Below are 56,578 nucleotides of genomic sequence, written 5' to 3'. Positions count from 1 at the left end.
TTCGCGGCCTGACGATGTTTATCATCTTCGTCGCCCATGCCGATGTGAACCCGTGGAATCTCTGGATTCCCGCGCGTTTCGGCTTCTCTTCGGGTACGGAGCTGTTCGTCTTCTGCTCGGGGCTGGCGAGCGCCATTGCCTTCGGCTCGGTCTTCGTCAAGCGCGGCTTCTGGCTGGGCACGGCGCGCATCGCCTACCGGCTCTGGCAGGTCTACTGGGCGCAGATCGGTGTCGTGCTGGTAGTGATCGGCGTGATGGTCGCGGCCGAGGCGCTGTTTCCCGATCACGGTCTCAACACCGATCCGCTTCCCGATCTGGTGCGCGACCCGATGACTGCTTTCGCCGGGCTGCTGACCCTGCGCTGGCTGCCGGGGTATCTCGACATCCTGCCGATGTATCTGGTGATTCTCGGTCTCGTGCCGGTGATGATGGCGGCGGCCTCGCTGCACCGCCTCTTGCCGGTTGCCCTGTCGCTGACGCTTTACGGCTTGGCCTGGACCACCGGCCTCAATCTCACCGGCAACCCCTGGACGGGCTATGGCTGGTTCTTCAATCCCTTCGCCTGGCAACTGATCTTCTTCACCGGCTTCGGCTTCGGCATGGGGTGGCTGCGGCCGCCGCCGCTGGGCGAGCGCCGCTGGATGCTGCTCGCGGCCGCGATCGTGCTGGTCTCGCTGCCCCTGAGTTTCTGGGGTGTCCATCAGGAATTCCCGGCGATCGAGCGCCTCTACATGGCGATCCTGCCGATGAACGAGAAGACGGACCTGCACTGGCTGCGCTACGTCCATTTTCTCGCGCTGGCCTATCTCGTCGTCTCGCTGGTCGAGCCGCACCGCGCCAGGCTTTCGCAGGGGCCCGCGATGGTCGTGGTCAGGGTCGGCCGTCAGTCGCTGGCGACCTTTCTCGTCAGCCTGGTCGCGGCCCGCGTGGCTTCGCTGGCGTTTCATCTGCTGGGCACAGGCTTTGTCGTCAGCTTTCTGATCAACCTTGCGGGCGTCGGGCTCGTGATCGCCACCGCGCTCACAGTCGGCTGGTTCAAGGGCAATCCGTGGAATCAGCCAGCCCCGCAAAGGGCCAAAGTCGCGTCCCAGCCCGAGCCGGCCGCAGATGCGCTGCGTCACGATGTGAGTGCCTCGTCACAGCGCGTCACGGAAGCGTTATTGCCCGCGTCCCGAACGTGAAAATCCTTCCGGGCTGATCGCTGCTAAAGGTGAATCTATCTCCCGATGCCGTCAGAGGCAGCAAGGACCATGATGATCACCGACGCTTTCGGAAATACCACCAGCCTCGCCAGCGACGCAGCCGTCGCCCATTGGAACGAGACGGTGGAGGCCATTCTCGCCCATGCCCGCAGCGCGCCCGAGCAATTGGGCAAGACGCTCGCGGCCGACCCGCTCTTCGCCCAGGGCCACGCCACCAAGGGTATCCTTTTGCTGACGCTGGCGCGTGGTGAACTGGTGGCGCAGGCGCAAGCGTGTCTCAGCGCCGCCCGCGCCGCTGCTTCCGCCCGCCTGACGCCGGAACGCGAGCGCCGCTATATCGCAGCCCTCCAGCTCTGGCTCGACGGCGAGCCGGCGCGCGCGGCCGACGTCTTCGAGGTCGTGCTGTCCGACTGGCCGCGCGACGCGCTAGCCTTCAAGCTGGTGCAGTCGATCCGCTTCATGATCGGGGACATCCGCGGCATGGCGCGGGCTGGCGCAACGGCGCTGGCCACCTTCTCCGACCGCAGCGCCACCTCTGGCTATGTTCGTGGCTGCCAGGCCTTCGCGCTGGAGGAACTCGGCCATCTGAGCGAGGCCGAAACGATGGGCCGCGAGGCCGTCGTGCTCGCGCCGCGCGATGCCTGGGGCCGACATGCGGTCGCGCATTGCTTCGAGATGACCGGCCGCGCGCAGGATGGCGTCGCCTGGCTCGGCCATTCGCAGAGCTGGGAGCATTGCAGCAATTTCGGCTTCCATCTGCATTGGCACATGGCGCTGTTCCAGCTCGAACTCGGTGCGATCGATGCGGTGCTCGATCTCTATGACACGGCGGTTCGCGCCGTGCCGACCGATGATTTCCGCGACCTCGCCAATGCGGCCTCGCTGCTGCAGCGCCTCGAACTGGAGGGCGTCAATGTCGGCAATCGTTGGGAAGAACTCGCCATGATCGCCGAGGGCCGGGTCAATGACCGCCGCCTCGTCTTCGCAGACCTGCACTACATGCTGGCCCTGCTCGGCGCCGGCCGATCAGAGGCCGCCGAGACAGTGGCGGAAAACCTCGTGCGGGACAGCCGTTCGAGCGGCTCGCACGACGCCCGCGTCGCCGGCGAGACCGGAGCTGCGACCGCGCAGGGTATCATCGCTTTCCGGCGCGGCGACTACGCGGAAGCCGCCCGCCTGTTGCGGGCCGGCGCACCGCTCCGCGTCGGCGCCGGCGGCTCCAACGCCCAGCGTGACGTCTTCGAGCAGATTGCGCTCGAAAGTCTTGTCCGCGCCGGCGATTTTGGTGAAGCCGAGACCCTGCTGTCGCTGCGCCTGCAGGCGCGCGGCGGTCACAATCGCTTTGCCGCAAACCGCCTTGGCCGTATCGCTTCGGGCCGGGAGGCCAGCGCCAGGCTCGGCGCTTTGCTGATCTCGGCCAGCGAGCCGGCGACGCACCACTGAAACCCGCGATGACGCGTCTGGCCAGCCTCGTCCTGATAGCGTGGGCTTTGCTCGCGGCATCGGCATGGCAGCCGGCTTTCGCCTGCGGTGCGACGAGCGATTGCGTCGTCGAAGGCGGCAGCTATCGCATCCGGATGCCCAAGGTCGCCAAGGCAGGGGCCGGGGGCGTGCCCGCGATTCTGTTCTTCCATGGCTGGCAGGGGACGCCGGCCGAGGCAATGGCCGATACGGCTCTGGCCGCTGTCGGCGAGCGCCTGGGCGTCGCGGTGATCGCGCCTGAAGGCCGTGGCAAGACGTGGTCCTATCCCGGTTCGCCTGGCCAGCTGCGCGACGAATTCGCGTTCGTCGATGCCGTGCTGCGCGATGTCGCGCCGCGTTTCGGGCTCGATGCGAAGCGGCTGCTGGCTTCGGGGTTTTCGCAGGGTGGCTCGATGGTCTGGTGGCTCGCCTGCCGTATGCCCGCGCGTTTTGCGGTGTTTGCGCCGGTCGCGGGCGCGTTCTGGGAGCCCTTGCCGCCGAAATGCGCCAGCCCGATGCCGACGCTGCTGCATCTCCACGGCACCTCCGACACCACCGTGCCGATGAGCGGCCGCTGGATTGGCAGCCAGTGGAAGCAGGGCGATGTCCGCAAGAGCTTCGCCATCCTCGGCGGCCAATGCCCGCCACTGAAGCCCGAGCCGGCGGTCGCGGGAGATACGCTCGTCTGCGAGCAGACCGGCCCCTGCGGCGAGAGCCGGGCGCTGGAACTGTGCATGCACAAGGGCGGGCATGATTTCGACCCGGCCTGGGTCGAACGCGCCTGGACGCATGCGGTGGCGATGGGGCTGCTCTAGCCCGGCTGTCCTCGTCACGCCGCTTTCAAGCGCATGTGATCGCGGACCGTCCAGACGTGTTTGGACGGACCAGCCGGTCTTGGCCATGGTCGTTGCGACAATCGCCCCACCCGAGAGGAGCCGACCATGATCGACGCCGGATTTCGTGTCGCACTCACCCCGAGGCTTCACCGCCGCAGCCTGATCGCCCTGGCGCTGGCTGCTGGCCTGATTGCCTCGGTTCCCGCCCGCGCCGGCGAGATCAACGACCTCGATGGTCCAGCGATCAAGGGCTATGATCCCGTCGCCTATTTCAACGCAGGCAAGCCGGTCGCCGGTACGTCCGAATTCACCGCCGACTACAAGGGCGCGACCTTCCGCTTCGCCAGCGCCGCCAATCGCGACGCATTCAAGGCAATGCCCGAAAAATTCGCCCCGCAATATGGCGGGTTCTGCGCCTATGCGGCGTCCTACGGCGCCAAGGCCGATGTCGATCCGTCCGCCTACGCCATCGTCGATGGCAAGCTCTATCTGAACTACAACAAGTCGGTTCAGACCAAGTGGAACCAGGATACGACCGGCTACATCGCCAAGGGCAACGCCAACTGGTCGAGCGTGGTCAAGCTCGACAAGGTCACGCGCTGACATAAGGGCAGCCATGCCGACGGCGCGGCTGCTGCAGTCTTGCAAGCGCCGCCCCGGCCCGCGCATTCTGCTCCTGTCATGAGCAGGAGCCGATTCCATGCCCGATCCCGGCCATCTCGCGGCGTTTGCGCTGGTGTCGTTCGGCATGGTGCTGACGCCCGGGCCGAACATGATCTACCTGATCTCGCGCTCGATCTCGCAGGGGCGACTGGCCGGCATGATTTCGCTCGGCGGCGTCGCGCTCGGCTTCGTTTTCTACCTTTTCTGCGCCGCCTTCGGCATTACGGCACTGCTCTTTGCCGTGCCCTATGCCTATGACGCGCTGCGCTTTGGCGGCGCGGCCTATCTGCTCTGGCTCGCCTGGCAGGCGGTCAGGCCGGGTGGCCGCTCACCCTTTCAGGTTCGCGATCTGCCCTATGACAGCCCGCGCAAGCTTTTCGCCATGGGCTTCCTGACCAATCTGCTCAACCCCAAGATCGCGATGCTCTATCTCGCGCTTCTGCCGCAGTTCATCGATCCCGCCGCCGGCAGCATCTTCGGCCAGTCGCTGGTGCTGGGAGCGATCCAGATCGTGATCAGCATCAGCGTCAACTGCATGATCGCGGTCGCGGCTGGCAGCATCGCCGTGTTCCTGCGCGAAAGGCCGCTTTGGGCGCTGGTCCAGCGCTGGCTGATGGGCACCATGCTGGCGGGGCTCGCAGTGAAGATGGCGACCGAGGCGCGGCGCTAGACCAGCCCGAGCCGTCGCGTCTCTATCGCATGGCTGCCGGGCGCCCCGCTTGCGACAGCGGCGCCGACATCGCTGAAGATCCGGCCCAGCGCCTCGAAATCGGGCCGGCGCGGCGAGGTCTTGCGCCAGACGAGTCCGATCGAGCGGCTGGGTTCGGGCTCATTAAAGCGATAAAGCCTGACCGGCATGTCCGGCCTGAGTTCGATCGGCAGCGCCATCGCCGGCAGCAGCGTCGCACCAAAACCGTTGGCGACCATCTGCATGATCGTCGACAGGCTGGATGCGCCGTATTGCCGGCGCGATTCGAGTCGCGGCGCACCGCAGACGCTGAGCGCCTGGTCTCGGAGGCAGTGCCCCTCCTCAAGCAGCAGCAGGCTGTCGCCCGACAGGGCGCTCTCAGGCGTCAGGGCTGGGCCGTTCGCTCCCGCAGCCGACGGCACGACCAGCATGAACGGATCGTCGAACAGCGCCAGCGTCTCCAGCCCCGCGCGCTCGATCGGCAGCGACAGCAGCGCGACGTCGAGCCGGCCATCCGCCAGTTCGTCGAGCAAAGTCGCCGTCTGCGTCTCGCGCAGACGCAAATCGAGATCGGGATGGCGGCGCTGCAAAGCCGGCAGCGCGGCGGGCAGGAGATAGGGCGCGATCGAGGGGATGACGCCGAGGTCGAGTTCGCCGCTGAGCAGGTTCGGGCGGTGGCGCGCATGGTCGACGAGGTCGCTTGCCTCCAGCAGGATGCGGCGCGCCCGCTCGGCGATGTCGAGCCCCGTCTCGGTCAGAGCGATCGCACCGCGCCGTCGCTCGATGAGCTGACACCCGAGCTGCCCTTCGAGTTCCTGGATCTGCAGCGACAGCGCCGGCTGGCTGACATGGCATTCCTCGGCTGCCCGGCCGAAATGGCGATGGCGCGCGACGGCGGTGAAATAACGAAGCTGCTTCAGGGTGACCATCACGATAGGATAAACTTATCGTCATGCCACGTAAACGGTATTGGACATCATCGTCACAAAGGCCTGTTAGTTCCTCCAATTCCAGGCTGGGCCCACGGTCTATGCTGGCGGTTGCGACGATGGAGGACAGCATGTCGAAGAACCCGACCATGACGACGACGGCGGGCGCGCCGATTCCCGACAACCAGAATTCGCTGAGCGCCGGCGAGCGCGGCCCGCTGCTGCTGCAGGACTACCAGCTCCTCGAGAAGCTCGCCCACCAGAACCGCGAGCGCATCCCCGAGCGCGCCGTCCACGCCAAGGGCTGGGGCGCGCATGGCACGCTGACCATCACCGGCGACATCTCGAAATACACCAGGGCCAAGGTGCTGCAGCCCGGCGCCACGACGCCGATGATCGCGCGCTTCTCGACGGTGGCCGGCGAGGCGGGAGCTGCCGACGCCGAGCGCGACGTGCGCGGTTTCGCGCTGAAGTTCTATACACAGGAAGGCAACTGGGACCTCGTCGGCAACAACACCCCGGTCTTCTTCGTGCGCGACCCGGTCAAGTTTCCCGACTTCATCCACACCCAGAAGCGCCATCCCAAGACCAATCTGCGCTCGCCGACCGCAATGTGGGATTTCTGGTCGCTCTCGCCTGAGAGCCTGCATCAGATCACCATCCTGATGTCCGATCGCGGCCTGCCGACCGATGTCCGCCACATCAACGGCTACGGCTCGCACACCTTCTCGCTCTGGAACGACAACGGCGAGCGTTACTGGGTGAAGTTCCACTTCAAGACTATGCAGGGCCACAGGCACTGGACCAATGCCGAAGGCGCGCAGGTCGTCGCMAAGACCCGCGAATCGACTCAGGAAGACCTCTTCAACGCGATCGAGAAGGGTGACTTCCCGAAGTGGAAGGTGCAGATCCAGATCATGCCGGAGCTGGACGCCGACAACACGCCGTACAATCCCTTCGACCTGACCAAGGTCTGGCCGCACGCCGATTATCCGCCGATCGACATCGGCGTGATGGAGCTGAACCGCAACGCCGAGAACTACTTCGCCGAGATCGAGAACGCGGCCTATTCTCCGTCCAATATCGTACCGGGCATCGGCTTTTCACCCGACAAGATGCTGCAGGCCCGTGTCTTCTCCTATGCCGATGCCCACCGCCACCGGCTCGGCACGCATTACGAGAACATCCCGGTCAACCGGCCGAAGAACGAGGTTCATCACTACCATCGCGATGGCCAGATGAACACGTATGGCGGCATCCGCACCGGCCACCCCGACGCCTATTATGAGCCGAACTCCTTCGGCGGGCCAGTCGAGGCGCCCTCCACCAAGGAGCCGCCGTTGCGCATCTCCGGCGATGCGGCGCGCTACAATCACCGCATCGGCAACGATGATTTCGGCCAGCCGCGCGCGCTGTTCAACCTCTTCGACGCCGGCCAGAAGGAGCGGTTGTTTTCCAACATCGCAGCCGCGATGGGCGGGATTCCCAGGGAGATCGAGGAGCGCCAGCTCGCGCTCTTCGACCAGGTTCACGCGGATTACGGTGCGGGCGTGCGGCGCGCGCTTGCCAAGGCCAGAGGCGACGAGAGCCCTGCAATTTCGGTGACGCCGAACACGCCCCAGCAGGCGGCCGAGTAGAACGCCTGATCTTTAATGCCGGAAACGGCCGCGGAGCGATCCGCGGCCTTTTTCATGAGTTCAGGCCGTCGCGACGCGCTGCATGAACTGGTGCACGGCGGTTTCGAGCTGGGTCGCCTTCTTCTCCAGCGTCTGCGTCGAATTCAGCACGACGCCGGCGACATCATGGGTGCGGGTCGCGGAGTCGCGGATCGAGCAGGTGGTCTGGGCGAGATAGGCCGTGCCGCTCGCGACCTCGCTGATGCTGCGGCTGATGACGTAGGTCATCTGGCCCTGCTCCTCCAGCGCCGAGGCGATGCCGGTCGTGCGCTCGTCCATCTGCAGCATGCCGGCCGAGAGGTGGCGGATATTGTGCACGGCGTGCATCGTCGCCTGCTTGATCTCGGCGATCTGGGCGGCGATGTCCTGGGTCGCGATCGCGGTCTGGTTCGACAGCGTCTTGACCTCGGCTGCGACGACGGCAAAACMGCGCCCGGCGTCGCCGGCGCGAGCGGCCTCGATCGTGGCGTTGAGCGCCAGCAGGTTCGTCTGCTCGGCGATGCCGCGGATCAGGCCGACGATGCCGTCGATGCGCCGGACGGCGTGGTCGAGCTTGTCGACGGTGACATTGGTCTGCCGGGCGCTCTCGTTCATGGTCGCGACCAGGTTCTGCGTCGTGACGAGCTGGTGGTCGATCGAGCCGATCGCCGAGAAGAGCTGCTCCGTGGCGGCTGCGACATCGGCGACGTTGCGGGAGGATTGCTCGGAGGTGGAGGCGACCGCGATGACCTCCTCGTTGGCGCTGTCGGCGATCTGCGCCAGCTCGCCGGCCGTCTCCTTGAGATGGCGGATATTGTCGACCACCCCATCGAGCGTGTCGAGAAACTCGGTGTCGAACGAGGTGATGATCTCCTGGAGATTTCTGCGTCGCTCTCTTTCGCGCGCAACGGATTCCGCTTCGGCGTCTGGCTTCGGGATGTCGGTTCGGGCCTGAACATCGATCGCCGGTGCGTGCGCCTGGCCTGCCTGCTGGAGACCCGTCAGCCAGGCCAGTATCCCCGCCTGTGCGAAGACGGCCAGGAGGTAGAGCGTTTGCTCGCCGGGGCTGTGGGTCGCGCCGGCCATGCCGCCGAAGAGCCCGCCGCTGGCCATGATGTCGACGATCGCGGCCAGGATTGCGACCGCCGCGAGCGGCGGCCAGGCGCGCCATCCCGCGCATAATGTCAGCGCGAGGATCATGCCGATCCGGGCCGCGTCATGCCATTGGGCGCCGAAGGCGACGTTGACGAGGACAAGGAGATTGCCGCTCAACGCCAGCGAGGCGACGATCTGCGTCACCGTCGCGCCGGGTCGGTGCCGCAGACACAGCGTCGAGGCCGTGCAGAGCCCGATCATCAGCAGGACCGACGAGACCGGTTCGCCCAGGTCGAGCCAGAGCGACGTGGTTATCATCGCCGGGACGAAGCCCCAGGGCAGGAATGTCAGCAATGACGCAAAACCCGGCGGCTTGCCGTCCGGATCCCGCGCTGACTCTGTTGCGATCATCGTGCCGTCATCTCGTCTCACACCGAACGGGACCGGTAATTCGATCTGGTCCGGCGCGCCCCCCATCGCGCAGGGAAGCAGAACAGTCTGAACATTCGTTTAAGCCTTGGTTAGCCAAGGCAGCATGGGGTGATCCGCCAGAACGAAAAGCCCCGTCCATGGCGCGGTCTGCGCCGTGGACGGGGCTGGCTGGCGTTGGGCGTCAGGCGACGGCGCGAAGCTGACCCTGTGTGCCCATGGTGGCGAGTTCGATCTCGGCCTGAAGGCGCGCTTCCTTGATGCGCGCCACGGCGTCCGAGATGTTCTGCGGCGTATGCTTTGCCATCACCTGCATGCGGAAGCGGGCTGCGCCCTTGCCGACGGCCGGATACTCGACGAGGTTGCAGAGCAGACCGAGGTCGGGCAGGCGACGGCTGACCAGGCGGGCGAGCCCTTCGGTGCCCATCTTGACGCAGACGATGGCCGACGGATCGCCGTAGTACTCCATTCCGGCCGCGGTGAGCTGGCGGCGCAGCTCGAGCACGTTGCTCATCAGTTCGTCGCGAAGCACCTTGCCTTCGGGCGCCTCGATTATCTCGAAGGCCTTGAGCACGATCGCGGCGTTCACCGGCGACATCGCGTTGGAGAAGGTGGCCGGCGCCGAGTAGAAGCGCAGATACTCCTTGATCGCCCGGTGCTTGACCGCGACGAAGCCGCCATTCGAGGCGAAGGTCTTCGAGAACGAGCCCATCACGATGTCGACCTTGCCGAGCATCTTCTGGATGCCGATATGGCCGCGTCCGTCCTCGCCGAGCGCGCCGAAGTCGTGGGCGACATCGACCATCAGCGTCGCGTTGAACTCGTTGCAGAGATCCTGCATCACGCCGAGATCGGGCGTGTCGGAGTCCATCGAGAACAGGCCCTCGGTGACCACCATGATCCCGTTTTCGGTATCGGTGGAGCGGATCTTCTCCAGCCAGCGCCGGCAATGGGCCATGTCGAGATGGCGGAACTGGTAGATGTTGCGGGTGGCGGCGTTGGCGCCTTCCTGCAGGCAGGTGTGGGACAGCGTGTCCATCACGATATGGTCCGACGAGCGCACCAGGCCGCGGATGACGCCGTAGCCCGCAGCCCAGCCGGTCGGGAACAGCAACGCATCTTCCATGCCGAGGAACTCGGCGATCTTGCGCTCCAGCGCCACCGAGGCGGTGGTGTTGCCGACCAGCGCAGGCGAGCCGGCGCTGTGGACGCCATAACGCTCGATCGCCTCCAGCGCGGTCGCCTTGATGTCCGGATTCGAGGACATGCTGAGATAGTCCTGCGAGGCGAAGTTGACGCCCTGCATGTTGATGCCTCGGTCGTCCGACGCCGAGACTTCCGTCCGCGGGCCGAAATCCGTGGCCCGCGAAAACGGCCAGACGCCATTCTGCCGGCGCAGGTTCTGCCACTTGAAGAAATTGCCGACGCGGCGTTCGAGGTCGGCCCCACCCGGCACCCGGAAGTCGCGCATGCTGCCGGACAGGGCGTCTGCCGGAACTTCATTGTAAATCGTCTTCATCACCCGACACCCCTGCCGAAACTGTTGCTGTGCGATCTTGTTCGTCGCTGCGGATCAACATAGGCGGCGGCGTTTAAGATTGGGTTGAAAACGCAGGTATTTCATTGTGTTAGCAGCAATTTAACCCTGTCTGACGCGGCCTTGGTTACCAAAGTGGAACCCGAATCCGGGTGTGGCGCGAGCCGATGCAACCAGGAGGACTGGTAGAGGCGCTTTTGCGCCGCGTCTTGCAATCGGGGGTAGCCCTACGCGCTGTTTACTATCCTGCGGGGTTGGGCGCCGCGTTTCTCCCGGCCGTGCCGTCGGAACGTCAGACGGTTGCCCCGCGCCGGACTGATGCCGGCTCGCCACGCCGCGCGGGCCCCGATGGCGCTATGGCGCTTCCGCCGCGCGAGGCGATTGAATAAGCTCGCCACATTGTCCCGTCTGGAACCATGAGAGCCTGAAGCGATGACTGATTTGACGCCTGACGAAGCGAAGGTGACGGCCTGGCTTGCCGGCCGCAAGGACGCAATGGTCGCGCTGCTGCGCGAGATGGTCGACACCGATTCAGGCTCCTATGACAAGGCCGGCGTCGATCGCGCAGGCCAGGTGCTGGCGCGTTTTCATGAGAGCAACGGACTCGCAGTCGAGATCGTGCCCGATGCGCGCTTCGGTGACGCCGTCAAGGCGCGCCTGCCCAATCCGGGCGCCAACGACCAGCGCCCGGTGCTGTTGCTCGGCCATCGCGACACTGTCTTTCCGCAAGGCGAGCCGACGCGCCGGCCCTTCACCGTGAGGGGCGCTCGCGCCTATGGCCCGGGCGTCGCCGACATGAAGGCTGGCCTCGTCATCGAGGCCTTCGTCGCGGCCGCCTTTGCCGAATGCGGAGGCCTCTCGGCCCCGTTGATGATGCTGACGACAAGCGACGAGGAAATCGGCTCGCCGTCCTCGCGTCCTGTGATCGAGGCGACGGCCCGCGAGGCCCGCTGCGTCTTCAATGCCGAGCCGAGCCGCTTGCCGGCCGGCAGCGAGTTCGCCCGCGACCACCGGCAGTCGATCACCTCGGGCCGCAAGGGTGGCGTCTTCATGCGCGCCGAATTCGTCGGCAAGGCCGCGCATTCCGGCGCAAATTACCAGATGGGCGTCTCGGCCATCGTCGATCTCGGCCACAAGATTCCGAAGCTCCAGGGACTGACCGATCTCGATCGCGGCGTCACTGTCAATGTCGGCCTTATCGGCGGCGGCCAGACCGTCAACACGGTCGCGCCCCATGCCTGGTGCGAGATCGATCTGCGCTACGTCACGGCTGCGCAGCGTGACGAACTGGTGGGCGCGATCCGCGCGATCATAGAGACGCCGGTCGTGCCGGGCTCCAGCGCAGTGCTTACGATCAAGGGTGAATTCGTGCCGCTGGAGACAACGCCGGAATCGGCTGTCCTGTTCGAGACCTATCGCGACGCGGCGGCGGGCTTCGGAATTTCGACGATCGCGGAGTTCACCGGCGGCTGTGCCGATTCAGGCTTCACCGCGGCGCAGGGTTGCCCGACCCTCTGCAGCGTCGGTCCGATCGGAGGCCTCGCCCATACGCCCGACGAGTTTCTGGAGATCGACAGCATCGTGCCTGCGGCCCAGGTGCTGGCGCTGGCGGTCATGCGGACGGCGGCGCGGATGGAGTGACGTTCGACGGAAGGCGACCCATCCCGTCATGGTCGCCCTTGTGGCGACCATCCACGTCTTCGCCTGTCGAGGACCACGTTCAAGACTTGGGTGCTCGGGACAAGCCCGAGCATGACGGCGGGGCTCTATGCCCTGCGCGCCCGGGTCAGAACGCCTCTTCCCAGTTCCGGCTCAACCGCATCGCCGAATTGATCAGACCGACATGGGAATAGGTCTGCGGGAAATTGCCCCAGAGCTCGCCGGTGGTCAGGTCGGCATCTTCCGAGAGCAGGCCGAAACTGTTGCGGCGCTTCAGGATGCGCCCGAACAGCTCCTTGGCCTCGTCGCTACGGCCGATGGCGTGGAGCGCATCGACATACCAGAAGGCGCAGATCAGGAAGCCGGTGTGCATGAAGCCGAAATCGTCCTGCGTCGCGTAGCGCAGCAGCAGGTCGCCGCGCGTCAGGTCGCGGCCGATCGCCTCGACGGTCGCGATGAAGCGCGGATCGTCGGGCTTGACGAAGCCGAGCTCGGCAAAGAGCAGGAGCGTCGCATCGAGCTCCGTGCCACCGAAGGTCGAGACGAAATGACCCTTCTCCTCATTCCAGATCCGCTCGCCGATGACCTGCTTCAGGCGCTTGGACTCGGTCTTCCAGTAGTCCTTGCGGTCCGAGCGGCCGAGCGTTCCGGCGATCCGCGCCAGCCGGTCGCAGGCCGCCCAGCACATCACGCTGGAAAAGGAGTGCACCGCCTCCTTCTCGCGTAGCTCCCAGGGGCCGGCGTCGGGCTTGTCGAAATAGGCGATCGCGAGTTCACCCATGCGTTCGAGCTGGCCAAACAACGCCTCCTTGCCCGGCTGGATCAGGCGCTGGTCGAAAAAGGAATGCGTGGCGGCGAGCACGACCGCGCCGTAGCCGTCATTCTGGATCTGTGTCGCCGCGCCATTGCCGAAGCGCACCGGCTGGTGCCCGCGATAGCCCGAGAGATTGGGCGCCTCGAACTCGTCGAGCGCGCCGCCGCGCGTGATCGGATAGAGCGGCGGCAGATGCTCGGCCCCGCTTTCGGTGAAGGTGTCGACGATGTTGGTGATGAAGCCGAGATAGTCCTCCATCGTCCGCGTCGTACCCAGGCGATTGAGCGCATGGACGACGAAATAGGCGTCGCGCAGCCAGCAGAAGCGATAGTCCCAGTTGCGCTGCGTGCCCGGCGCCTCCGGGATCGAGGTCGTCAGCGCCGCAACGATCGCGCCCGATTCCTCGAAGGCGCAGAGCTTCAGCGTGATCGCGGCCCGGATCACCTCGCGCTGGTACTCGAACGGGATCGAGAGCGAGCGCACCCAGTCGTGCCAATAGTCGGTGGTCTTGTCGAGGAACTCGCGCGAGGTCGTCTCGATCTCGGCGCGCAGCGCCTCATCCGAGCCGATGAAGAAGGAATAGGTCTGGTCGACCGCAAACGGCGTGCCCTGGACCACATAGGAAAGCGGCGCGTTCGTCGTCAGCCTGATCGTCTGGTCGGCGCCGACGAAGCGGACATGGTTTGAGCCGCGCGTCGTCTCGTCGGGCACCTCGCCAAGCCCCAGGCACGGCCTGACGATGACGCGGATGCGCGGCCGCCCGGAAATGCGCCTGACCCGCCGCACCAGTTGCGGCGGCCGGAAGAAGCGCTCGTAGCGCACGAAGCGCGGAGCGAAATCGAGAATTTCGATCGCATTGCCATGGTCGTCGGAGAGCACCGACGAGAGGATCGCTGTGTTGTCGAGATAAGCCTGCTCGCAGCGTGTCATGCCGACGAGCTCGATCGCGAACACGCCCTTCTCGGGCATGACGTCGCCGTCATCGGCCTTGTTGTCGATCAGCGAGCAGAACACTGGGTCGCGATCGAAACGCGGGAAGCAGCCCCAGACGATGCGGGCGCGCCTGTCTATCAATGCAGCGATCGAGCAATTGCCGATCACGCCGAGATCCAGCGAGGCGGCAAAACCCTGCTGGACCGCAAGCAGGTCCGCGGTCTTCGTCGAAACTGTCATCATCAACCTTCGGAAGCGCTTGCCGGAGCAAAGCTGGAGGCGGTCAGGCTGCCGGCGTCGGCGGCCGCGAGAAGAATGCTGCGCAACTGCGTCGGCGAATCCAGGCGCTGCGACGCGCAGGTCGCGCCTGCGCCGATCCGGATCGAGAGACCGCCCATGGCGTTGACGGCCTCGAAACCAGCCTCGTCGGTGATGTCGTCGCCGATGAAGACGGGTCTTCGCCCGGCATAGAGCGGTGTGCTCATCAGCCAGGCGATTGCGCCGCCCTTGCTCGCGCCGGCCGGCACGATCTCGGCGACGGACTTGCCTTCCTGCAACCTGACGCCGGGCCCCATGCGCCCGGCGATGGCACGCAAAAGCTCCAGCGCCTCGTCCTTGAGATGGGGCGCAAGGCGCCAGTGCAGCGCAATCGAGATGCGCTTGTCCTCGACGATCACGCCGACATTGCTGTTGGCGAAGCGCACGAGATCGCGCGTCGCCTCGCGCATCGTATCGGGCACCTCGGCCTGCGAACGGATTTCGCCATCGGCGCGGATCTGCGCGCCGTGCAGACCGGCGGTATCGAAGCGATAGGGTGCGAGCACCTCGTCGAGAAAGCTGACCGGCCTTCCCGAGACCAGCGCCAGAGCGCCGCCAAGACTCGCGCGGACGGCGTCGAGCGCCGGGGCGACCCGCCGGTCGAGCTTCACGGCGTCGGGAAGCGGCGCGATCTCAACCAGCGTCCCGTCGAAATCGAGAAACAACGCGATCCCTTTGTCGACCTCCGTGAAGTCGAGAATATCATTCGTCAATTCGGTTTCGATCAAATCCATCATCTTCGCCTGTCTGAGCCATGAGCCCGGCGGAAATGCGGCTCTCGGGTCGAGACATCCTCGTTTTGTGGTTCAGCGTTTGGCCGCAGCGAGCGGCACCGTTCGTGAACTTGCCACATTCTGCTTCCAGCCTGCCGTCGGCGCCATGATTTGAACGTCGCACCGACACGGCTTCGCCATCAGCCCTCGCGGGCGTCCTGAAACATTACGTTCGCAGCCGCGTTCTGTTCCTGCCGCCGGTGTCGAAATTCGGGCGACCCGCCAATCGGAGAACTCCAAGCCATGCGTCTCGTCATCGTCTCCAACCGCGTCACCATCCCCGATCGCCATGAAAAGGCGACGGCTGGCGGCCTGGCGGTGGCGCTGCGGGAGGCGTTGGAGACGCAAGGGGGATTATGGTTCGGCTGGAGCGGCAGGATTTCCGAGGGCGCCCACGAGGTCCGCAGCGTTCAGCGCGGCAAGGTGACCTATGCGGTCACCGATCTCAGCGAGGCCGAACGCCAGACTTACTATCTCGGGTTTTCCAACCGCGCGCTGTGGCCCAACATGCATTACCGCCTCGGCCTGACCGAGTTCTCGCGCGCCGATTATGCCGGCTATCTGGCGGTCAATCGCCGCTTCGCCAAGGCGCTGATCGCCATGCTGAAGCCCGACGACCTGATCTGGATCCACGATTATCATTTGATCCCGTTGGCGGCCGAACTGCGTCGGCGCGGCGTGACCAACCGCATCGGTTACTTCCATCACATCCCATGGCCGCCGGCGGAGGTGTTCGGCGCGCTGCCGTTCAGTGCGACGCTGATCAGCACGCTCGGCGCCTATGATCTCGTCGGCCTCCAGACCAAAATCGATGTCAACAATCTGGTCGGCGGCCTCGTTGCGCTCTGTGGCGCCACGCCCGGTGCCGCCACTCCGGATGGAACCAGGGTCAGGATGGGCCGGCGCGAGACGCTGGTTCAGACCTTCCCGATCGGGATCGACGTCGAGGCCTTCCGCAAGCTCGCGGCGGCCTCGGTGCGCGCCGCGCCGCGCCCGATCAGGTCGACCAAGGAATCGCTCGGCGAGCGCAAGCTCGTGATCGGCGTCGACCGTCTCGACTACTCCAAAGGCATCGTCCAGCGGCTGGAGGCGTTCGGCCAGTTCCTGCGCAGCCATCCCGAGCACAGCGGCCGCGTCGGCTTGCTCCAGATCGCGCCGCCCTCGCGCTCTGACGTGCCAGAATATGCCGAGCTCGACCGCCAGTCCGACGAGGTTGCCGGCCGTCTCAACGCGGCGCTCGGCGAGTTCGACTGGACGCCGATCAGGGTGGTGAAGAAGGCCTATTCGCGCACCGCGCTGGCGGGCTTCTATCGCCGTGCGCAGGTCGGTCTGGTCACCCCGATGCGCGACGGCATGAACCTCGTCGCCAAGGAGTATGTCGCAGCGCAGGATCCCGCCGACCCCGGCGTGCTCGTGCTGTCGCGCTTTGCCGGCGCGGCCCAGCAGATGGGCGAGGCGCTCATCGTCAACCCCTACGACACCCACGAGGTCGCCGATGCGATCCGGACGGCGCTGGCCATGCCGAAATCCGAGCGTATCCGCCGCTTCGAGAAGCTTTTCGCAACGATCCAGGCGACCGACATCGCCTGGTGGACGAGGCGTTATCTGTCGGCGCTAGCCGGTTTGGAGCAGCCGGCGCAGGACACCGCCGCCAGCAAGGCCGGCCGCGTGCGCCCGGGAGCGCGCAAGGCCCCGGTGCGACTCAGGCTGGTGAAATCGCCGGACGCGGAGGCGTCTGCTGCCAAAACCAATACGTTGCGCAGGCGGGTTGCTCCGGGGCCGACGGCGCATTGAGAAGCGCCTGTCGCGATTCGCGTTCATTTTCATCGTCTGCGGCGTGATCACTGCTTTCGGCCCTTGCCGAAGCGGTCTTTGCATCGCTAGAAGGCGGCATAATCCGGGTTCGCTTGCGACTCGGCCACGACAGGTGTCAGGTCTGCGATAGGCATCGGCCGTAACGGCTGAGGAGGCGGGCGGAGGGCTTGAGTTTGATGCGAGGCGCTCTCGGAGGACCAGGCGTTCTGCTGCGCCGCCTCCGCGAGGTCATGGCAGCGTCGATCAGTCCGCAGGAGCGGCTGGATCGGCTTGTCGTGCTGATCGCAGGCAATCTCGTCGCCGAAGTCTGCTCGGTCTACGTCCTGCGCGAGGACGGCTCGCTCGAACTCTACGCCACCGAGGGCCTCAACCGCGAGGCCGTCCACCTCACGACCATGCGCGCCGGCGAGGGCATCGTCGGCCTGATCGCACGCGAGGCGGAGCCGCTGGCGCTCTCGGACGCGCAGGCCCATCCCGCCTTCTCTTACCGGCCCGAGACCGGCGAGGAGGTGTATCGCTCCTTCCTCGGCGTGCCGATCCTGCGCGGCGGGGCCGTGATGGGCGTCCTCGTCATCCAGAACCGCGCGACGCGGCTCTACAGCGAGGAGGAGATCGAGAGCCTCCAGACCACCGCCATGATCATGGCGGAGATGATCGCGGCCGGCGGCCTGAAATCGCTTGCCGCGCCCGGCGCATCGATCGGCCTCGACCGGCCGATCCACGGCGTCGGCGTTTCGCTGGCGGATGGTGTCGGCCTCGGCCATGCGGTGTTGCACGAGCCGCGCGTCGCCATCACCAACCTGATCGCCGAAAACCCGGCGGGCGAGGTCAAGCGGCTGGAGGCCGCGATCGCCGAGATGCGCGCCTCGATCGACCAACTGCTCGAGCGTGGCGACGTCGCCCATACTGGCGAGCACAGGGAGGTTCTCGAGACCTTCCGCATGTTTGCCCATGACCAGGGTTGGCTCCGGCGCATGCGCGAGGTCGTGATGACCGGACTCACGGCCGAGGCCGCCGTCGAGCGCGTCCAGTCCGACACGCGCGCGAAAATGCTGCGCCAGACCGACCCTTATCTGCGCGAGCGCCTGCACGATCTCGACGACCTCGCCAACCGGCTGTTGCGCACTTTGATGGGCAAGGCCAACGGCGTCGCTCGCGAGCAATTGCCCGAGAATGCGATCCTGATCGCGCGCTCGATGGGGCCGGCCGCGCTGCTCGATTACGACCGCTCGCATCTGCGCGGCCTCGTGCTGGAGGAGGGCGGCCCGACCAGCCATATCGCGATCGTGGCGCGCGCGCTCGGCATCCCCGCCGTCGGTGAGATCGTCAACGCGACGGCGCTTGTCCAGTCCGGCGACGCCGTCATCGTCGATGGACAGGCCGGCGAGGTCCAGATCCGGCCCCAGCCTGACGTCGAGAACGCCTACAAGGACAAGGCGCGCCTGCGCGCCCGCAAGCAGGAGCAGTATCGCAAGCTCAAGACGTCGCCCGCCGTCACGAAGGACGGCGTGCCGATCGTGCTGCAGATCAACGCCGGTCTTCTCGTCGACATGCCCAATATCGAGGCCACCGCAGCGTCCGGCATCGGGCTGTTCCGTACCGAATTGCAGTTCATGGTCGCCCAGCACATGCCGACGACCAGCGAGCAGCAGGCGCTCTATGCCGCCGTGCTCGACCAGGCTCAGGGCAAGCCCGTGACCTTCCGCACGCTCGACATCGGCGGCGACAAGGTGCTGCCCTATATGGAGCGCGTCGAGGAGGAGAACCCGGCGCTCGGCTGGCGCGCCATCCGCATCGGGCTCGACAAGCCGCGCCTGCTGCGCGCGCAGTTGCGGGCGCTGCTGCGGGCCGGCGCCGGTCGCGACATGAAGATCATGCTGCCGATGATCGCGACCGTGGACGAGTTCCAGCGCGCCCGGCTGATCGTCCGGCGCGAGCAGGCGATGCTGGCCAAGCAGGGTCATGCGCCGACGCTGTCGCTGCAGCTTGGCGTCATGGTCGAGGTGCCTTCGCTGCTGTTCGAGCTGGCGGAGATCGCCCGCGAGGCCGATTTCCTCTCGATCGGCACCAACGACCTGATGCAGTTCCTGTTCGCCGCCGACCGCGAGAACAAGCGCGTCTCCGACCGCTTCGATCCGCTCGGCGTCAGCGCGCTGCGCGCCCTCAAGGCGATCGTCGATGCGGCGACCGAGGCGCGCTGCCCGGTCACCGTCTGCGGCGAGATGGGCGGCAAGCCGCTCGAGACCATGGTCCTGATCGGGCTCGGCTATCGCGCCTTCTCGATGTCGGCGGCCGCGATCGGTCCGGTCAAGGCGATGCTGCGGGCGCTCGATGTCGGCAAGCTGCGCGAGCGGCTCGACTGGATGCTGGCCTCGCAGGATGTCGTCGCGACCTTGCGCCCGCAGCTGGCTGCATTGGCGGGCGAGCTGAAGGTGCCGGTCTAGCGACGCTTTCCGCGTTGCCCGTCCGCATTCCGCCTCCCGTTTTTTGAGTTTTCCGATGTCGCTTCAACTTCCGCAGGATCGTCTCGACGCCATCGTGGCGCGCCATGCCGCCGCCAGCGCCGAGATCAACACTGCCGCCGAGGCGACGCGGACCGTCGAGCTCGCCAAGGAACTGTCCGAACTCGATCCGGTCGTCGCAGCCATCGCCGCTTGGCGGCAGGCGCTGGCGACGCTCGACGAAGCGGAGGCCCTGATCGACGATCCGTCGACCGATGCCGAGTTCCGCGATCTCGCCTATGAGGAGCGCGATGCGGCCCGTATCGAGATCGATGCGCGCGCCCGCGAAATCCTGATTGCGTTGCTGCCGAAGGATGCCGCCGACGAGCGCGGCGTCATCCTCGAAATTCGCGCCGGCACCGGGGGCGACGAGGCCTCGCTCTTCGCCGGCGACCTGCTGCGGATGTATCAGCGTCACGCCGCCCTGAAGAAATGGAGCGTCGAGATCCTGTCCGAGAGCGAGGGCACGGTCGGCGGCTTCAAGGAGGTCATCGCCGAGATCGCGGGCAAGGGTGTTTACGCGCGCCTGAAGTTCGAATCCGGCGTTCACCGCGTCCAGCGCGTGCCCGACACCGAGACGAGCGGGCGCATCCACACCTCGGCTGCGACCGTCGCGATGCTGCCGCTCGCCGGCGAGGTCGACATCGTCCTGAAGGATGATGACATCCGCATCGACACGATGCGCGCCGGCGGCGCCGGCGGCCAGCACGTCAACAAAACCGAATCGGCCGTGCGGCTGACCCATATCCCCAGCGGCATCGCGGTCGTGGTGCAGGACGAGCGCTCGCAGCACAAGAACAAGGCCCGCGCCTACGATCTGCTGCGGGCGAAGCTCTACGACATCGAGCGCAGCCGGGTCGATGCCGACCGGGCCGCCGACCGTCGCTCGCAGATCGGCTCGGGCGATCGCTCGGAGCGCATCCGGACCTACAATTTCCCGCAAGGCCGCGTCACCGATCACCGCATCAACCTGACGCTCTACAAGCTAGACGAGATGATGCAGGGGCTCGTGCTCGACGAGATCATCGACGCGCTGACCGCCGAGCATCAGGCGCGGCTCCTCGCCGACCAGAACGCCGCCTGAGCACGGCGATGAAACCTCCTGCCCAGATCGACGTTCCTCCCGCATCGACACTGAAGTCGGCGGGAGGCAACGATGATGAAGATCACTTCAGGGATCGCACTGGCTGGAATGATGGCGCTGACGATCGCCGGGTCGGCGCAGGCGCAGGAGCGCGCCTTTCGCAGGATCACGGCAGGTCCCTCGGCTCCGCTGCAGAAGGCGATGACGCAGAGCCAGGCGCGTCGCCTCTGCCAGATGGAGATGCGGGGCACGCGCGAGAGCCGTTCCGCGATCCGCCAGAAGATGGCGATCTGCATGCGCAAGCGGATGGAGGGCATTTGAGCCCCGATCGCGTCGGCGGCCCGGTCGGGGTCGCCACCATGATCGACGCGCGGCGCAGTGTCGCCGCGCGTTTTCGTGAGGCCGGGATCGAGACCGCCGCGATGGACGCACGCATCCTCGTCGAGGGCGCGCTCGGCGAGAACTCCCATATCGATCCGCTCAAGCCGGTCGATGTCACGACGCTGGCGAGGCTCGAAGGCTTCGCGACGCGGCGTCTGGCGGGCGAGCCGGCCTGGCGCATTCTCGGCGAGCGCGAGTTCTGGAGCCTGCCCTTTCGCCTGTCGCCGGCGACGTTGGAACCCCGCCCCGACAGCGAAACGATCGTGGAGGCTGCTCTCGAAGCGCTCGGCGAGCGCCGTCGCGAGCCGATCGCCATTCTCGATCTCGGCACCGGGACGGGCTGCCTGCTGATCGCGCTGCTGAGCGAGTGCGGGCAGGCGAGGGGACTCGGGGTCGATATTTCCGCCGAGGCCTGTGCGACCGCCGCCGCAAATGCTGCGCTTAACGGTGTCGACGGCCGCGCGGGCTTCAGCCAGGGCGACTGGATTCAGGGCGTCACGCAGCGTTTCGATCTCGTCGTCTCCAATCCGCCCTATATTCCGGCGGCGGACATTGCGGGCCTCGACGCCGGCGTCCGCGACCATGATCCGTTGCGGGCTCTCGACGGTGGCAGCGACGGACTGGACGCCTACCGCGCTCTCGCCGCCGGTCTGCCCGCAGTCCTCGCACCCCGGGGCACGGCCGTGCTTGAGATCGGAGCGGGACAGGCCATCGACGTCATCGCGATCATGGCCGCGGCGAAGCTCGTTCACCGGGCGTCACGGAGCGATCTCGGCGGGCATGTCCGGGCTCTGGTCTTCACGCTGGAATGATGTGCACAGGCTTTTGTGCGATTTTGCTTGGAGGAGCGCATAAAAACGGCTATGAGCAGGCTTAGCCGAAGCTGGTGTTGTCAGCGCCGAGCCTTGGGCAGCCTCCTCAGAAGTCAGGCTTTGCCTCCGGACATGTCCGTGGATTGACGGAACTGACAGATCAGATTGGACATCCGAAGGCGTCGAGGCGTCGGTCGGCTGACGGGGCGGGACGGCCCCTTTTTGGAAAAGAGCGCGTGAAGACCAGGAACGGCGCATTGCCCCTTCAGGTCAACTCAATCCGGTGCAGCGTCGCAACCCGCTGCGCGTCGGAACGTGCATGACGACGCCACGGTTGCCTAAAGCAAACAGAGCGCGAGACACACGCGAATGAGACCAGGTCAGAACCGGCGTATGCGCGGCCGTAACAACAATAATAACAGCAGCAACAACAACAATAACAACGGTAACCGCAAGGCTCCCAATCCGCTTCAGCGGAGCTATGAGTCGAATGGGCCTGATGTGAAGGTTCGCGGCACGGCGCAGAACGTGGCGGAGAAATATCTCCAGCTCGCCCGCGACGCGCAGTCTTCGGGGGACCCGGTCGCGGCTGAAAACTACTTCCAGCATGCCGAGCATTATTATCGCATCCTGCTCGCGGCGCAGGAGCAGATGTCCCAGCAGTTCGGCCACAGCTTCCCGCCCAACCGCGCCTTCAACGATACCGAGGACGAGGGCGAGGAGGAGGGCGACGACGAGGGCCAGTCCTTCCAGCCCGGCGCCGGGCCGCAGCCCGATATCCGCAATGGCGGCATGAACGGCAACGGCAATGGCTATAACGGCAATGGCGCGCGCCAGGACGGCGAGACAGGCGACGGCCGGCCCAATAACGGCCAGCGCTTCGACCGGCCCGAGCGCAACGGCCAGGACCGCACTAACCAGGACCGTAACAACCAGGATCGCGGCAATCAGGAGCGGAACTTCCAGGATCGCCAGAATGGTGATCGCCAGAACGGCGATCGTCCCAATCCCGATCGCCAGAACAACGATCGTAACCCCAATCGTCGTTTCGACCGCAATGACCGGAGCCAGCGCTTCGACCGTCCCGAGGGCGGGCAGCAGGGCCAGGGCGGCTATCAGCCCCGTCCCGATGCGCCGCGTTCGGATATCCCGGTCGCGTCCGAGCAGCCCGTCGATGCCGCTCCCGCTCCGGTTCAACCCCCGGCTCGCTTCGAGAGGCCCGAGCGCGCCCCGCGCCCCGAGCGTCGTCCGCGAATCGAGCGCAATGTCGATGCGGATGCCGATGGCGACGTTGCCGCGGCACTGCCGTCCTTCCTGACGACGCCGGTCCGGGTTCCGGTCGCGGTGGCCGAGGAGCCGGCCGCTGTACCGCAGCCACAGGACCCTGCGGATGACGCAGGAGGCGAGGCCGCTCCCAAGCGTCCGCGCGGCCGTCGCCGCTCGCCGCGCGAGGTCATGGATGCGCTCGGCTCGGATGCCGACAACATCACCGAATGAGGCAGGCCTTCGGGCCGCGCCGATCGAGGGGCCCGCAAGGGCCCCTTTTTCGTGGGTCAGGCGATGCCGAGCGCCGCAGGAGCCGGCGTCGCGACCACGTCGAGGGACTGCCCCTCGGCGAGCATTCCCCCAGTGACGATCTCGCAATAGATCCCGCAATCGACATGGCCGTAATGGCTCATCAGCGCCTTGGGGATCTGCATGTCGCGAAGCCCGGTCTGGGGATCGACATTGGTCGCCGCGCAGCGCTCGATCCGTTTGATCACCCTGAGCTTCAGCCCTGACGGCCCGGCAATCTCGGCGCCGACCAGATCGTTCTCCGCCCAGGCGTCGAGCCCCTCCACCATGATGTTGCCGCGAAAGCGCAGCGGATCGAGCGGCGCGCCGATCCGGCTTTCCAGATCGGCGACGCTGGCGAGGTTGATGATCGAGAGAAAGCCAGAGCGCGAATCGGTGAAGCGATAGCCCTGCGGAGCTGCGAGCCAGCGCGGCTTGCCGCGCAGCGCTTCGGGCATGAAGCCCTCGAAGAAGGCCGAGATCAGGTCGCGCCCCTCGATCGTCGCGGTGCTGGCGCGAAGAGCATGCCCGCCTTCATAGCCGATCACGAGATCGCCGCTGGCGTCGTCATAGCGTGTGACGAGCCGGGCCAGCATCTCATGGCGCATCAGCATGAGGTAGACGATCTTGGGCAGATGCGTCGGCGCGGCCGGGTCGAAACCCGATGGTCCGTTCTCGATGGCGAAGAGCCGGTCGCCCGGAAAATACTGGCCTGCGGTCAACTCGGCCTGCGGCAGGCGCTCCGGCGAGAGGCCCTTGATCGGGTAGCGATAGAGCGAGGCGATGCGCATGGGGCGTAGGTCCGCGAGGTGATCGTCTTCGCAGGATAACGCGGTCTCGCCGACGCGACCGATCAAATCCTTGCATCGGTTCGATCAGCGACGGGGGATGCGGACTTTGATCGCTTCCTCCTCGGCCTCGGCCAGTTCCGTCACGGAGCGCTGGCAGCCCCAGCCCGCCAGTACGGCGTCGGTATCCTCGGCCACGAAGAAGCGCGCCGCCTCGCGATCATAGCCGTCGGCCAGCAGGTGTTCGTAGTCGGTGTGGACGTGCCGGACATGGCTGCCGAGCGCGAGCCAGAGCGCGATCGCCGGCGGCAGGTCCTTCATGTGCCGGCGCTCGGCCAGCGCCACCACGGCTTGCGCATCGGCCAGGGGGATGCCAGGCGCCAGCGCCCGTAGCGCCTTGCGTATCGATTGTTGCCGCTGCGTCCCCGCCATGGGCCTATCGTGCCCGCGCTGATTGGCTGCGGTCAATGACCGCGCCGGCACCCCTTCCGTTGCGCGGATGCCACACCTATCTCTGTCTGCGAGGGGCGGCCCATGCGGGAGCCCCATCCTGACGAAAGGCAGCCGGAGGGCGTCGCTACGGGGCGCGCCGGCGGGCGGAGTGAACCGGATGAACATCGAGAAATACACCGATCGGGCCAAGGGCTTCCTGCAGGCGGCCCAGACCATCGCACTGCGCGACGGCCACCAGCAGTTCACGCCGGAGCATCTGCTCAAGGCGCTGCTCGACGACAATGAAGGCATGGCGGCAGGCCTGATCGACCGCTCCGGCGGGCAGGCGAAGCTTGCGCTGCAACTGACCGATGTCGCGCTCGCCAGGCTGCCGAAAGTCAGCGGCGGCGGCGCGGGCGGCCTCAACCTGACGCCGGGTCTGGCGCGTGTCTTCGACACGGCGGAGAAGGCGGCCGACAAGGCCGGCGACAGCTTCGTCACGGTCGAGCGCCTGCTGCTGGCGCTGGCGATCGAGAAGGATACCGAGGCCGGCAAGGCGCTCAGCCGCGCCGGCGTGACGCCGCAGGGTCTCAACACCGCCATCGAGGCCATCCGCAAGGGTCGCACCGCCGACTCAGCGAGCGCCGAGCAGGCCTATGACGCGCTGAAGAAATATGCCCGCGACCTGACCGCCGCCGCGCGCGAGGGCAAGCTCGACCCGGTCATCGGCCGCGATGAGGAAATCCGCCGCACCATCCAGGTGCTGTCGCGCCGCACCAAGAACAATCCCGTCCTGATCGGCGAGCCCGGCGTCGGCAAGACTGCGATCGCCGAGGGTCTGGCGCTGCGCATCGTCAATGGCGACGTGCCCGAAAGCCTGAAGGACAAGGAACTGCTCTCGCTCGACATGGGCTCGCTGATCGCGGGCGCGAAATACCGTGGCGAGTTCGAGGAGCGGCTGAAGGCGGTGCTGAACGAGGTGTCGAGCGCCGATGGCGGCGTCATCCTGTTCATCGACGAGATGCATACGCTGGTCGGCGCCGGCAAGAGCGACGGCGCGATGGACGCCTCGAACTTGCTGAAGCCGGCGCTCGCGCGCGGCGACCTGCACTGCATCGGTGCGACCACGCTCGACGAGTATCGCAAATATGTCGAGAAGGATGCAGCGCTCGCCCGCCGCTTCCAGCCCGTCTTCGTCGACGAGCCTTCGGTCGAGGATACCGTCTCGATCCTGCGCGGCCTGAAGGAGAAATACGAGCAGCACCATCGCGTCCGCATCACGGATTCGGCGCTGGTCGCGGCCGTCACGCTGTCGAACCGCTACATCACCGACCGTTTCCTGCCCGACAAGGCCATCGACCTGATGGACGAGGCCTCGGCGCGGCTGCGCATGCAGGTCGATTCCAAGCCCGAGGAGCTCGACTCGATCGACCGCGAAATCGTCCGCCTGCGCATCGAGCAGGAGGCGCTGAAGAAAGAGACCGACACCGGCTCGAGGGAACGGTTGAATCGGCTTGAATCGGAGCTTGCCGATCTCGAGACGCGCTCCACCGCGATCACCGCGCGCTGGAAGGCCGAGAAGGACAAGCTCGGCGCCGCCGCGGAGATCAAGACGAAGCTCGACGCTGCCCGCACCGAACTCGCGCAGGCGCAGCGCAAGGGCGAGTACCAGCGCGCCGGCGAACTCGCCTATGGCGAAATCCCGCAGCTCGAGAAGACGCTGGCCGAGATCGAGGCCATCGGCGACACCTCCGGCATGGTCGAGGAAGCCGTTACCGCCGATCACGTCGCCCAGATCGTCAGCCGCTGGACCGGCGTGCCGGTCGACCGGATGCTGCAGGGCGAGAAGGAAAAACTGCTCAGGATGGAGGAGGTGCTGGCGGCCCGCGTCGTCGGCCAGCGCGAGGCGGTCGAGGCCGTCTCGACCGCCGTCCGGCGTGCGCGCGCCGGGCTGCAGGACCCCAACCGGCCCATCGGCTCCTTCATGTTCCTCGGCCCCACCGGCGTCGGCAAGACCGAGCTGACTAAGGCGCTGGCCGCGTTCCTGTTCGACGATGACACCGCCATGGTGCGCCTCGACATGTCCGAATACATGGAGAAGCACTCGGTCGCCCGGCTCATCGGCGCGCCTCCCGGCTATGTCGGCTATGAGGAGGGCGGAGCACTGACGGAAGCGGTGCGGCGCCGGCCCTATCAGGTCGTGCTCTTCGACGAGGTCGAGAAGGCGCACCCTGACGTCTTCAACGTCCTGCTGCAGGTGCTTGACGATGGCCGCCTCACCGACGGACAGGGGCGCACGGTCGATTTCCGCAACGTGCTGATCATCATGACCTCGAATCTGGGCTCCGACTATCTGGTGAACCAGCCCGAGGGGCAGGACACCGACGAGGTCCGCGACGAGGTCATGGGCGTGGTCAGGCAGGCCTTCCGGCCGGAATTCCTGAACCGCATCGATGACATCATCCTGTTCCACCGGCTGCAGCGGGCCGATATGGGCGCGATCGTCGACATCCAGATGGCGCGTCTGGCAAAGCTGCTGACCGATCGCAAGATCGTGCTGGAGCTCTCGGAGCAGGCGAGAGCATGGCTCGCAGACAAGGGATACGACCCCGCCTATGGCGCGCGCCCGCTCAAGCGCGTGATCCAGAAATCGGTTCAGGACCCGCTCGCGGAACTCCTGCTCGCCGGCAAAATCCATGACGGCGAGACCGTGCCGGTCACGGTCGGCCCGACCAGCCTGATGCTGGGCGATGTCGCGGTCGTGAAGGAAAAGCGCCCGGTCGGCGTGGCGCTGAACTGAGCTTGTCCTTCTCCCCTCGGGGGAGAAGGTGTCTGCACAGCAGACGGATGAGGGAAGGGTCGCGCAAGCGGCCCTTTTCTTGTTTCGGGCGCGGTGCTGCCCTCATCCGTCACGGCTTCGCCGCGCCACCTTCTCCCCCGAGGGGAGAAGGGTTCACCCGCGTTTCAGCAAAAACACCGCCTGCGCGCCAAACAGGTTCCAGAACCACCAGGGCGCGCTGACGCCGACCTTGCCGCCGGCGGCGTCGAGCGCGACCGCGCGCTCCTTTTCCGCGCCGATCGCGTCGCAGAGCGTGACGAAATCGCGGATCGTGCAGAAATGGATGTTGGGCGTGTCCCACCAGGCATAGGGCAGGGAGTCGGTTACCGGCATCCGGCCCATGAAGAACACCTGTGAACGCATTCGCCAATGCCCGAAATTCGGGAAGGAGACGATGGCGCGCCGACCGATCCTGAGCATCTGCTCCAGCACCAGGCGGGGATTGCGCGTCGCCTGGATGGTCTGGGACAGAATGACGTAATCGAACGAGTCGTCGGGATAGTCGCCGAGGTCGGTATCGGCGTCGCCCTGTATCACGGAGAGACCGCGCGCGACGCAGCCCGCCACGCCCTCGCGCGAGAGTTCGATGCCGCGCGCATCGACATTGCGGGTCTCCGCCAGCAGCGCCAGCAACTGCCCGTCGCCGCAGCCGACATCGAGCACGCGCGAGCCAGGCGTCACCATCTCGGCGACAAGTTTCAGGTCGATGCGGTTGTTCTGGAAATCGGGAAGGGTCATCAGATCCCCCGCGCCCGCGCCGCAGCACCCAAAAACCCACGCGTCGTCGCAAACAGGTTCGGCTCCTCCAGCAGGAAGGCGTCATGGCCCTTGTCGCTCTCCAGCTCGACGAAGGAGACCGACGCGCCCGCCGCGTTCAGCGCATGCACGATGGCGCGGGAATCGGCTGTCGGAAACAGCCAGTCGGAGGTGAACGACGCCACGCAGAAGCGCGTCTTGGTTCCTGCGAACGCCTTTGCCAGCACGCCGTCATGGTCGGCGGCGAGGTCGAAATAATCCATTGCGCGCGTGACGTAGAGATAGGAGTTGGCGTCGAAGCGCTCGACGAAGGAGACTCCCTGGTGACGCAGATAGCTCTCGACCTGAAAATCCGCGTCGAAGGAGAAGGTCGGCGCCTCCCGGTCCTGCAGCTTGCGGCCGAACTTCCGGTGCAGCGCCGGCTCCGAGAGATAGGTGATGTGCGCGCCCATGCGCGCGACCGACAGGCCCTTCGAGGGCCGCGTGCCCTCTTCGAGATAGCGCCCGCCGCGCCAGTCGGGATCGGCCATCACCGCCTGCCGGCCGACCTCGTGGAAGGCGATGTTCTGGGCCGAATGCTTCGCGCCGGTCGCCAGCGGCAGCGCCGAGAACACGCGCTCGGGGTAGCTCGCCGCCCATTGCAGCACCTGCATGCCGCCCATCGAGCCGCCGGCGACGCAGAACAGGCTCTCGATGCCGAGCGCATCCATAAGGTGCCGTTGCGCCCGCACCATGTCGCGGATCGTCACCATCGGGAATGACAGGCCCCAGGGCTTGCCCGTCTCCGGGTTGGTCGAGGCCGGCCCGGTCGTGCCGGTGCAGCCGCCGACGACATTGGCGCAGATCACGAAGAAGCGGTCGGTGTCGATCGGCTTGCCCGGCCCGATCATCGCCGTCCACCAGCCGCCCTTGCCGGTGATCGGGTTGCGGTTGGCGAGATGCTGATCGCCGGTCAGCGCGTGGCAGACCAGCACGGCGTTCGAGCGGGACGCATTCAATTCGCCATAAGTCTGGTAGGCGATCTGCCAATGGTCGAGCGCAACGCCGCAATCCATCAGCAGCGGCGTGTCCGGGCCAAACCGCGCAACCAGGCTGGAGGGCTCGTTGGCCTCCTGCAGCGGGTCGGCGAGGCCAGGAGAGAGATCGCTCATCATCGTCCGCTTTGACAGCTATGATTTGTCTTGCCGGTCGGCTTGTTCGGAAAATCGAACTTGATCGTTGCCGCGACCACGCGCGCCTGTCAACGCGCGGATGCGTGAGTGCGCCTTTGCCAATGTTCGCTCCCAGCGCTAAGAGCCTAGCCAACCCTCAGCCCTCATCCTGAGGAGCGCTCCGCAGGAGCGCGTCTCGAAGAATGCTCCAGTCCGCTCAGGCGCTATCTGGAGCATCCTTCGAGACGCCGCTTTCGCGGCTCCTCAGGATGAGGGCTGTGAAGGGTGCAACGCAGTCCGACCGATCATGACCGAAGCCGCTCCCACGACCCTTGCCGATCTGCGCGCCGAGATCGACCGCATCGACAGCGAGATGCATGCGCTGCTGATGGAGCGCTCCTCGATCATCGAGACGCTGATCGCGGTCAAGAAGACGCAGGTCTCGGGCTCGGCCTTCCGGCCCGGCCGCGAGGCCGACATGATGAAGCGCCTCGCTTTGCGCCACAAAGGTCTGCTGCCGCTCGACACGATCGAGGGCATCTGGCGCATCATCATCGCGACCTTCACCTTCGTGCAGGCGAACTACGCGGTTCATGCCGACGTCTCGGGCGGCGATGCGGCAATGCGCGATTCCGCCCGCTTCCATTTCGGCTTCACCGTCCCCTTCGTCACCCATGAGGACGCTCGCGCGGTCATCGCGGCGGTGGCGGATTCTGCCGGCGATCTCGGCATCTTCCGCATGGATCAGGGCGCCAGCGCCGGCATCTGGTGGCGCGACCTGATCGGTCCCGACAGTCCCAAGATCATCGCGCGGCTGCCCTTCATCGAGCGGCCAGGCCATCCTGCCGGCACACCGGTCTACTGCATCGCCAAGCCTTTGGCCGACGCCGCCGTGCGCGAGATCGTGCTCTATGCCGCCCGCGTCGAGCGCTGGTCGGAAGCCTTGCGCTCGGGTCTCGCCCAGCATCTCGCCGAGGTCTCGGCCAGTGCGGCTGATGGCTCGCATCTGTCGCTGCTGGTTGCCGCCTCGGGCGAGGTCGACCACGCCGTCATCCGCAAGGCGCTGGAGCCGGCGGGCCTGAGCGATTTCAACGAAGTCGGCAGCCACGCCGCCCGGTTCGCCGTCAAATCCGTCCGCTGATCATCAAGCCGTCTCTCGCAAGGTTCTCCGCCATGTCCATCGCGACCCGCCCAGTCCCGCGTCCCGGCGTCCTCGACATCGAGGCCTACATCCCCGGCAAATCGGCCGCGCCTGCCGGCGTGAAGCTGCACAAGCTCTCGTCCAACGAGACCCCGCTCGGGCCGAGCCCGAAGGCGGTCGCGGCTTATGGCTCGATCGCCGGCAAGCTCGAACTCTACCCCGACGGCTCCTCGACCAAGCTGCGCGAGGCGATCGCCGGGTGTTACGGCCTCGATGCCGGCCGCATCATGTGCGGCACCGGCTCCGACGAACTGCTCCAGATGATCACCAAGGCCTATCTCGGCGACGGCGACGAAGGGGTTTTCACGCAGCACGGCTTCCTCGTCTACAAGATCGCGATCCTGGCCGCCGGCGCCAAGCCCGTCATCGTGCCGGAGACGAATTTCACCGCCGATGTCGATGCGATCCTGAAGGCGGTCACGCCACGCACGAAAATCGTCTTTTTGGCCAACCCCAACAACCCGACCGGCACCTATCTGCCCTTCGACGAGGTCAAGCGCCTGCATGCGGGGCTGCCCTCCAGCGTCCTGCTGGTGCTGGACGCGGCCTATGCCGAATATGTCCGCCGCAACGACTATGCGTCTGGCCTCGAACTCGTCGCCGAGAGCGAGAACGTCGTGATGACCCGCACATTCTCGAAAATCTACGGTCTGGCGAATTTGCGCCTCGGCTGGCTCTATGGGCCTGCCCATGTCGTCGATGCGCTTGAGCGCATTCGCGGGCCGTTCAACGTCAACGGCGCGGCGATCGAGGCGGGCTCCGCCGCCATTGCCGACGAGGCCCATGTCGCCGCCGCCATCGAGCACAACGACAGATGGCTGGTCTGGACCACGACCGAACTCGAAAAGCTCGGCCTGACCGTGACGCCTTCGGTCGGCAACTTCATCCTGATCCATTTCCCGGCGACGCCCGGCAGGACGGCGAAGGAAGCCGACGCCTTCCTGACCCAGCGCGGGCTGATCCTGCGCGGCGTCGGCGCCTATGGCCTGCCGGATTGCCTGCGCCTGACCATCGGTTCGGAGGAGGCCAATCGCCTCGTCGTCGCGGCACTCGCGGACTTCCTGGCTGGCAAGCCGTGACGGCTGCGACCGTCAGCTTTGCTGCTCCGCGCGTGGAGCCGATCTTCAGCCGCCTGGCCATCATCGGCATCGGGCTGATCGGCTCCTCGATCGCCCATGCGGCCAAGGATCTGAACCTCGCGGCTACGATCGCGCTGTTCGATCGCGACGGGGACGTGCGAATCCGCGCCCGCGAACTCGGCCTCGGCCATGAGGTCGCGGAGACGGCTGCCGACGCCGTCCGCGAGGCCGATCACATCATCCTGTGCGTGCCGGTCGGGGCCTGCGGCGAGGTCGCAGCCGAGATCGCGGCCAGCCTGAAGCCGGGTGCGATCCTGTCCGATGTCGGCTCGGTCAAGACATCGGTGGTCGATGCGGTGACGCGGCATCTGCCCGAAGGCGTGCATTTCGTGCCGGCCCATCCTGTTGCCGGCACCGAGAACTCCGGCCCAGATGCAGGTTTCGCCAGCCTCTTTCTCGACCGCTGGTGCATCCTGACCCCGCCCGATGGTACCGACGAGGCGGCCATCGCCGGGACCCAGCAGTTCTGGGAGGGCATGGCCGCGATCGTCGAGATCATGACGCCGCAGCACCACGACCTGGTGCTCGCCGTCACCAGCCATCTGCCGCATCTGATCGCCTACAACATCGTCGGCACGGCCGAGGATCTGGCGGCGGTGACGCAGTCGGAGGTGATCAAGTTCTCAGCCGGCGGCTTTCGTGACTTCACCCGCATCGCGGCCAGTGATCCGACGATGTGGCGCGACGTTTTCCTGCACAACAAGGATGCGGTGCTGGAGATGCTCGGCCGCTTCAGCGAGGACCTCTCGGTGCTGACCCGGGCGATCCGTTTCGGCGACGGGGAAACCCTGCACAGGCACTTCACCCGGACGCGTGCGATCCGGCGCGGCATCGTCGCGCTGGGCCAGGAAAAGCCCGAGACCGAAAAGCTCAGGAAATCGTAACCTCGCGGTGGCAGACCAGATCTCGCCTTGTCAAGAATCGGGCAGGCTGGTAGAGCCTGCCGCGTCGCCGCTTTAGCTCAGCTGGTAGAGCACCTCATTCGTAATGAGGGGGTCGGGGGTTCGAATCCCTCAAGCGGCACCACTCCCACATTCCGAGACGTCCGCAACCGCCCCAAAAAAGGGCGGTTTTTTGTTGGTTTTGGCCTCGTTTTCCTCTTTTGCGTCCGAAGCGGTTCGTTGCCAGTGATTGACAGTCACGCAGATTGTTGGCCTGGCCAACAGGGTCAATAACGCGAGGCCGACACAGGCCGCGCTCCGATGTAGCGATCCGTGGGCAGCCCAAGGACAGGTCGGCGTTGTCTAACGGACCGGTGGCAGTCCAAGCCGCGTATCGCTCATCAGCGATTGTGGGGATGTCAGCATCTCAGACTCGACTTCAGTATCGGTGGCGGAAGTCGGCCCGTTGCTGATATTGCGAGGATCTGCTCTTGGGCGATGCAATGAGATCGGCAGCCGCGCGGCCGCGCTGAGCTCGATCTCAAACGGGCTCTGAAGCGGCCGAGGCGCCTTGTTGTCAGGGAAAGACTCCCGGGGGCAGCGGCGGCGGCTCATTGAGCAGCGTGATCGTCACCCGTCGGTTCGGCGCGAGGTATGGATCATCGAGGAAGACCGGCTCGGTATCGGCGCGTCCCACCACGGAGGTGAAGCGGTCGTTGGGGAACCCGGCGCCCGACAGGATCTCGCGCACGGCGAGCGCGCGCCCGGAGGTGAGCCTCCAGGGCTCGACGGCCCCCACCGAGCCCGGGCGCGCGGCGGCCGTATGGCCGGTGACAGACAGGCGGTTGGGCAGGCGGCGCAGGGTGGGCGCGAGCACCTCCAGCACGCGACGGGTGCGTTCGTAGGGGGCAACCGAGCCCTCGGAGAACATGGAGCGGCCGTCCTGGTCCACGAGGGAAACGTCCAACCCCTCCTTGGTCGGCTCGATCACGATGTTGCGCGACAGCTCGGCAATGTCGGGCATCTTCTGGAGCGCCTGCCGGATGCTGGCTATGGCGCTGTAGTTGGCCTGCTCGTCGGCAGCCGAACGATTGACCTCGCGGTCGCTGGCGCGGCCCGGTTTGGTCCGGCCCGCTCCGTCCTCCTGCTTGCTGGCGCCCTTCGCCGTGTCGCGGGGCGCCGAGGACCTGCCGCCCGACGTGTCCAGGGCGGTGCCCCACAGCATGCCGCCGGAGCCACTGTTGCTGGGACTCAAAGCCGCCGGCGCGAAGTATTCCGCCAGGCCGATCTTCTGCTCCTGCGTCGTCATGCTGATCAGCCACATCAGCAGAAAGAACGCCATCATGGCGGTCACGAAGTCCGCATAGGCGATCTTCCAGGCCCCGCCATGATGCGCATGAGCGGCCTTCTTGACCTTCTTGATGATGATCGGCTGGAGGGGCTTGTCCATCGGGTCCCTACTGGAGATTGGGTGGGATCTAGGCGGGCAGAGCGGCGGTCGCCGCTTCCACTTCGTTGAAGGTCGGGCGGACGTCGCTCATCAGAGCTTTGCGGGCAAATTCCACCGCCATCACCGGCGGCAGGCCGCTGATATGGGCGAGGAGACCGGCCTTGAGCGAAAGGTAGTATTTGGATTCCGCCTCGAAGGTGCTCTTGAGCGACGCCGCCATGGGCGCGAAGAAGCCGTAGGCGACGAAGACGCCGAAGAAGGTGCCGACGAGCGCGCCGCCGATCAGATGCCCCAGTACCTCCGGCGGCTCTTTGATCGCCCCCATCGTCTTGATCACGCCGAGCACGGCGGCGACGATGCCGAGCGCCGGTGTTCCGTCGGCGAGCGACTGCATGGCCCCGACGATACGCTCCTGCTCCTGGTGGTGCGTCTCCAGTTCCTCGTCCATGAGAGCGTCGATCTGGTGGACGTTGTTGGCGCCCAGCGACAGCATGCGCATGTAGTCGCAGACGAACTCGACCGCATGATGGTTCGCTGCAAAAGTCGGGAAGGCGTTGAACAGCGTCGATTCGCTCGGATTTTCAATGTGCGGCTCGACCGCGAGCATGCCCTTCTGCTTCACGAGCTTGTACAATGAATACTGCATCCCGAGCAGTTCGACATAGCACTCCTGCTTGTACTTGGAGCCTTTCACGATCGTGCCGAGCATGGCGGGCACGGCCTTGAGCACCGGCCCGGGGTTGCCGATGACGAAGGCGCCGATCGCTGCACCCAGGATGATCACAAACTCGAACGGCTGCCAAAGCACCTCGAGGTGGCCGCCCATAGCCGCGTAGCTGCCGAAGACGCAGACGAAGACGATGATTGAGCCGACGATCAGCCGCATGGTTTGCCACCCTTGCGCCGCAGCAGGTACAGCCCGCGCGAAGCCACTACTGGTTCAACAAATTAACGATCGGGGTTAAGGGCGAGTTTACAGCCATGGGCCCGCAGGTTTGTCAGCGTCGTCCTCTGGCCACCGCTTTGAAGCTTGGGTCGGCAGAGTAGGCCCAAGGGGAGGAAACCGGCGTGCTATGAGTCGCCGCCAATCCCGCTGATCGGCGTGCGTCGTGACGTTCGATGGGGGCGACGCAATTGACTCACCCTCACGATCGCAATAACCGTATTCAGAATGCGGAATGTAGACATCCCCAGCGCTGGAGACGACATGGCCGGGAGCCTGCGCCATCTGCCGCGTCGCGACAGCCTCAGCGAGCGCATCTATCTCGATCTCAGGGCGCGACTGCAGCGCTGCGAGATCGATCCCGACCGCAAGCTCGTCGATCTGGAGATCGCCGCCGGCTATGGCACCTCGCGCATGCCGGCCCGCGAGGCGCTGCTGCGCCTGACCAATGAGGGCTATCTCGTCGGCACGACGCGCGGCTTCGTCACGCCCAGGCTGAGCCTCGACGACATCCGCGACATCTTCGAGGTCCGCAAGCTGCTCGAGCCACGCGCCGCCGCCGACGCGGCGCGCGACCTGACACCCGCCGCGCAAACGCGCCTAACCGCGGCGATCGAGGAGGCCCGCGCCGCCTTGGCCAGCGACGACATCGAGCGGTTGATCCTCGCCAACATCGCCTTTCGCGGCGCCTGGCTCGGCGCGGTGAAAAACCAGCGCCTCGCCGACACCATCGCCCGCTTCGTCGATCATGTGCAGACCGTGCGGCTCGGCACGCTCGCCGATCCCACGACGCGCGCCGTCGTCGCGCAGGGGCTGGAAGGGCTCTACCTCGCCTTCCGGAACCGGGATCCTGACGCGGCCTGCCGCCACATGGCCGGTTTCATGGCCGATGCCGAACAGGCCTTCTTCGGCGTGCGCAAGGCCGAGCTCGATCGTGAGCGGGCCAACGCGGTCAACAGCGGACCGGTCAGGGCATGATGGCTGTGAAACCCCACCCGCTGAAGGGCCATAACCGTTTCAAGCTCGGCATTTTCTCCAGCAATGCCGATGGCGGTCTGGCCATCACCGATGTGCCCGAGCGCTGGCGCGCCAGCTGGGACGACAATCTCAACGCGGCGGGGATCGCCGACAGGGCCGGGCTCGAATTCCTGCTGCCGATCGCGCGCTGGCGCGGCTTTGGCGGCAGGAACCGCGTGCGCGAGCATTCCTTCGAGACCTTCACCTGGGCGGCGGGGCTGGCCGGTGCGACCCGGCAGATCGGCCTGTTCATGACCGTGCATGTACCGCTGGTGCATCCGGTCTATGCCGCCAAGGCGCTGGCGACCGTCGACCACATCAGCAACGGCCGCGCCGGCCTGAACATCGTCTGCGGCTGGAATCCCGACGAGTTCGCCATGTTCGGCGTCAAGCTCGGCGACGACGCCTATGGCCGGGCGCGCGAATGGATCGAGATCGTCGAACGTTGCTACGGCACGCTTCAGCCCTTCGATTATGAGGGCGCCTATTACACGCTCAAAGGCGTGGTCAGCCGGCCAGCCAGCGTGCAGGCGCCGCGCCCGGTTACGATGAACGCCGCCTTCGGGCCGCCCGGGCGCGACTTCGCCGCGAGCCATTGCGACTACCTGTTCTCGACCTTCGCCGAGCTCGAAGACGGCAAGAAGCACATCGCCGACATTCGCGAACGCTCGGCCAAGGTCGGGCGCGATGTCGGCATCTACACGGTCTGCCACGTCGTCTGCCGCGAAACGCAGGCCGAGGCCGAGGACTACTACGCGAAATACGCGGTCACGCAGGCCGATCACGCCGCCGTCGATTATCACATGGCCTCCAAGAAGGAGTTCGCCAACTCGCATGACCCCGACGCCTTCGACCGTTACCGCAAGCGCTTCGCGGGCGGCGCGGGTTCCTTCCCGCTGATCGGCACGCCCGAACGCATCGTCGAAACGCTGTCGGCGATCTCGGCGCAGGGCTATGCAGGAGCGGCGCTGAGCTTCGTCAACTATACCTATGAACTGCCGTTCTTCTGCGACCGCGTGCTGCCGCTGATGAAGCAGGCCGGGCTGCGCATCACATGAGCGCGGTTGTCGCCTCGGCGCCAAAACCTCGCGCCTCCGGCGTCGCCTTTCGTCAGGGCATGCGCGCCTTGCCCGGCGCGGTCACGGTGGTCGCCGCCAACGGCGCGACCGGCGAGCCGATCGGCCTGACGGCGACCGCCGTCTCCTCGCTCTCGGTCGATCCGCCCTCGCTGCTCGTCTGCGTCAACCGCGGCTCGTCGATCGCTGCGGCGCTGGTCGTCGGCGCGCATTTCTCGGTCAACCTGCTCGCGGCCGGACAGCAGGATGTGGCGGATGCCTTTGGCGGTCTGCGCGTCGCCCGGGGCGTGGCGCGTTTTTCCTATGGCGGCTGGTTTCGTGGGGAAAGCGAAGTGCCGCTGCTTGCTGGCGCCAACGTCTCCTTCGAATGCGTCGTCGCGCAGGTCACCGACTGGGCGACGCATCACATCGTCATCGGCGAGGTCGTCGACGTGCATGTCGCCGCGGCGCCGGCCGCGCCCCTGATCTATCATGACGGGCAATACAGGAGCATTGGCTGACGCCATGTTCGATCCCCGCCGCGCCACGCTGCGTTACAAGCTCGCCACAGGACGCTGCCTCGGCGTCGCCTGGCTCTCGCTGGGATCGGCCGCGATGGTCGAGATCGCGGCGCGCTCGAAACCCGACGCCATCGTCATCGACCTGCAGCACGGCCTTTGGGAGCGGCGCGAGCTCGAGGCCGCCATCGGCCTCGTCCCGCCTGAAATCCCGGTCATCGTCCGCACTGCCGAGAACACCGCCTACGCCATCGGCATGGCGCTCGACGCCGGCGCGGAAGGCATCATGGTGCCCCTCGTCGAGACCGCCAAACAGGCGCGCAAGGCGGTCTCCTTCGCGAAATATCCTCCCCATGGCGAGCGCTCGGGCGGCGGCTTGCGGCCGCTGGCGGACTTCGTCGACTATGTCGAGGGCTCCGACAGGATCGTCGTCATGGTGATGATCGAAACCGCCAGGGGCGTCGCCAATGCGGCCGGGATCGCAGCGGTCGATGGCGTGGACATGGTCTTCATCGGCACCGGCGATCTGGCGTTGTCGATCGGCACTTTCCCGGCGATGCATCACGACCATTCCGTCGCCTGTGCGCAGATACACCGCGCCTGCAAGGCGGCCTGGACGCCCTGCGGCGTGTTCACACCGAACCTCGACCTTGCGAAGATGCGCCGCACCCAGGGCTACCGACTCGTCGTCACCATCAACGACATCGACCTGCTGGCTCGCGGCTTTAATCAGGCCAGCACGGGCTTTGCAGCATCGCCGCCAGCGGCCACGCTCGTGAACGCCGACGCCCCCCACACCATGATCGAGGACTAGGCGATGGCGGGATCGTTCACATGCCGCTTCGAGGCGCGAACATGACCGCCGCAATCGAGGCCCTGCTGGCCGAACTCGGCACAGATTGCGTGAAGCTCGGCGACGACATCCCGGCGCGCAACCAGCAGGACGCCTACAAGGCGACGCCGACACGACCCGCCGCACTGCTGCTGCCGCGCACCGTCGAGCAGGTGTCCGCCGCCCTGCGCATCTGCCACGCCCATGGCCAGCCCGTCGCTCCGCAAGGCGGCATGACGGGCCTGGCCTGGGCAGCCCATCCAGACGAAAGGGAGGTCGCGCTCTCGCTCGAACGGATGAGCGGCGTCGAGGAGATCGACCGCGATGCAGGTACCTTGACGGCGCTCGCCGGCACGCCGCTTCTCGTCGTGCAGAACGCCGCCGAGGGGGCGGGCTTCCTTTGCGGCATCGACCTCGGCGCGCGCGGCTCCTGCACCATCGGCGGCAACGTCGCGACAAATGCCGGCGGCAATCAGGTGCTGCGCTACGGCATGACCCGGCGCAACGTGCTGGGGCTGGAGGTCGTCTTGCCGGACGGGCGGATCGTCCGTTCGCTCAACAAGATGCTGAAGAACAATTCCGGCTACGACTGGACGCAGTTTTTCATCGGCTCCGAGGGCACGCTCGGCATCGTCACGCGCGTGGTCATCGGCTTGCACCCGCGTCCGATCGCAATCGAGTCCGCGCTCGTCGCGGTACCCTCGACCGAGGCTGCGATCGCGCTGCTGCGCGCGGCCGGCCGCAGCCTGCCCGGTGGCCTGCTGGTGTTCGAGGCGATGTGGCGCGATTTCCTCGACGTCGCAATCGATCGGATCGGCCTGCCGCGCCCGTTCGGGGAGAGTCACGCCATCGCCGTCCTGATCGAGACGCCCGGCGATGGCACGGCGGCCGGCCGCGAGCGTTTCGAGAACTTCCTTGCCGACCAGATTGAGGCCGGTGTCGCCAGCGATGCGCTGATCGCCCAATCGGGGCAGGATCGCGCCCGCTTCTGGGCCTATCGCGAAACCCCCTATGAATACGCTAAGCTCTTCCCGCCCGGCGCGAATTTCGACGTCTCGGTCCCGATCGGCGCGATCGGGGTGGGCGTGAGCGAGATCAAGGCCGATCTCGACGCGCTCTGGCCCGATCTGACCCATGTCTTCTTCGGCCATCTCGCCGATTCCAATCTCCATCTGATTGTCGCGGGCGAGAGCATGGACGCCGACGCCCGGCACGAGATCGAGCGGCTGGTCTATGGCCACGTCGCGCGCTTGAATGGCTCGATTTCTGCAGAGCACGGCGTCGGTCGCAGCAAGCGCGAATATCTGCCGATGACCCGCAGCGCAGCGGAGATCGACCTGATGCGGACGATCAAGGCAGCACTCGACCCGGCCGGTATCCTCAATCCCGGCAGGATTTTCTAGGAACAGGATCCTGCGAAGTCCGCGGATGATCCGGCAGCGATACGGACAGGGAAGGCGCACTGACGATGGGCAAGGACACTCTCAGCAAATTCGCCAAGGCGCTCGTCAAGCAGAAGATCCGCGTCGTCGACCTGACGCAGTCGCTCCAGCCCTCGACGCCGGTCATCCAGCTCCCGCCGCCTTTCGCCCCGACCAAGCCGTTCGAGAGCGCGCTGATCTCGCGTTACGACGAGAAGGGGCCGGCCTGGTACTGGAACGATTTCGCCTGCGGCGAGCACACCGGCACCCATTTCGACGCGCCGGTGCACTGGGTCACCGGCAAGGATCTGGAGGATGGGGCGACCGACACGATCGACCCGCAGCGCTTCGTCGCGCCGGCCTGCGTCATCGATGTCTCCAGGGAATGCGCCAAGGACGAGCGCTTCCTGCTCACGCCAAAGCGGATACTCGCCTGGGAAAAGGAACACGGCAAAATCCCCGCGGGCACCTGGGTGCTGATGCGCTCGGACTGGTCCAAGCGCAGCGACCCGGCGCTGTTTTTGAACATGAAGGAGGACGGCCCGCATGTGCCCGGCCCCAATGCCGACGCCGTGCGCTTCCTCGTCGAGGAGCGCGACGTCAATGGCTGGGGCGTCGAGGCTGTCGGCACCGATGCCGGACAGGCCTTCTCGTTCGAGCCGCCATTTCCGGCTCACGCGCTGATGCATGGCGCCAACAAGCTCGGCCTCGCCAGCCTGTGCAATCTCGACCTGCTGCCGCCGACGGGCGCCGTGCTCATTGCAGCCCCGCTGAAGATCGTCGGTGGCTCGGGCAGCCCGCTTCGGGTGCTTGCGCTGGTTTCCGACGAGCAGGACTGAACGCTTTCGACTGAACGCCTTCGACTGACGCTTTCGCCAACCACGACATAAGGGTGATGGAGCCATGGCCATGATCGATCGTCGCATGATGATGCAGCTCGGCGCCGGCGCGAGCGCGCTTGCCGCTCTCGGGGTTCCCGGAAAGGTTCTGGCCCAGGCCGCCGCCAAGGGCCAGCTCACCATCGCCTATCCGGCCGACGTGCCGACCTGGGATCCGAATGCGCGCACGCTCGCCGTCGGGCAATCGCTCTACAAGATGGTCTTCGACCAGCCGCTGACGCAAAATCCCGACGTCACGGTCAAGCCGGCGCTGATCACCAGCTACGCCTTCACCGACCCGACGACGCTGGTTCTCGATTTCCGCTCGGACGTGGTCTTCCATGACGGCTCGCCGATGACGGCGGCGGATTTCCGCTACAGCTTCTTCGAGCGGCCGCGTGCGCCCGTTCCGGAAGGCGGCCGCAGGCTCGACACCAGCTTCATCTGGCGCAGGGTGACCGATATCGTCGTCGAAAGCCCGACGCGGGCGGTGATGAAATTCAGCGAGCCGATGCCATCCGCGATTCCGTGGCTGTATTTCCTCTGCAGCTTCGTCGTGCCCAAGGCCTATCTGGAGCGCGTCGGCCTTGCCGAATTCACCGCCAAGCCGATCGGCAGCGGCCCCTACAAGCTGGTCGAGTATCAGCAGAACGCCCGCATCGTGCTGGAGGCGAACGAGCGCTACTGGGACGGCAAGCCGGCGATCCCGCGCGTCACCATCGAGCTTGTGCGCGATCCGACTGCCCGCGTCGCGGCGTTCGAGAGCCGGCGCGCCGATATCGCGGTGGACGTGCCGATCCGCGAGGCGCAGCGGCTCGGCACGCAGCCGGGCGTGAGCGCGCGGCTCGACCCCATCACCGACATTGCACTGCTTCAGGTTAGCAAGAACGGCGGTTTCGGCGACGACCGGGCGCGGCTTGCAGCCCATCACGCCATCGACAAGGAAGCGATCTCGAAGGCGCTCTATGGCGGCGCCGCGACGACGATCTCGGTGCCCGCCGCACGCAATACGCCGGGTTACCCGCCGGGCTATGAGTTCGCCTTCAGCGTCGAGAAGGCGCAAAGCCTGCTGCGCGAACTCGGCCACGGCCCGCAGAACCCGCTCGCGATCAAGTTCGCCTCGACCAACGGCGTCTTCCCGAACGATTTCGAGATGGCGCGCGCCATCGTGCAGATGTGGAAACGCGTCGGCATCAACGCCGAACTGGAATCGATCGAGCTCTCGACCTATCAGGACCGCCTGCGCGCCGGCACCCTGCCGGAAGCGACCCTGTATTCATGGGGCAATGCGACCGGCGATCCGGAGATGTATGGCGGCTTCCTGCTCGATCCGAAGTCGATCTTCTCGGCCTTCAAATCCGACGAGCTCGCACCGAAGATCCAGCCACTGCTCTCCGAGATCGACAACGCCAAACGTCTGCAGGGCTATCGCGACGCCCATAAATTCGCAGCCGAGCGCGGCTTCACCATTCCCCTGATCCAGACGGTCAAGACCATCGTCCATCGCAACGACGTCCAGATCGTCAAATACGACAATGGCTGGGTGCTGCCGCAGACCTATTCGTTCAAGGTCTGAGCGGGTCGTCGCCGTAAGCAGATGGGTTTTCTCGCATTCCAGCTCCTGATCAGGCGTGCGCTGCTGGCGCTGCCGATCCTGCTCTGCGTCTCCGTGCTGGTCTTCGTGATCCTGCGGCTGCTGCCGTCGGACCCCGTCGCGATGTCGCTGCCGCCGGGCGCCAGCGCGGCCGACTACGACAAGCTCAAACAGGCCTTCGGGCTCGACCGCTCATTGCCCGAGCAATACGGCATCTGGCTGTCGCATCTCCTGCGCGGCGATCTCGGCGGCTCGATCTTCTTTCGTCGCCCCGTGGCCGAACTCGTCGGCCGCGCCTTGCCGGCGACATTGGAGCTGGTCACCGCGGGGCTCTTGATCGGCATCCTGACCGGTCTCTCCGGGGGGCTCGCGATGTTTGCGCTGCGCGGCCGACTTGGCGAACAGCTTCTCGATGCCGCGACGACGGTGATGATGGCGATCCCGGAATTCCTCTGGGCGATCCTGCTGATCCTGTTCCTCGGCGTCAGCCTGCAGTTCCTGCCCTTCATCGGCCGGCTTTCGCCCGAGCTGCAATTGCCGCCGACCGCGACCGGCTTCCTGCTGGTCGACTGCCTGATCGCCGGCCGTTTCGACGCCTTCCGCAGTGCGCTCGTTCATCTCGTCTTGCCGGCGACCGCTCTGGCGATCGGCCTGGCGCCGCTGGTGATGCGGGTTCTGCGCTCGTCGCTGCTCGAGACGATCCAGGACGACTACGTCACGCAGGCGCGGCTGCGCGGTGTCGCCGAAGCGCGCATCGTCGTGCGCCACGCTCTGCCGAATGCGGCGCTGCCGACGATCAGCCTGATCGGCGTGCAGGGCGGCTTCATGTTCGGCGGCACTGTGCTGATCGAGCTGATTTTCGCCTATCCCGGTCTCGGGAACCTGATGATCGACGCGGTGCGCAACCACGATCTGCCGCTGATACAGGGCGTCGCGCTGATCTATTGCGTGCTGGTGCTCGCCATCAACGCGCTGGTCGATGTCGCCTATCTCGCAGTCAATCCGAAGCTCAGGCTGGGCACGGCGCGATGACCGCCCGCCTGTCCCCGCGAGCCCGCGCCGCATTGCAGCGTTGCCTGACCGACCCGCGCGTCCTGATCGGCGGCACGCTTGCATTGCTGCTTCTCGCAACGGCGCTGTTCGCGCCCTGGATCGCGCCAAACGATCCTCAAGAGCAGGATCTGCTCGCGACGCTGTTGCCCCCGATGTGGCTCCCGCAGGGCAATCCGCAATATCCGCTCGGCACCGACACGCTCGGGCGCTGCATCGCCTCGCGCCTGATTTTCGGGGCCCGTATCGCGCTTTATGTCGCGGTCGTTGCGGCCAGCGGCGCGATGCTGCTCGGTACCGTGCTCGCCATCGTCGCAGCCTATTTCGGTGGCTGGATCGACTGGCTGATCAGCCGCGCCGTCGATATCTGGATGGCGTTTCCGCCGGTCGTGCTGGCGCTGATCCTGCTCGTCGGCCTGGGCGCCGGCGTCAACAAGGTCATCCTGGCGATCGTGCTGATCGACTGGACCCGCTTCTGCCGCGTCATCCGTTCCGAGGCGCTGGTGGTGATGACGCGCGACTACATCGCCGCCGCGCGGCTGTCGGGTTTCGGGCATGTCCAGATCATGCTGAAGGAGGTGCTGCCCGCCGTCGCGCCGCTGATCATCACGGTGCTCTCGATCGAGATGGGCATCGCCGTCATCGTCGAGGCGATCATGTCCTTCGTCGGGCTCTCGGTCGAGCCGGATGTGGCCGCCTGGGGCGTGATGATCGCCGATGCCCGCCAGACCATGCATCAGGCGCCATGGGGCGTGATCATGCCGGTCGGCGCGATCTTCCTGACCGTGCTCGCCTTCAACCTGCTCGGCGACGGCCTGCGCCGCTCGCTCGACGCGAGGCTCGTTTTGAACCGGGGCGAGGGGCGATGACGCTGACCGCGCGCGGCCTGACGGTTTCAGCCAAGCTCGGCGGACGCACCGTCGAGGTGCTGCGCGATCTCGATTTCACGGTCGCGCCCGGCAAGGTGCTCGGCCTTGTCGGCGAGTCGGGCGCGGGCAAGAGCATGATCGGGCGCGTGCTGGCGCGCACCCTGCCGCCGGGCTTCGCGATCAGCAGCGGCGGGCTCGATTTCGCCGGCGAAGATCTTGCGCAGGTGTCGCAGCCGTCACTGCGCCGGCTGCTCGGCGATCGCATCGCTTTTATTCCGCAGGAGCCGTTGAGCGCGCTCAACCCGCTGCTGACGATCGAGGCGCAATTCGGCGAGCATCTCGCACGCTTGCGCATCCCGGCGGCGCGGCGCCGCGCCCGCATGATCGCGGCGCTGGCCGAGGTGCGGCTGCCCGATCCCGATACGCTGCTCTCGCGCTATCCGTTCCAGCTTTCGGGAGGCATGTGCCAGCGCGTGCTGATCGCCATGGCCTTCGTCAGCGAGCCGGCTCTGGTCGTCGCCGACGAGCCGACGACGGCGCTCGACGTCTCGACCCAGGCGACGATCGTTCAGATCATCCGCCGCCTGCAACGCGACCACGACACGGCGCTGCTGTTCATCACGCATGATCTGCGCCTGGCAGCCCGCATCTGCGACGACATTCTCGTGCTTTATGCCGGCGAGGTCGTCGAGCGCGGACCTGCGCGCGTGATCGCTAGTGCGCCGCGTCACCCCTATACCCGCGCTTTGCAGGCGGCCAATCCACCGATCGACGGAGCGCCGCATCGGCTTGTGACCTTGCCCGAGCAGATGCCGGGGCTCGCCGCCTTCGCCAACCTGACCGGCTGCCGGTTCGCGCCGCGCTGTCGGACGCGCGATCCGCTTTGCCTTGCCGCGACTCCGCCCCTGCGCGAGATCGCGCCCGGCCATGCCGTACGCTGCACGGAACGTTGCGAAGCGGTCGTGGCAGCCGAATTGCCGACCTCGCCGATGCCTATGCGTGCCGCCACCGACGGCGCGCCCGTGCTCGTGGTCGAGGGTTTGCAAAAGACCTATCCGGGCCGGCGCGATTGGCTTGGCCGGCGCGAGCCGGGGACCGCCGCCGTGAAGGGGATCGACCTCACCGTTCGGCCCGGCGAATTCGTCGGCGTCGTCGGCGAATCGGGTTCCGGAAAGTCGACGCTGGCGCGCCTGATCATGGGGCTGGAACCGCCCAGCGCCGGCCGGATCATGGTCGACGGCCAGGACGTAACGGCCGGAGGCGGCGCTGCGCGAACGATCCGCCTCGGCGCGCTGCAAATGGTCTTCCAGGATCCGCAATCGGCGCTCAATCCGAGGCGGCCGGTCGAGCGGCTGGTGACGCAGACGCTGGAGGCCAGGGGAGCAAGCGCCGGGGTCGCCGAGCGCCTGCAACGCGCTCGCGAATTGCTGGCAGAGACGGGCCTGCCGCCGGAACTGATCGACCGCTACCCGGCTCAGCTCTCGGGCGGGCAGAAGCAGCGCGTCAACATAGCCCGCGCGCTCTGCATCACGCCGCGCCTTCTGGTCGCCGACGAGATCGTCTCCGGGCTCGACGTCTCGGTGCAGGCGCAGATCCTGAACCTGCTGCTCGATTTGCGCAGCGAACGCGGGATCGGCCTCGTCTTCATCTCCCATGATCTCGCGGTGGTGCGCTATCTCTGCTCGCGGCTGATCGTGATGCGCCATGGCGAGGTGGTCGAGGAGGGCGCGACGGAGGCCGTATTCGCCGCTCCGCGGCATGCCTACACCCGCGCCCTGCTCGCCGCCGCGCCCCCCGACGATTTCGACAAGCCGTGGCCGCCGGAGGCCGCCGCGTTGGAGGCGATCGGCGCGGGGTTGTGATGGGGCCGCGCCGTCAGCCTGGAAATTCGCGCCGCAGGCTTTCCCAGCGCCGGCCGGTCTCGCGACCGCCTTCGAGATGCCCTTCAGGCGCGAAGATGTAGGGCGGACGTGGCGGCCCTGTCCTGACCAGCCCCGAGCCCTCGATGCGGGCATGGGCGATGGGAATATTGTAGTCGATGAAGTTCTCCAGCTTGCCGCCGGGGAACATCGGGGCCTGCGCCCAGGCCATCCGCGCCGAGATCGCTTCCGCCGCGACCCAGTCCTGCGCCGCGACCGCTTTTGCCAGCGCCGCCAGCGGCTCGGGGCCATCGGCGGCGTTCCCCGACCAGCAGGCCAAGGCCTCGTCCGGGAATTGTTTCGCGAGAGCGCACCATTGCGTGTCGAGCGGCAGGATGCGCATGCGGCCCCCGACGGCGTGCAGGTCGTCGGCGATGGCTGGCCCGCCGATGTGCTTCGTGCCGATAATCGCGGGGTTGCGGCTCAGTTCGGCATAGGTTTCGGTGGTGATCTTGGCCTTGAAGGCGAACTGGTTGTCGTAAACGATGAAGGGTACGCCCGGCAGGGCCTCGGCGAGATCGGCGTAGTAGCGCACGATCGCCTGCGGATCGAGCGACATCCACATCGGCCGGCCCAGAAACAGACCGTCCGCCCCCACCTCGATCAGGCTGCGCGCCCTTGCGATCGTTTCGCGGGTGTTGAGCGTCGTGACGCCTGCGAAGAGCAGGCCGCGCCCCTGCATTGTCTGCACGATGCAGTCGGTAAAGTCGCGATGCTCATGGGCCAGCAGGCTCGCCCCTTCGCCCAGGCTGCCATTGGTCAACAGGATGCGCACGCCGCCTTCGACCACGAGCGAAGCCATCCTTGCGGTCTCATCGAGTGCGACGGAATTTTCGCAGGACCAGTGGTCGGCATCGGGCGTGGAAGGGGTCGGCACCATGCCGAGCACGCCGGTCAGGTCGGCAGGCGCAAGCTTCGGCAGGACAGGCATGCTCGTGGTCCTCGACAGGGCCTGGGCGGCGGATTGGGTTCCATCCTGTCCGCTGCAGGGATCGATGCGCAAGCGCGTCAGGGACATGCACCGCATGACGATGCTGACGACAGCGTCGCGCCGCATTTTACGCATCGCAAACCATATTGCCATCCAATCATGTGATGATATGATTTTTGGATGAGCCGCCCCTCCAGCCTCCACGATGTTCTGGTCGACCGGATCGGCCGGATGGTCGTCGGCGGGCAATTGGGCAGCATGGGCGTGCTGCCGCGCGAGGACGAACTCGCGCAGGTTTTCTCCGTCAGCCGCACCGTCATCCGGGAGGTGACGAAAACACTGCAGGCGCTGGGCCTGGTCGTCACCCGTCCGCGCATCGGCTCGCGGCTTCAGCCGGTGGCGAACTGGCGGCTGCTCGATCCGCAGGTGATGGACTGGATCACCGATGCCGACATGGCCAGCGGGTTCGAGCGCGATCTCCTCGAAATCCGCAGCATGATCGAGCCTGCAGCCGCCGCCTTCGCCGCCGAACGGGGTTCGCAGACGCAGATCGAAACGATCGCCGCCGCGCTGGACGCAATGGCGAGCGCGCCGGACAGGGCAGGGCACGAGGCTGCCGATCTGCGCTTCCACGAGGCGATCCTCGAAGCCTCCGGCAATCTTCTGCTCGTCCAGCTCAAACCGATTCTGCACGGCGTGCTGAAGGCGTCGTTTCGCTTGTCGATGCATGATCGCGAGCGTTGGCGGGCTTCGGTCGCGATCCACAGGCAAGTATCGGACGCCATCGGGTCCCGCTCTCCCGAGCGGGCGCGCGAGACGATGTCGCGATTGCTGACGATCGCGCGGTCCGATATCGAACGCGGTGCGGGCCGCCATCATGACGATAATTCGACAACAAGAAACGCACAGGAAACGCATCATGATCAGCAAGGCCGAAAGGTGGGTCTTACGCGCGCTTGAAGTGGTCCTCGTCACTCTCCTCGCGGGGATGGTGGTGATGGTCTTCGGCAATGTCGTGCTGCGCTACGCCTTCAATTCCGGCATCGACGTGTCGGAGGAGCTGTCGCGCTATTTCTTCGTCTGGCTGACCTATATCGGCGCGGTCGTCGTCATGCGCGAGAACGGGCATCTCGGCGTCGATACGTTCGTCGGCACGCTCGGCGACCGCGGCCGGCGCATCTGCATGATCCTGAGCGACCTGATCGTCTTCGTCTGCAGCCTGATGCTGCTCGAGGGCACTTGGAAACAGCAGGAGATCAACGCCAGCATGGTCGCGCCGGTCACCGGCATCAGCATGGCCTATGTCTACAACGTGCTCTACTTCGCCGGCATCGGCATCGGCGTGATCACGCTGGCCCGGCTCTACCGCGCGCTGACCAGCCAGCTCGGACCCCATGAGCTCGCCGAATTCGTCGGCGACTACAGCGCCAGCCCCTCGCACGACCTGAAGGGGCACCTGGAATGACCGTCACCATCTTCCTGGTCTCGCTCTGCGGAGCGATGGCGTTGGGCATGCCGATCGCCTTTGCGCTGATCGTCTGCGCGGTCTGCCTGATGTTCTGGCTCGGCGTCTACGACACCCAGATCATCGCGCAAAACATGGTCATCGGGGCGGACTCGTTCCAGCTGCTGGCGATCCCGTTCTTCCTGCTCGCCGGTGAGCTGATGAATGCCGGCGGCCTGTCGAAACGCATCGTCAATTTCGCGCTGTCGCTGGTCGGCCATCTCCATGGCGGCCTCGGCTATGTCGCGATCTTCGCGGCGATCATCATGGCCTCGCTGTCTGGCTCGGCCGCGGCCGACACGGCGGCGCTCGCCTCGATCCTGCTGCCGATGATGCGCAGCGCCGGCTATGATGTCGGCCGCTCGGCCGGGCTGATCGCGTCGGGCGGCATCATCGCGCCGATCATCCCGCCCTCGATCGGCTTCATCGTCTTCGGCGTCGCCGCCAATCTCTCGATTACCCGGCTGTTCCTCGCCGGCGTCTTTCCCGGGCTTCTGATCGGGCTTTCGCTGGTGATCGCCTGGTGGATCGTCGCCCGCAAGGACAAGGTCACGGTGCTGCCGCGCAAGACCGGCGCCGAGCGCTTGCAGGCGACCTGGGACGGCTCGCTTGCCTTGCTGATGCCGATCGCGATCCTCGGCGGCATCCGCTTCGGCATCGTCACGCCGACGGAAGCAGCCGTCGTCGCGACCGTCTACGCACTGATCGTCGGCATGTTCGTCTATCGCGAGCTCAAGGTCCGCGACCTCTACAAGGTGACCCTGCTCGCCGCCAAGACGACGAGCGCGGTGATGCTGCTCGTCGCCGCCGCCGTCGTCTCGGCCTGGCTGATCACGCAGGCGAACATCCCGGCCGAGTTGTCGGTGATTCTCGAGCCCTTCATGGGCAACAAGACGATCCTGATGATCATCATCATGCTGCTCGTCATGGTCGTCGGCACGGCGCTCGACTTCACGCCGACGGTGCTGATCCTGACGCCGGTCCTGATGCCGATCGTCAAGCAGGCCGGCATCGACCCGATCTATTTCGGCGTGCTGTTCATCATCAACAACGCCATCGGCCTGATCACGCCGCCGGTCGGCATCGTGCTCAACGTCGTCTGCGGCGTCGCGCGCGTGCCGATGAGCGCGGTGATGAAAGGTGTCTGGCCGTTCTTCATCGCGCAATCGCTCGCGATGTTCCTGCTCGTGCTGTTTCCGCAGCTCGTGATGGTGCCGCTCGCCTGGCTGAGCGGACGCTGATTTTCAAGAAGAAACCTCCAACCCATAGGGAGAAGACCGTGACCAAGACAGTTCACATCGTTTCGCTCGTTGCCGGCCTCGCGCTGGCGGCATTTGCCGGCTCGGCGCAAGCCCAGATCAAGGAGCGCAATATCCGCATCTCCAACGGCATCAACGAAGATCATCCGATCGGCAACGGCGTCGCCAAGATGCGTGCCTGCATGGCCGAGAAATCCGGCGGCAAGCTTAAGCTCCATTGCTTCTGGGGCGGTGCGCTCGGCGGCGACCTGCAGGCGACGCAGGCGCTCCGCGCCGGCACGCAGGAGATGGTGATCACCTCGTCGTCGCCGCTGGTCGGGATCATGCCCGAGCTCGGCGTCTTCGATCTGCCGTTCCTGTTCACCAACGAGAAGGAAGCCGACGCCATCCTCGACGGCCCCTTCGGCAAGTATATCGCCGACAAGCTGCCGGGCTTCGGCGTCGTCAACCTGTCTTACTGGGAGAACGGCTTCCGCAACCTGACCAACTCGAAGCGCCCTGTCGCGAAGGCCGAGGAACTGACCGGTCTCAAGGTCCGCGTCATGCAGAACAACATCTTCCTCGACAGCTTCAAGAGCATGGGCGCCAACGCCACGCCGATGGCCTTCGGCGAGGTCTTCGCCGCGCTCGAAACCCACGCGATCGACGGCCAGGAAAACCCGCTCGTCACGATCGACACCTCGAAGCTCTATGAGGTCCAGAAGTATCTGACCATGACCCGCCACGCCTATACGCCGATGCTCACGCTCTACTCGAAGAAACTCTGGGACCAGCTTTCCGCGGAGGAGCAGACCATCCTGTCCGACTGCTCGATCGCCGGCCGCGACGAGGACCGCCGTGTCGGGCGTGAACTCAACGACAAGTCGCTGGCCAACCTGAAGTCCAAGGGGATGCAGGTCACCGAGGTGAGCCCCGACGAGCTGACGAAAATGCGCGAGGCGACCGCGCCTGTGTATCAGCGCCATCAGGCCACCATCGGCAAGGACACGATCGACCGCATCCAGGCCGATCTGGCCAAGATCCGCGGCAAGTGAGCACGACGTTCCCGGCGGGCGATTATGCCCGCCGGGAGCGCCCACGACCCATGATCCCCGACATCGACCGGGCGGCGGCCAGCGCCTCGACGGGCCGCGCCGCGGACCAACGGCATCCGAGAGTTCCATGAAGATCACCGACATCACCACGCTGGTCGTCAACGCCGAGATGCGGAACTGGGTGTTCGTCAAGGTCGTCACCGACCAGCCTGGGCTCTATGGCTGGGGCGAGGCGACGCTGGAATGGAAGACCCGCGGCGTCGTCGGGACGATCGAGGATCTCAAGCCGCTGATCATCGGGCGCGACCCGCGCGACATCGAGCAGATCGCCCGCATCCTGCAGAAGCAGAGCTTCTGGCGGCTCGGCGTCATCGGCATGTCGGCCATCAGCGGTATCGAGCAGGCGCTGTGGGACATTTGCGGCAAGGCGCTGGGCCAGCCCGTCTGGCGTCTGCTCGGTGGCAAGGTCCGCGACGAACTGCCCGTCTACACCCATCTCGGGCTGGGCGACATGCGCGCCGTCTACGAGACCTTCGAACCCGACGCGCTGGCGCAGAGCGCGCTTGCCCTGATCGCGCAGGGCTACGATGCGCTGAAGGTCGTGTTCATCCCCTATACGCACTACACCGCCACCACGAAGGGCCTGCGCCATGTCGATCTGCTGATGGCCTCGCTGCGCGAGGCGGTCGGCGACGATGTCGAGCTGATGGTCGATTTTCACGGCCGCTGTGCGTCGGCCGCAGCTGCGATGCGCTATATCGAGGTGCTCGCGCCCTACCGGCCGCTCTTCGTCGAGGAGCCGGTGCCGCCGGGCGAAATCACCTCGCTGAAGACGATCACGGCGCAGTCGCCCTGCACGATCGCGACCGGCGAGCGGCTGGTCCATCTCGACGAGTTCGAGCATCTCTTCTCGGCCCGCGCGACCCACATCGCCCAGCCAGACCTCTGCCATGTCGGCGGGCTCTCGCAGGGGCGCAAGATCGCGGCGATGGCGGAGGCGGCCGGCATCGGGCTCGCGCCGCATAATCCGCTCGGCCCGATCGCGGGCGCGGTGGCGCTGCATTTCGGCTTCGCCACGCCAAATGTCATCATTCAGGAGGAAATGGTCGGCGCCGTGCCCTGGTACGGCGAGGTCGTCAGCCTGCCGATCCGAAGGGTGAAAAGCGCCTGGCAGCTGCCGGAGACGCCGGGCCTCGGCATCGAGGTCGACGAGAAGGTCGCCGCCGCCCACCCCTTCAAGCAGGAAGTCCTGCACACACAGCACGCGGTCGCGGCGGACGGAACCATCGTCGACTGGTAGGCGCCCGGCCTGCTCATCGAGATCGCGCTATTCTTCGCGGACCCACCGCGTCATTCCGGACAAGCGGCGAAGCCGCGCCGATCCGGAATCCATCGTAAGGCTCGACAGCGCTCTATGATGGATCCCGGGTCGAGCTTCGCTCGCCCAGGATGACGGAAGTGGTTCCGAGCTAAATCAGCAGGCGCTTGAGCGCGAAGATATCTTTTTCGCTAACGGTAAAGTTCAGCGGCAGCGGAGAATCCCACGCTCGCGAACGCCGTCAGGCCTTTCCGACACCCGTGATCAGGGTCTGCGCCAGCGCGATAGCTCCCGAGATGGGGCGGAACTGGCTCGTGACCGAGTTGTCGACGAAGAAGGCCAGCTCCGCGTGCCGCGCCAGCGGGCTTTCGGGCACGTCCGTCAAGATCAGAATGCGCTTTCCGCTGAGATAGGTGTCGAGCGTGATGTCGACCACCGCCTGCGTATAGGGCGTGAAGGCGATGGCGACGAGCAGATCGGTCGGCTTCATAGCAGCGACCTCCTCGGCCGCCATGCCGCTGCCGAAATCGAGCAGGCTGCACTGCCGCTCCGATCGCGTCAGCCCATAGGCGAGATAGCTCGCGATCGGCCGCGAGCGGCGCAGTCCCGCGATATAGACATGGTCCGCCTGCCGAAGCATGGTCGAGGCCTGCGCCAGAGCCTCGGGCGAGATCGTTCTCCGGAGGTCTTCGAGCGAAGCGATCATGGCGTCGACGCAGTCGCCAAGGACCGCACCGAAATCGGTCGTGCGCCCATGCACCGACTGCTTCGCGTAGACCTCCTCGCGCGCGCCCGGAGCACCCTCGATCAAGCGGTGGCGGAAGATGCGCTGCATCTCCGAGAAGCCGCTATAGCCGAACTCCTTGGCGAAGCGGATCAGCGTCGAGGGCTGGATCGCAAGTTCACCGGCGATCGTCACAACCGTCTGCAGGGCGAAGTTGTTGGGCTGTTCGAGAGCCGCCCGCGCAATTCGCTGCAGATGCGGGCTCAGTTGCTCGAATCGGTTGCGGATGCGCTGCCGCAGGGCCTCGAAGGTTTCCTGGCCCGGAATCCTCGTCGGATCATTCGCGAATCCGTCGCCAATTTTGAATGAATTTTCGTTCATTCCGCTGCTTAGCCTTTTTGGCTGGAAATCAAAAGCGCAGATTTTTCAAAAGGGCGTTGACATCAATAAAAAGAATATTCATGCTCTTTGAAAATTAATTCGGTCATACGACCGAAACGTGAAGGCGGGCGAGAACCCGTCCCTTTTGGGGAGAGCGTCGATGTCGAAGATCAGGATCACGCGCCGTGCCATGCTCGGCGCCACAGCTGCGGGCAGTGCGGTTTCGCTGTTCGCCGGGCCGTGGAAGCACAACCGTGTCTGGGCGCAGGGCGCGGCCAAGCCGTTGCGCATCGGCATCACCGCCGACGCCAGCGGCCAGTACGCCAACTCCGGCGCGAGCGACAAGCGCGGCATGGCGATGGCGATCGCCGAGGCCAATGCGCGCGGCGGCGTGCTCGGCCGCAAGGTCGAGTTCGTCCATATCGACACCGAGACCACGGCCGCCACCGGCAGCCGCGTCGCCGAGCGCATGATCAGCCGCGAGCAGTGCGGCTTCCTCGTCGGCGCTGTCCATTCCGGCGTCGCCAACGCGATCAGCCAGGTCGCCCAGAAATATGGCGTCGTCTACATCAACACCAATTCGTCCTCGCCGACCGAGGCCGGCCAGAACTGCCACCGCGTCAAGTTCGTCTTCGACGGCAACGGCACCAACTTCGCCAAGGCGGCGGTGAAGAGCGCGGTCGAGCGTTTCGGGCCGGACTGGATGCTGCTGACCAACGACTATGTCTGGGGCCACGACACCGCCAAGGCGACCAAGGCGCTGCTCGCCGAATATGGCGGCAAGGTCATGGAGGAGATCCTGATCCCGCAGGGCACGCGCGATTTCACCTCGGCCCTGCTCAAGATCCAGCAGCGCAAGCCCAAGGTGGTTTCGGCGGCGATCGGCGGCGACGACCAGAAGGCGATGCGCCAGCAGGTCGTGCAGCTCAAGATGGGCGACAATCCGGCCTGGATCAACAGCCAGCAGGATTGGCCCGACGTCTACGGCCTGCCGATCGAGACCCTGTTCGGCGTGTTCGGCACCAACTGGTACTACCGGCTCGATCTGCCCGGCGTCGCCGACTTCGTGCAGCGCTATCAGGCGATGTACCCGGAGACCTCGATGCGGGTGCCCGGCAACGTCTTCTACAATGGCTACATGTCGGTGCGTGAGCTGCTCGGCGCCGTCGAACGGGCCGGCTCGACCAACAACATCGCGGTCATCAAGGCGCTGGAAGGCCACAAGATTTCGGCCAGGGACCGGATGCAGCATTTCGACGCGACGATCGACGCAGGCTCGCACCAGATGCAGCAGACGATCTATCTCGCCACCGCCAACAACGCGCCCAAGGAGAAGGACGATCTCTTCCAGATCCTGAGTCAGGCGAAAGCGGAAGACGTCAAGGACACCGACTCCGCCGCGCTCTGCAAGCTGGAGGCCTACGACAAGACGCCGAGCTTCGACGCCTGATCCATGTTGTCGTGACTCAGAGCCACGCCGTCATTCCCGACAAGCCGCATAGCGGCGCCGATCCGGACTCCATCGTAAAGCGCCGCGCTCGACGATGGATTCCGGGTCTCCGCTTCGCTGCGCCCGGAATGACGGCGTGGTTGCGATCCCCGACGGCGATCAGTCGCCAGCGCCCAGACCGACTCCGGATGCCCCGCGCATGACCGACCTGCTGCCCCACCTCGTCAACGGCCTGACGCTTGGCCTGCTTTTCGCCCTGATCGCGCTCGGCTTCACGCTGATCGTCGGCGTCATGGAGGTGATCAACCTCGCCCACGGCTCGCTCTTTGCGATCGGCGCCTATTTCGCGTTGACCGTGCTGACTGGCGGCTGGTTTGCGGGCACGCCGTTCGGGACGTGGTGGCTCGGGCTGCCGTCGGGCCTGCGCTACGTGCTGGCGCTCGCGGTCGGCCCGACGCTGGCGGGGCTTGCCGGCATGCTGCTCGAACTCTGCCTGCGCCCGACCTATGGCAAGCCGCCGCTCTACGGGCTGCTGCTGACATTCGGTGCGGCGCTGGTGATCGAGGAGCTGATCCGGCTGGTCTGGGGCACCGGCGAGAAGAACCTGGCCCTGCCCTCCGCGATCAACGGCGCGATCCTGATCGATGGCATGATCTTCTCGACCTACCGCTTCTTCGCCGCCGGCTTCAGCATTCTCGCCATCGTCGCGGTCTGGCTTTTCCTCGAACGCACGCCGGCGGGCGCGGTCATCAAGGCCGGCGCGCATGACAGCGAGATGGTCCGGGCGCTGGGCTACGATCTCGCCAAGCTCAGGCTCGTCGTCTTCGGCTTCGGCGCGGCGCTGGCGGGGCTCGCCGGCGTGGTCATGGTGCCGATCTGGGGCCTGCGTCCCCATGTCGGCGTCGACATCGTCATTCCCGCCTTCCTGATCATCGTCATCGGCGGCGTCGGCAGTTTTTGGGGCGCGGTCATCGCGGCCCTGCTCGTCGGCCTCGCCATGGGCATCACCGGCGCCTACGCCGCCGCCTGGGCGCAGATGTCGATGTATCTCCTGCTGATCGCGGTCCTGGGCTTCCGCAGTCGCGGTTTGCTCGGCCGCAAAAGCGCGCTCGAGGCCTGATGATGATCACGCTCTCGGACATTCCCGTCCGCCCCTCGGCCTGGATCACGCCGCCGATGCTCGTGCTGGCGCTGCTGCTGTTGGCTGCACCCGACCTGCTGCCGGCGATCGGGCTCTACCAGTATCTCGGCATCGAGATCGCGATCTGGATCGTCTTCGCGCTCGGGTTCAACCTGCTTTTCGGCTATTCCGGGCTGCATTCCTTCGGGCACGGCGCCTATCTCGGCATCGGCGCCTATGCCTTCGGCCTGTTCCAGCAGCATGTCGCGGTCAGTCTCTGGGGCGGGCTGATCGCGGCGACCCTCGCAGCCGGCATCGCCGGCGCGCTGGTCGGGGCCTGCCTGTCGCACCGGCGCGGCATCTACTATGCGCTGCTGACCATCGGTTTCGGCCAGATTTTCTGGTTCCTGGCGATGAAGCTGCACAGGATCACCGGTGGCGAGGATGGGCTGCTCGGCATCCCCCGCCCGCCTCTGGCTCTGGGGCCATGGCAGGTCTCGCTGACCGACAACCGCGCGCTGTTCTATTTCGCCGCGGCCCTGCTGATGATCGTCGTGGTGCTGGCCTGGCGGCTGGTGAACTCGCCCTTCGGCCGCGTGCTGCAGGCGATCCGCCAGAACGAGACCCGCGCCCGCTTCGTCGGCTACGAGGTCTGGCGCTTCAAGTGGGCGGCCTTTACCCTATCCGCGATGCTCGCCGGCCTTGCCGGCAGCCTGCTCGCCATGGCCCAGCAGAGCGCCTATCCCGACGTGATGAGCCTGCATCAGTCGGGGCTCGTGGTGATGATGGTGCTGGCCGGCGGCGGGCTCGTCAGCTTCTGGGGGCCGGTGCTCGGCGTTGTCTTCTATTTCGTCGCCCGCGACGTGCTCGGCGGCCTGACCGAGACCTGGCTGCTCTGGTACGGGCTCGCCTTCATGGCGATGGTCATGCTGCGTCCCGAAGGCCTGGCCGGCATGCTGCACCTCGCGCGGAAGCGCTTCACCCC

The 56,578-nt window shown here is 66.1% G+C and carries 48 protein-coding genes and 1 tRNA gene (2 of these 49 only partly in view); 36 read left to right on the top strand and 13 right to left on the bottom strand.

The window, feature by feature from the left end; genetic code table 11:
• From AC1DZY_RS06990 to AC1DZY_RS06970, 5 genes are all read left to right on the top strand, one after another.
• A protein-coding gene (locus AC1DZY_RS06990) for an OpgC family protein (protein ID WP_476819364.1) crosses the window boundary here: on the top strand, window positions 1–1,181 show its 3' portion. Its footprint begins 52 nt before the window's first position; only the last 1,181 of its 1,233 coding nucleotides appear in the window; the start codon falls outside the window, past its left edge; it ends in the stop codon at window positions 1,179–1,181.
• A gap of 69 nt (window positions 1,182–1,250) precedes the next feature.
• The gene (locus AC1DZY_RS06985; protein WP_476819363.1) at window positions 1,251–2,645 is read left to right on the top strand and encodes a tetratricopeptide repeat protein; all 1,395 of its coding nucleotides are present in this window, start codon (window positions 1,251–1,253) and stop codon (window positions 2,643–2,645) included.
• Between the two features lie 8 nt (window positions 2,646–2,653).
• Window positions 2,654–3,478, top strand: coding sequence for a CE1 family esterase (locus tag AC1DZY_RS06980; protein ID WP_476819362.1), 825 nt, complete (start codon window positions 2,654–2,656; stop codon window positions 3,476–3,478).
• A gap of 126 nt (window positions 3,479–3,604) precedes the next feature.
• Window positions 3,605–4,102: a YHS domain-containing (seleno)protein gene (locus tag AC1DZY_RS06975; protein ID WP_476819361.1), complete on the top strand. Its 498-nt coding sequence runs from the start codon at window positions 3,605–3,607 to the stop codon at window positions 4,100–4,102.
• 97 nt (window positions 4,103–4,199) lie between these two features.
• The gene (locus AC1DZY_RS06970) at window positions 4,200–4,832 is read left to right on the top strand and encodes a LysE family translocator (protein WP_476819360.1); all 633 of its coding nucleotides are present in this window, start codon (window positions 4,200–4,202) and stop codon (window positions 4,830–4,832) included.
• Here the strand turns inward: AC1DZY_RS06970 and AC1DZY_RS06965 are convergent.
• Complete coding sequence (locus AC1DZY_RS06965) at window positions 4,829–5,779, bottom strand: hydrogen peroxide-inducible genes activator (RefSeq protein ID WP_476819463.1); 951 nt, start codon at window positions 5,777–5,779, stop codon at window positions 4,829–4,831. The two genes, AC1DZY_RS06970 and AC1DZY_RS06965, sit on opposite strands and share 4 nt — an antisense overlap.
• A 131-nt stretch (window positions 5,780–5,910) precedes the next feature.
• Here AC1DZY_RS06965 and AC1DZY_RS06960 point away from each other — a divergent pair, with 131 nt between their 5' ends.
• Window positions 5,911–7,416: a catalase gene (locus AC1DZY_RS06960; RefSeq protein ID WP_476819359.1), complete on the top strand. Its 1,506-nt coding sequence runs from the start codon at window positions 5,911–5,913 to the stop codon at window positions 7,414–7,416.
• A 60-nt stretch (window positions 7,417–7,476) separates the two neighbouring features.
• On the opposite strand, the gene AC1DZY_RS06955 is transcribed toward AC1DZY_RS06960, so the two are convergent.
• Together AC1DZY_RS06955 and AC1DZY_RS06950 are read right to left on the bottom strand one after the other, a co-directional pair.
• The gene (locus AC1DZY_RS06955; RefSeq protein WP_476819358.1) at window positions 7,477–8,940 is read right to left on the bottom strand and encodes a methyl-accepting chemotaxis protein; all 1,464 of its coding nucleotides are present in this window, start codon (window positions 8,938–8,940) and stop codon (window positions 7,477–7,479) included.
• A 202-nt stretch (window positions 8,941–9,142) separates the two neighbouring features.
• The gene (locus AC1DZY_RS06950; RefSeq protein WP_476819357.1) at window positions 9,143–10,477 is read right to left on the bottom strand and encodes an aminotransferase class I/II-fold pyridoxal phosphate-dependent enzyme; all 1,335 of its coding nucleotides are present in this window, start codon (window positions 10,475–10,477) and stop codon (window positions 9,143–9,145) included.
• Window positions 10,478–10,927: 450 nt separating this feature from the next.
• On the opposite strand from AC1DZY_RS06950, the gene AC1DZY_RS06945 reads away from it, so the two are divergent.
• On the top strand, window positions 10,928–12,136 hold the full coding sequence (locus AC1DZY_RS06945) for a M20 family metallopeptidase (protein ID WP_476819356.1): 1,209 nt from the start codon (window positions 10,928–10,930) through the stop codon (window positions 12,134–12,136).
• 145 nt (window positions 12,137–12,281) lie between these two features.
• Here the strand turns inward: AC1DZY_RS06945 and AC1DZY_RS06940 are convergent, their stop codons facing one another.
• Together AC1DZY_RS06940 and otsB are read right to left on the bottom strand one after the other, a co-directional pair.
• The gene (locus tag AC1DZY_RS06940; protein WP_476819355.1) at window positions 12,282–14,141 is read right to left on the bottom strand and encodes a glycoside hydrolase family 15 protein; all 1,860 of its coding nucleotides are present in this window, start codon (window positions 14,139–14,141) and stop codon (window positions 12,282–12,284) included.
• A 2-nt stretch (window positions 14,142–14,143) separates the two neighbouring features.
• Window positions 14,144–14,953, bottom strand: coding sequence for a trehalose-phosphatase (gene otsB, locus AC1DZY_RS06935; RefSeq protein ID WP_476819354.1), 810 nt, complete (start codon window positions 14,951–14,953; stop codon window positions 14,144–14,146).
• 282 nt (window positions 14,954–15,235) lie between these two features.
• Between otsB and AC1DZY_RS06930 the strand changes: the two genes are divergently transcribed.
• The 6 genes from AC1DZY_RS06930 to AC1DZY_RS06905 all read left to right on the top strand — a co-directional run bounded on the left by AC1DZY_RS06930 (window position 15,236) and on the right by AC1DZY_RS06905 (window position 23,082).
• Window positions 15,236–16,786 carry an alpha,alpha-trehalose-phosphate synthase (UDP-forming) gene (locus AC1DZY_RS06930; protein WP_476819353.1) on the top strand — a complete coding sequence of 517 codons (1,551 nt, stop codon included), beginning with the start codon at window positions 15,236–15,238 and terminating at the stop codon, window positions 16,784–16,786.
• Window positions 16,787–16,983: 197 nt separating this feature from the next.
• Window positions 16,984–19,251, top strand: coding sequence for a phosphoenolpyruvate--protein phosphotransferase (gene ptsP, locus AC1DZY_RS06925; RefSeq protein ID WP_476819462.1), 2,268 nt, complete (start codon window positions 16,984–16,986; stop codon window positions 19,249–19,251).
• A 55-nt stretch (window positions 19,252–19,306) separates the two neighbouring features.
• Window positions 19,307–20,392 (top strand): peptide chain release factor 1, encoded by a 1,086-nt coding sequence (gene prfA / locus AC1DZY_RS06920; protein WP_476819352.1) that lies wholly within the window; start codon window positions 19,307–19,309, stop codon window positions 20,390–20,392.
• A gap of 72 nt (window positions 20,393–20,464) precedes the next feature.
• Window positions 20,465–20,713: a hypothetical protein gene (locus tag AC1DZY_RS06915; protein ID WP_476819351.1), complete on the top strand. Its 249-nt coding sequence runs from the start codon at window positions 20,465–20,467 to the stop codon at window positions 20,711–20,713.
• On the top strand, window positions 20,710–21,585 hold the full coding sequence (gene prmC / locus AC1DZY_RS06910; RefSeq protein WP_476819350.1) for a peptide chain release factor N(5)-glutamine methyltransferase: 876 nt from the start codon (window positions 20,710–20,712) through the stop codon (window positions 21,583–21,585). Before AC1DZY_RS06915 ends, prmC begins: the two co-directional genes overlap by 4 nt.
• A 369-nt stretch (window positions 21,586–21,954) precedes the next feature.
• A complete protein-coding gene (locus tag AC1DZY_RS06905) occupies window positions 21,955–23,082 on the top strand; it encodes a DUF4167 domain-containing protein (protein WP_476819349.1) in 1,128 nt (375 codons plus the stop codon).
• Window positions 23,083–23,138: 56 nt separating this feature from the next.
• Here AC1DZY_RS06905 and AC1DZY_RS06900 read toward each other — a convergent pair whose 3' ends face one another.
• Window positions 23,139–23,930, bottom strand: coding sequence for an MOSC domain-containing protein (locus tag AC1DZY_RS06900; protein WP_476819348.1), 792 nt, complete (start codon window positions 23,928–23,930; stop codon window positions 23,139–23,141).
• Window positions 23,931–24,014: 84 nt separating this feature from the next.
• A complete protein-coding gene (locus AC1DZY_RS06895) occupies window positions 24,015–24,359 on the bottom strand; it encodes a DUF2293 domain-containing protein (protein WP_476819347.1) in 345 nt (114 codons plus the stop codon).
• Window positions 24,360–24,537: 178 nt separating this feature from the next.
• Between AC1DZY_RS06895 and clpB the strand changes: the two genes are divergently transcribed.
• A complete protein-coding gene (clpB, locus tag AC1DZY_RS06890) occupies window positions 24,538–27,159 on the top strand; it encodes an ATP-dependent chaperone ClpB (RefSeq protein ID WP_476819346.1) in 2,622 nt (873 codons plus the stop codon).
• A gap of 153 nt (window positions 27,160–27,312) precedes the next feature.
• On the opposite strand, the gene metW is transcribed toward clpB, so the two are convergent.
• Window positions 27,313–27,936, bottom strand: coding sequence for a methionine biosynthesis protein MetW (gene metW, locus AC1DZY_RS06885; RefSeq protein WP_476819345.1), 624 nt, complete (start codon window positions 27,934–27,936; stop codon window positions 27,313–27,315).
• Window positions 27,936–29,105, bottom strand: a complete 1,170-nt coding sequence (gene metX, locus AC1DZY_RS06880) for a homoserine O-acetyltransferase MetX (RefSeq protein ID WP_476819344.1) — start codon at window positions 29,103–29,105, stop codon at window positions 27,936–27,938. Before metX ends, metW begins: the two co-directional genes overlap by 1 nt.
• Window positions 29,106–29,412: 307 nt before the next feature.
• On the opposite strand from metX, the gene AC1DZY_RS06875 reads away from it, so the two are divergent.
• From AC1DZY_RS06875 to AC1DZY_RS06860, 4 genes are all read left to right on the top strand, one after another.
• Window positions 29,413–30,246 (top strand): chorismate mutase, encoded by an 834-nt coding sequence (locus AC1DZY_RS06875; protein ID WP_476819343.1) that lies wholly within the window; start codon window positions 29,413–29,415, stop codon window positions 30,244–30,246.
• Between the two features lie 32 nt (window positions 30,247–30,278).
• Window positions 30,279–31,385, top strand: a complete 1,107-nt coding sequence (hisC, locus tag AC1DZY_RS06870) for a histidinol-phosphate transaminase (protein ID WP_476819342.1) — start codon at window positions 30,279–30,281, stop codon at window positions 31,383–31,385.
• Window positions 31,382–32,329: a prephenate/arogenate dehydrogenase family protein gene (locus AC1DZY_RS06865; RefSeq protein ID WP_476819341.1), complete on the top strand. Its 948-nt coding sequence runs from the start codon at window positions 31,382–31,384 to the stop codon at window positions 32,327–32,329. The genes hisC and AC1DZY_RS06865 overlap by 4 nt, the downstream gene beginning before the upstream one ends.
• 66 nt (window positions 32,330–32,395) lie before the next feature.
• Window positions 32,396–32,471, top strand: a tRNA-Thr gene (locus AC1DZY_RS06860).
• 432 nt (window positions 32,472–32,903) lie between these two features.
• On the opposite strand, the gene AC1DZY_RS06855 is transcribed toward AC1DZY_RS06860, so the two are convergent.
• Window positions 32,904–33,776 (bottom strand): flagellar motor protein MotB, encoded by an 873-nt coding sequence (locus AC1DZY_RS06855; protein ID WP_476819340.1) that lies wholly within the window; start codon window positions 33,774–33,776, stop codon window positions 32,904–32,906.
• A gap of 28 nt (window positions 33,777–33,804) precedes the next feature.
• The gene (gene motA, locus AC1DZY_RS06850) at window positions 33,805–34,662 is read right to left on the bottom strand and encodes a flagellar motor stator protein MotA (protein WP_476819339.1); all 858 of its coding nucleotides are present in this window, start codon (window positions 34,660–34,662) and stop codon (window positions 33,805–33,807) included.
• Window positions 34,663–34,983: 321 nt separating this feature from the next.
• Between motA and AC1DZY_RS06845 the strand changes: the two genes are divergently transcribed.
• From AC1DZY_RS06845 to AC1DZY_RS06800, 10 genes are all read left to right on the top strand, one after another.
• Window positions 34,984–35,697 (top strand): GntR family transcriptional regulator, encoded by a 714-nt coding sequence (locus tag AC1DZY_RS06845; protein WP_476819338.1) that lies wholly within the window; start codon window positions 34,984–34,986, stop codon window positions 35,695–35,697.
• A complete protein-coding gene (locus AC1DZY_RS06840) occupies window positions 35,694–36,794 on the top strand; it encodes an LLM class flavin-dependent oxidoreductase (protein ID WP_476819337.1) in 1,101 nt (366 codons plus the stop codon). Before AC1DZY_RS06845 ends, AC1DZY_RS06840 begins: the two co-directional genes overlap by 4 nt.
• Entirely contained in the window at window positions 36,791–37,312 is a 522-nt protein-coding gene (locus tag AC1DZY_RS06835; RefSeq protein WP_476819336.1) for a flavin reductase family protein, read from the top strand. Before AC1DZY_RS06840 ends, AC1DZY_RS06835 begins: the two co-directional genes overlap by 4 nt.
• 4 nt (window positions 37,313–37,316) lie before the next feature.
• Complete coding sequence (locus AC1DZY_RS06830; protein WP_476819335.1) at window positions 37,317–38,123, top strand: HpcH/HpaI aldolase family protein; 807 nt, start codon at window positions 37,317–37,319, stop codon at window positions 38,121–38,123.
• A 41-nt stretch (window positions 38,124–38,164) separates the two neighbouring features.
• Window positions 38,165–39,544, top strand: coding sequence for an FAD-binding oxidoreductase (locus AC1DZY_RS06825; protein ID WP_476819334.1), 1,380 nt, complete (start codon window positions 38,165–38,167; stop codon window positions 39,542–39,544).
• A 65-nt stretch (window positions 39,545–39,609) separates the two neighbouring features.
• Complete coding sequence (locus tag AC1DZY_RS06820) at window positions 39,610–40,401, top strand: cyclase family protein (RefSeq protein WP_476819333.1); 792 nt, start codon at window positions 39,610–39,612, stop codon at window positions 40,399–40,401.
• 70 nt (window positions 40,402–40,471) lie between these two features.
• Complete coding sequence (locus tag AC1DZY_RS06815; RefSeq protein ID WP_476819332.1) at window positions 40,472–42,016, top strand: ABC transporter substrate-binding protein; 1,545 nt, start codon at window positions 40,472–40,474, stop codon at window positions 42,014–42,016.
• 21 nt (window positions 42,017–42,037) lie between these two features.
• Entirely contained in the window at window positions 42,038–43,066 is a 1,029-nt protein-coding gene (locus AC1DZY_RS06810; RefSeq protein WP_476819331.1) for an ABC transporter permease, read from the top strand.
• Window positions 43,063–43,953, top strand: a complete 891-nt coding sequence (locus AC1DZY_RS06805) for an ABC transporter permease (protein WP_476819330.1) — start codon at window positions 43,063–43,065, stop codon at window positions 43,951–43,953. Before AC1DZY_RS06810 ends, AC1DZY_RS06805 begins: the two co-directional genes overlap by 4 nt.
• Complete coding sequence (locus AC1DZY_RS06800) at window positions 43,950–45,815, top strand: dipeptide ABC transporter ATP-binding protein (protein ID WP_476819329.1); 1,866 nt, start codon at window positions 43,950–43,952, stop codon at window positions 45,813–45,815. Before AC1DZY_RS06805 ends, AC1DZY_RS06800 begins: the two co-directional genes overlap by 4 nt.
• 13 nt (window positions 45,816–45,828) lie before the next feature.
• Here AC1DZY_RS06800 and AC1DZY_RS06795 read toward each other — a convergent pair whose 3' ends face one another.
• Window positions 45,829–46,803, bottom strand: coding sequence for a dihydrodipicolinate synthase family protein (locus AC1DZY_RS06795; protein WP_476819328.1), 975 nt, complete (start codon window positions 46,801–46,803; stop codon window positions 45,829–45,831).
• A gap of 180 nt (window positions 46,804–46,983) precedes the next feature.
• Here AC1DZY_RS06795 and AC1DZY_RS06790 point away from each other — a divergent pair, with 180 nt between their 5' ends.
• The 5 genes from AC1DZY_RS06790 to dgoD all read left to right on the top strand — a co-directional run bounded on the left by AC1DZY_RS06790 (window position 46,984) and on the right by dgoD (window position 51,900).
• Entirely contained in the window at window positions 46,984–47,763 is a 780-nt protein-coding gene (locus tag AC1DZY_RS06790) for a FadR/GntR family transcriptional regulator (RefSeq protein ID WP_476819327.1), read from the top strand.
• Window positions 47,726–48,268: a TRAP transporter small permease gene (locus AC1DZY_RS06785; RefSeq protein WP_476819461.1), complete on the top strand. Its 543-nt coding sequence runs from the start codon at window positions 47,726–47,728 to the stop codon at window positions 48,266–48,268. The genes AC1DZY_RS06790 and AC1DZY_RS06785 overlap by 38 nt, the downstream gene beginning before the upstream one ends.
• Window positions 48,265–49,548 (top strand): TRAP transporter large permease, encoded by a 1,284-nt coding sequence (locus tag AC1DZY_RS06780; RefSeq protein WP_476819326.1) that lies wholly within the window; start codon window positions 48,265–48,267, stop codon window positions 49,546–49,548. The genes AC1DZY_RS06785 and AC1DZY_RS06780 overlap by 4 nt, the downstream gene beginning before the upstream one ends.
• 38 nt (window positions 49,549–49,586) lie before the next feature.
• The gene (locus tag AC1DZY_RS06775) at window positions 49,587–50,600 is read left to right on the top strand and encodes a TRAP transporter substrate-binding protein (RefSeq protein WP_476819325.1); all 1,014 of its coding nucleotides are present in this window, start codon (window positions 49,587–49,589) and stop codon (window positions 50,598–50,600) included.
• Window positions 50,601–50,727: 127 nt separating this feature from the next.
• Window positions 50,728–51,900, top strand: coding sequence for a galactonate dehydratase (gene dgoD / locus AC1DZY_RS06770; protein WP_476819324.1), 1,173 nt, complete (start codon window positions 50,728–50,730; stop codon window positions 51,898–51,900).
• 259 nt (window positions 51,901–52,159) lie between these two features.
• Here the strand turns inward: dgoD and AC1DZY_RS06765 are convergent, their stop codons facing one another.
• The gene (locus AC1DZY_RS06765) at window positions 52,160–53,023 is read right to left on the bottom strand and encodes a MurR/RpiR family transcriptional regulator (protein WP_476819323.1); all 864 of its coding nucleotides are present in this window, start codon (window positions 53,021–53,023) and stop codon (window positions 52,160–52,162) included.
• A gap of 160 nt (window positions 53,024–53,183) precedes the next feature.
• Here AC1DZY_RS06765 and AC1DZY_RS06760 point away from each other — a divergent pair, with 160 nt between their 5' ends.
• From AC1DZY_RS06760 to AC1DZY_RS06750, 3 genes are all read left to right on the top strand, one after another.
• Complete coding sequence (locus tag AC1DZY_RS06760; RefSeq protein WP_476819322.1) at window positions 53,184–54,473, top strand: ABC transporter substrate-binding protein; 1,290 nt, start codon at window positions 53,184–53,186, stop codon at window positions 54,471–54,473.
• 199 nt (window positions 54,474–54,672) lie between these two features.
• Entirely contained in the window at window positions 54,673–55,593 is a 921-nt protein-coding gene (locus AC1DZY_RS06755; protein WP_476819321.1) for a branched-chain amino acid ABC transporter permease, read from the top strand.
• A protein-coding gene (locus AC1DZY_RS06750) for a branched-chain amino acid ABC transporter permease (RefSeq protein WP_476819320.1) crosses the window boundary here: on the top strand, window positions 55,593–56,578 show its 5' portion. It continues 40 nt past the right edge of the window; the window shows 986 of its 1,026 coding nt (coding positions 1–986); the start codon lies at window positions 55,593–55,595; the stop codon falls past the right edge of the window. The genes AC1DZY_RS06755 and AC1DZY_RS06750 overlap by 1 nt, the downstream gene beginning before the upstream one ends.

This window comes from Allobosea sp. P2_A10, assembly GCF_056405115.1.
The sequence above is the reverse complement of the archived record's forward strand: the minus strand, read 5'-3'. Positions and strand labels throughout refer to the sequence as shown.

Excerpts from the sequence above, each read along its gene's own strand:
- AC1DZY_RS06940 (WP_476819355.1), bottom strand. The coding sequence starts at position 14,141 with ATGACAGTTTCGACGAAGACCGCGGACCTGCTTGCGGTCCAGCAGGGT.
- AC1DZY_RS06755 (WP_476819321.1), top strand. The coding sequence starts at position 54,673 with ATGACCGACCTGCTGCCCCACCTCGTCAACGGCCTGACGCTTGGCCTG.
- AC1DZY_RS06805 (WP_476819330.1), top strand. The coding sequence starts at position 43,063 with ATGACCGCCCGCCTGTCCCCGCGAGCCCGCGCCGCATTGCAGCGTTGC.
- ptsP (WP_476819462.1), top strand. The coding sequence starts at position 16,984 with ATGCGAGGCGCTCTCGGAGGACCAGGCGTTCTGCTGCGCCGCCTCCGC.
- AC1DZY_RS06905 (WP_476819349.1), top strand. The coding sequence starts at position 21,955 with ATGAGACCAGGTCAGAACCGGCGTATGCGCGGCCGTAACAACAATAAT.
- AC1DZY_RS06895 (WP_476819347.1), bottom strand. The coding sequence starts at position 24,359 with ATGGCGGGGACGCAGCGGCAACAATCGATACGCAAGGCGCTACGGGCG.
- AC1DZY_RS06900 (WP_476819348.1), bottom strand. The coding sequence starts at position 23,930 with ATGCGCATCGCCTCGCTCTATCGCTACCCGATCAAGGGCCTCTCGCCG.
- AC1DZY_RS06915 (WP_476819351.1), top strand. The coding sequence starts at position 20,465 with ATGATGAAGATCACTTCAGGGATCGCACTGGCTGGAATGATGGCGCTG.
- otsB (WP_476819354.1), bottom strand. The coding sequence starts at position 14,953 with ATGGATTTGATCGAAACCGAATTGACGAATGATATTCTCGACTTCACG.
- AC1DZY_RS06875 (WP_476819343.1), top strand. The coding sequence starts at position 29,413 with ATGACCGAAGCCGCTCCCACGACCCTTGCCGATCTGCGCGCCGAGATC.
- dgoD (WP_476819324.1), top strand. The coding sequence starts at position 50,728 with ATGAAGATCACCGACATCACCACGCTGGTCGTCAACGCCGAGATGCGG.
- AC1DZY_RS06795 (WP_476819328.1), bottom strand. The coding sequence starts at position 46,803 with ATGCCTGTCCTGCCGAAGCTTGCGCCTGCCGACCTGACCGGCGTGCTC.
- prfA (WP_476819352.1), top strand. The coding sequence starts at position 19,307 with ATGTCGCTTCAACTTCCGCAGGATCGTCTCGACGCCATCGTGGCGCGC.
- AC1DZY_RS06800 (WP_476819329.1), top strand. The coding sequence starts at position 43,950 with ATGACGCTGACCGCGCGCGGCCTGACGGTTTCAGCCAAGCTCGGCGGA.
- AC1DZY_RS06780 (WP_476819326.1), top strand. The coding sequence starts at position 48,265 with ATGACCGTCACCATCTTCCTGGTCTCGCTCTGCGGAGCGATGGCGTTG.
- AC1DZY_RS06950 (WP_476819357.1), bottom strand. The coding sequence starts at position 10,477 with ATGAAGACGATTTACAATGAAGTTCCGGCAGACGCCCTGTCCGGCAGC.
- AC1DZY_RS06855 (WP_476819340.1), bottom strand. The coding sequence starts at position 33,776 with ATGGACAAGCCCCTCCAGCCGATCATCATCAAGAAGGTCAAGAAGGCC.
- AC1DZY_RS06930 (WP_476819353.1), top strand. The coding sequence starts at position 15,236 with ATGCGTCTCGTCATCGTCTCCAACCGCGTCACCATCCCCGATCGCCAT.
- AC1DZY_RS06790 (WP_476819327.1), top strand. The coding sequence starts at position 46,984 with ATGAGCCGCCCCTCCAGCCTCCACGATGTTCTGGTCGACCGGATCGGC.
- AC1DZY_RS06765 (WP_476819323.1), bottom strand. The coding sequence starts at position 53,023 with ATGAACGAAAATTCATTCAAAATTGGCGACGGATTCGCGAATGATCCG.
- AC1DZY_RS06810 (WP_476819331.1), top strand. The coding sequence starts at position 42,038 with ATGGGTTTTCTCGCATTCCAGCTCCTGATCAGGCGTGCGCTGCTGGCG.
- clpB (WP_476819346.1), top strand. The coding sequence starts at position 24,538 with ATGAACATCGAGAAATACACCGATCGGGCCAAGGGCTTCCTGCAGGCG.
- AC1DZY_RS06985 (WP_476819363.1), top strand. The coding sequence starts at position 1,251 with ATGATGATCACCGACGCTTTCGGAAATACCACCAGCCTCGCCAGCGAC.
- motA (WP_476819339.1), bottom strand. The coding sequence starts at position 34,662 with ATGCGGCTGATCGTCGGCTCAATCATCGTCTTCGTCTGCGTCTTCGGC.
- AC1DZY_RS06980 (WP_476819362.1), top strand. The coding sequence starts at position 2,654 with ATGACGCGTCTGGCCAGCCTCGTCCTGATAGCGTGGGCTTTGCTCGCG.
- AC1DZY_RS06820 (WP_476819333.1), top strand. The coding sequence starts at position 39,610 with ATGGGCAAGGACACTCTCAGCAAATTCGCCAAGGCGCTCGTCAAGCAG.
- AC1DZY_RS06835 (WP_476819336.1), top strand. The coding sequence starts at position 36,791 with ATGAGCGCGGTTGTCGCCTCGGCGCCAAAACCTCGCGCCTCCGGCGTC.
- AC1DZY_RS06830 (WP_476819335.1), top strand. The coding sequence starts at position 37,317 with ATGTTCGATCCCCGCCGCGCCACGCTGCGTTACAAGCTCGCCACAGGA.
- AC1DZY_RS06945 (WP_476819356.1), top strand. The coding sequence starts at position 10,928 with ATGACTGATTTGACGCCTGACGAAGCGAAGGTGACGGCCTGGCTTGCC.
- metW (WP_476819345.1), bottom strand. The coding sequence starts at position 27,936 with ATGACCCTTCCCGATTTCCAGAACAACCGCATCGACCTGAAACTTGTC.
- AC1DZY_RS06965 (WP_476819463.1), bottom strand. The coding sequence starts at position 5,779 with ATGGTCACCCTGAAGCAGCTTCGTTATTTCACCGCCGTCGCGCGCCAT.
- hisC (WP_476819342.1), top strand. The coding sequence starts at position 30,279 with ATGTCCATCGCGACCCGCCCAGTCCCGCGTCCCGGCGTCCTCGACATC.
- AC1DZY_RS06840 (WP_476819337.1), top strand. The coding sequence starts at position 35,694 with ATGATGGCTGTGAAACCCCACCCGCTGAAGGGCCATAACCGTTTCAAG.
- AC1DZY_RS06975 (WP_476819361.1), top strand. The coding sequence starts at position 3,605 with ATGATCGACGCCGGATTTCGTGTCGCACTCACCCCGAGGCTTCACCGC.
- AC1DZY_RS06825 (WP_476819334.1), top strand. The coding sequence starts at position 38,165 with ATGACCGCCGCAATCGAGGCCCTGCTGGCCGAACTCGGCACAGATTGC.
- AC1DZY_RS06970 (WP_476819360.1), top strand. The coding sequence starts at position 4,200 with ATGCCCGATCCCGGCCATCTCGCGGCGTTTGCGCTGGTGTCGTTCGGC.
- AC1DZY_RS06845 (WP_476819338.1), top strand. The coding sequence starts at position 34,984 with ATGGCCGGGAGCCTGCGCCATCTGCCGCGTCGCGACAGCCTCAGCGAG.
- metX (WP_476819344.1), bottom strand. The coding sequence starts at position 29,105 with ATGAGCGATCTCTCTCCTGGCCTCGCCGACCCGCTGCAGGAGGCCAAC.
- AC1DZY_RS06815 (WP_476819332.1), top strand. The coding sequence starts at position 40,472 with ATGATCGATCGTCGCATGATGATGCAGCTCGGCGCCGGCGCGAGCGCG.
- AC1DZY_RS06760 (WP_476819322.1), top strand. The coding sequence starts at position 53,184 with ATGTCGAAGATCAGGATCACGCGCCGTGCCATGCTCGGCGCCACAGCT.